Source organism: Pseudomonas sp. BS3767 (assembly GCF_900099665.1).
Classification (GTDB): Bacteria; Pseudomonadota; Gammaproteobacteria; order Pseudomonadales; family Pseudomonadaceae; genus Aquipseudomonas; species Aquipseudomonas cerasi.
Window position 1 is genome coordinate 285268 of sequence record NZ_FNCX01000004.1, and the last position, 57671, is coordinate 342938.

At 61.4% G+C, this 57671-nt stretch carries 45 protein-coding genes (2 of these 45 only partly in view); 16 read left to right on the top strand and 29 right to left on the bottom strand.

Going from position 1 to position 57671, the window contains the following annotated elements:
* The 7 genes from otnI to alaC all read right to left on the bottom strand — a co-directional run.
* Nucleotides 1-235, bottom strand: partial view of a 2-oxo-tetronate isomerase gene (gene otnI, locus BLR16_RS14305; protein ID WP_074806717.1) — the 5' portion only. The gene continues 551 nt to the left of window position 1, outside the view; 235 of the gene's 786 nt are visible here — the first part of the coding sequence; the start codon lies at nt 233-235; its stop codon lies beyond the left edge, outside the window.
* Nucleotides 236-257: 22 nt separating this feature from the next.
* A complete protein-coding gene (locus BLR16_RS14310; protein ID WP_003432081.1) occupies nt 258-1715 on the bottom strand; it encodes a GntP family transporter in 1458 nt (485 codons plus the stop codon).
* A gap of 135 nt (nt 1716-1850) precedes the next feature.
* Nucleotides 1851-2489 (bottom strand): 3-oxo-tetronate 4-phosphate decarboxylase, encoded by a 639-nt coding sequence (locus tag BLR16_RS14315; protein WP_003392253.1) that lies wholly within the window; start codon nt 2487-2489, stop codon nt 1851-1853.
* The gene (otnK, locus tag BLR16_RS14320; protein WP_074806720.1) at nt 2489-3778 is read right to left on the bottom strand and encodes a 3-oxo-tetronate kinase; all 1290 of its coding nucleotides are present in this window, start codon (nt 3776-3778) and stop codon (nt 2489-2491) included. Before otnK ends, BLR16_RS14315 begins: the two co-directional genes overlap by 1 nt.
* A 10-nt stretch (nt 3779-3788) precedes the next feature.
* Nucleotides 3789-4694: an L-threonate dehydrogenase gene (ltnD, locus tag BLR16_RS14325; protein WP_003316718.1), complete on the bottom strand. Its 906-nt coding sequence runs from the start codon at nt 4692-4694 to the stop codon at nt 3789-3791.
* A 225-nt stretch (nt 4695-4919) separates the two neighbouring features.
* Nucleotides 4920-5375, bottom strand: coding sequence for a YkgJ family cysteine cluster protein (locus BLR16_RS14330; RefSeq protein WP_002551717.1), 456 nt, complete (start codon nt 5373-5375; stop codon nt 4920-4922).
* 173 nt (nt 5376-5548) lie between these two features.
* Nucleotides 5549-6757: an alanine transaminase gene (gene alaC, locus BLR16_RS14335; protein ID WP_003346356.1), complete on the bottom strand. Its 1209-nt coding sequence runs from the start codon at nt 6755-6757 to the stop codon at nt 5549-5551.
* 337 nt (nt 6758-7094) lie between these two features.
* Here alaC and ilvD point away from each other — a divergent pair, with 337 nt between their 5' ends.
* Nucleotides 7095-8942, top strand: a complete 1848-nt coding sequence (gene ilvD / locus BLR16_RS14340; protein ID WP_044308688.1) for a dihydroxy-acid dehydratase — start codon at nt 7095-7097, stop codon at nt 8940-8942.
* Between the two features lie 69 nt (nt 8943-9011).
* Here the strand turns inward: ilvD and BLR16_RS14345 are convergent, their stop codons facing one another.
* From BLR16_RS14345 to BLR16_RS14385, 8 genes are all read right to left on the bottom strand, one after another.
* Nucleotides 9012-9335 carry a DUF3392 domain-containing protein gene (locus tag BLR16_RS14345; protein ID WP_002551720.1) on the bottom strand — a complete coding sequence of 108 codons (324 nt, stop codon included), beginning with the start codon at nt 9333-9335 and terminating at the stop codon, nt 9012-9014.
* A gap of 9 nt (nt 9336-9344) precedes the next feature.
* Complete coding sequence (gene hemW / locus BLR16_RS14350) at nt 9345-10559, bottom strand: radical SAM family heme chaperone HemW (RefSeq protein WP_003366127.1); 1215 nt, start codon at nt 10557-10559, stop codon at nt 9345-9347.
* On the bottom strand, nt 10556-11149 hold the full coding sequence (rdgB, locus tag BLR16_RS14355; RefSeq protein WP_003366128.1) for an RdgB/HAM1 family non-canonical purine NTP pyrophosphatase: 594 nt from the start codon (nt 11147-11149) through the stop codon (nt 10556-10558). The genes hemW and rdgB overlap by 4 nt, the downstream gene beginning before the upstream one ends.
* A 33-nt stretch (nt 11150-11182) precedes the next feature.
* Nucleotides 11183-11803, bottom strand: coding sequence for a methionine biosynthesis protein MetW (gene metW, locus BLR16_RS14360; protein WP_003316724.1), 621 nt, complete (start codon nt 11801-11803; stop codon nt 11183-11185).
* Between the two features lie 7 nt (nt 11804-11810).
* A complete protein-coding gene (locus BLR16_RS14365) occupies nt 11811-12950 on the bottom strand; it encodes a homoserine O-succinyltransferase MetX (protein WP_003432070.1) in 1140 nt (379 codons plus the stop codon).
* Between the two features lie 297 nt (nt 12951-13247).
* Nucleotides 13248-13838: a YggT family protein gene (locus BLR16_RS14375; protein ID WP_003366132.1), complete on the bottom strand. Its 591-nt coding sequence runs from the start codon at nt 13836-13838 to the stop codon at nt 13248-13250.
* A 25-nt stretch (nt 13839-13863) separates the two neighbouring features.
* On the bottom strand, nt 13864-14682 hold the full coding sequence (gene proC / locus BLR16_RS14380; RefSeq protein ID WP_003366134.1) for a pyrroline-5-carboxylate reductase: 819 nt from the start codon (nt 14680-14682) through the stop codon (nt 13864-13866).
* A 21-nt stretch (nt 14683-14703) separates the two neighbouring features.
* On the bottom strand, nt 14704-15390 hold the full coding sequence (locus BLR16_RS14385; protein WP_003366136.1) for a YggS family pyridoxal phosphate-dependent enzyme: 687 nt from the start codon (nt 15388-15390) through the stop codon (nt 14704-14706).
* A gap of 55 nt (nt 15391-15445) precedes the next feature.
* On the opposite strand from BLR16_RS14385, the gene BLR16_RS14390 reads away from it, so the two are divergent.
* Complete coding sequence (locus BLR16_RS14390; RefSeq protein WP_003366137.1) at nt 15446-16480, top strand: type IV pilus twitching motility protein PilT; 1035 nt, start codon at nt 15446-15448, stop codon at nt 16478-16480.
* 96 nt (nt 16481-16576) lie between these two features.
* Here the strand turns inward: BLR16_RS14390 and BLR16_RS14395 are convergent, their stop codons facing one another.
* Entirely contained in the window at nt 16577-17254 is a 678-nt protein-coding gene (locus BLR16_RS14395; RefSeq protein ID WP_003432065.1) for a C40 family peptidase, read from the bottom strand.
* Between the two features lie 250 nt (nt 17255-17504).
* Between BLR16_RS14395 and BLR16_RS14400 the strand changes: the two genes are divergently transcribed.
* On the top strand, nt 17505-17909 hold the full coding sequence (locus BLR16_RS14400; protein WP_074806724.1) for an NINE protein: 405 nt from the start codon (nt 17505-17507) through the stop codon (nt 17907-17909).
* Nucleotides 17910-18000: 91 nt separating this feature from the next.
* On the opposite strand, the gene BLR16_RS14405 is transcribed toward BLR16_RS14400, so the two are convergent.
* The 7 genes from BLR16_RS14405 to gshB all read right to left on the bottom strand — a co-directional run bounded on the left by BLR16_RS14405 (nt 18001) and on the right by gshB (nt 24149).
* On the bottom strand, nt 18001-19272 hold the full coding sequence (locus BLR16_RS14405) for a dihydroorotase (protein WP_060708578.1): 1272 nt from the start codon (nt 19270-19272) through the stop codon (nt 18001-18003).
* Nucleotides 19269-20273, bottom strand: coding sequence for an aspartate carbamoyltransferase catalytic subunit (locus BLR16_RS14410; RefSeq protein WP_003366142.1), 1005 nt, complete (start codon nt 20271-20273; stop codon nt 19269-19271). The genes BLR16_RS14405 and BLR16_RS14410 overlap by 4 nt, the downstream gene beginning before the upstream one ends.
* 12 nt (nt 20274-20285) lie before the next feature.
* Nucleotides 20286-20798 (bottom strand): bifunctional pyr operon transcriptional regulator/uracil phosphoribosyltransferase PyrR, encoded by a 513-nt coding sequence (pyrR, locus tag BLR16_RS14415; protein ID WP_044308684.1) that lies wholly within the window; start codon nt 20796-20798, stop codon nt 20286-20288.
* Between the two features lie 234 nt (nt 20799-21032).
* Nucleotides 21033-21473, bottom strand: a complete 441-nt coding sequence (gene ruvX, locus BLR16_RS14420; protein WP_002551734.1) for a Holliday junction resolvase RuvX — start codon at nt 21471-21473, stop codon at nt 21033-21035.
* Nucleotides 21473-22045, bottom strand: a complete 573-nt coding sequence (locus BLR16_RS14425) for a YqgE/AlgH family protein (RefSeq protein WP_003366147.1) — start codon at nt 22043-22045, stop codon at nt 21473-21475. The genes ruvX and BLR16_RS14425 overlap by 1 nt, the downstream gene beginning before the upstream one ends.
* A 75-nt stretch (nt 22046-22120) precedes the next feature.
* A complete protein-coding gene (locus tag BLR16_RS14430; RefSeq protein ID WP_032609252.1) occupies nt 22121-23023 on the bottom strand; it encodes an energy transducer TonB in 903 nt (300 codons plus the stop codon).
* 166 nt (nt 23024-23189) lie between these two features.
* A complete protein-coding gene (gshB, locus tag BLR16_RS14435) occupies nt 23190-24149 on the bottom strand; it encodes a glutathione synthase (RefSeq protein ID WP_003316740.1) in 960 nt (319 codons plus the stop codon).
* A 254-nt stretch (nt 24150-24403) separates the two neighbouring features.
* On the opposite strand from gshB, the gene pilG reads away from it, so the two are divergent.
* Genes pilG through BLR16_RS14465 form a run of 6 tightly spaced genes read left to right on the top strand, consistent with a single transcriptional unit; the run spans nt 24404 to nt 34362 of the window.
* Nucleotides 24404-24814 carry a twitching motility response regulator PilG gene (gene pilG, locus BLR16_RS14440; RefSeq protein WP_003366149.1) on the top strand — a complete coding sequence of 137 codons (411 nt, stop codon included), beginning with the start codon at nt 24404-24406 and terminating at the stop codon, nt 24812-24814.
* Between the two features lie 46 nt (nt 24815-24860).
* Nucleotides 24861-25226, top strand: a complete 366-nt coding sequence (gene pilH / locus BLR16_RS14445) for a twitching motility response regulator PilH (RefSeq protein WP_003316741.1) — start codon at nt 24861-24863, stop codon at nt 25224-25226.
* 14 nt (nt 25227-25240) lie between these two features.
* Nucleotides 25241-25780: a chemotaxis protein CheW gene (locus BLR16_RS14450; protein WP_003432055.1), complete on the top strand. Its 540-nt coding sequence runs from the start codon at nt 25241-25243 to the stop codon at nt 25778-25780.
* A gap of 50 nt (nt 25781-25830) precedes the next feature.
* On the top strand, nt 25831-27873 hold the full coding sequence (locus tag BLR16_RS14455) for a methyl-accepting chemotaxis protein (RefSeq protein WP_074806729.1): 2043 nt from the start codon (nt 25831-25833) through the stop codon (nt 27871-27873).
* A 47-nt stretch (nt 27874-27920) separates the two neighbouring features.
* A complete protein-coding gene (locus tag BLR16_RS14460; RefSeq protein WP_074806731.1) occupies nt 27921-33902 on the top strand; it encodes an Hpt domain-containing protein in 5982 nt (1993 codons plus the stop codon).
* Entirely contained in the window at nt 33895-34362 is a 468-nt protein-coding gene (locus tag BLR16_RS14465) for a chemotaxis protein CheW (RefSeq protein ID WP_074806734.1), read from the top strand. Before BLR16_RS14460 ends, BLR16_RS14465 begins: the two co-directional genes overlap by 8 nt.
* A 250-nt stretch (nt 34363-34612) precedes the next feature.
* Here BLR16_RS14465 and selO read toward each other — a convergent pair whose 3' ends face one another.
* Together selO and BLR16_RS14480 are read right to left on the bottom strand one after the other, a co-directional pair.
* The gene (selO, locus tag BLR16_RS14475; RefSeq protein WP_074806737.1) at nt 34613-36076 is read right to left on the bottom strand and encodes a protein adenylyltransferase SelO; all 1464 of its coding nucleotides are present in this window, start codon (nt 36074-36076) and stop codon (nt 34613-34615) included.
* A gap of 138 nt (nt 36077-36214) precedes the next feature.
* Entirely contained in the window at nt 36215-36880 is a 666-nt protein-coding gene (locus BLR16_RS14480) for a GntR family transcriptional regulator (RefSeq protein WP_005778794.1), read from the bottom strand.
* A gap of 253 nt (nt 36881-37133) precedes the next feature.
* On the opposite strand from BLR16_RS14480, the gene BLR16_RS14485 reads away from it, so the two are divergent.
* From BLR16_RS14485 to BLR16_RS14505, 5 genes are read left to right on the top strand one after another with little or no spacing between them, the layout of a single operon-like run.
* The gene (locus BLR16_RS14485) at nt 37134-38366 is read left to right on the top strand and encodes an NRAMP family divalent metal transporter (RefSeq protein ID WP_002551747.1); all 1233 of its coding nucleotides are present in this window, start codon (nt 37134-37136) and stop codon (nt 38364-38366) included.
* 15 nt (nt 38367-38381) lie between these two features.
* Nucleotides 38382-39146: a LamB/YcsF family protein gene (locus tag BLR16_RS14490; RefSeq protein WP_044308679.1), complete on the top strand. Its 765-nt coding sequence runs from the start codon at nt 38382-38384 to the stop codon at nt 39144-39146.
* A 2-nt stretch (nt 39147-39148) separates the two neighbouring features.
* A complete protein-coding gene (locus BLR16_RS14495; RefSeq protein WP_003366165.1) occupies nt 39149-39943 on the top strand; it encodes a putative hydro-lyase in 795 nt (264 codons plus the stop codon).
* A gap of 9 nt (nt 39944-39952) precedes the next feature.
* On the top strand, nt 39953-41557 hold the full coding sequence (locus tag BLR16_RS14500) for a 5-oxoprolinase subunit B/C family protein (RefSeq protein WP_074806740.1): 1605 nt from the start codon (nt 39953-39955) through the stop codon (nt 41555-41557).
* Nucleotides 41554-43287 (top strand): acetyl/propionyl/methylcrotonyl-CoA carboxylase subunit alpha, encoded by a 1734-nt coding sequence (locus tag BLR16_RS14505; RefSeq protein ID WP_058416810.1) that lies wholly within the window; start codon nt 41554-41556, stop codon nt 43285-43287. Before BLR16_RS14500 ends, BLR16_RS14505 begins: the two co-directional genes overlap by 4 nt.
* Before the next feature lie 50 nt (nt 43288-43337).
* On the opposite strand, the gene mscK is transcribed toward BLR16_RS14505, so the two are convergent.
* Both mscK and BLR16_RS14515 read right to left on the bottom strand, forming a co-directional pair.
* The gene (gene mscK / locus BLR16_RS14510) at nt 43338-46727 is read right to left on the bottom strand and encodes a mechanosensitive channel MscK (protein ID WP_161437906.1); all 3390 of its coding nucleotides are present in this window, start codon (nt 46725-46727) and stop codon (nt 43338-43340) included.
* 38 nt (nt 46728-46765) lie between these two features.
* Nucleotides 46766-48508, bottom strand: a complete 1743-nt coding sequence (locus BLR16_RS14515) for a potassium/proton antiporter (RefSeq protein WP_003432036.1) — start codon at nt 48506-48508, stop codon at nt 46766-46768.
* 250 nt (nt 48509-48758) lie between these two features.
* On the opposite strand from BLR16_RS14515, the gene BLR16_RS14520 reads away from it, so the two are divergent.
* Together BLR16_RS14520 and BLR16_RS14525 are read left to right on the top strand one after the other, a co-directional pair.
* Nucleotides 48759-51887, top strand: coding sequence for a dermonecrotic toxin domain-containing protein (locus BLR16_RS14520; RefSeq protein WP_092194327.1), 3129 nt, complete (start codon nt 48759-48761; stop codon nt 51885-51887).
* A gap of 103 nt (nt 51888-51990) precedes the next feature.
* Nucleotides 51991-54612: a dermonecrotic toxin domain-containing protein gene (locus tag BLR16_RS14525; RefSeq protein ID WP_074806748.1), complete on the top strand. Its 2622-nt coding sequence runs from the start codon at nt 51991-51993 to the stop codon at nt 54610-54612.
* A gap of 22 nt (nt 54613-54634) precedes the next feature.
* On the opposite strand, the gene BLR16_RS14530 is transcribed toward BLR16_RS14525, so the two are convergent.
* Together BLR16_RS14530 and putA are read right to left on the bottom strand one after the other, a co-directional pair.
* Nucleotides 54635-56437 (bottom strand): acyl-CoA dehydrogenase, encoded by a 1803-nt coding sequence (locus BLR16_RS14530; protein ID WP_074806751.1) that lies wholly within the window; start codon nt 56435-56437, stop codon nt 54635-54637.
* A gap of 226 nt (nt 56438-56663) precedes the next feature.
* A protein-coding gene (gene putA, locus BLR16_RS14535; RefSeq protein ID WP_074806754.1) for a trifunctional transcriptional regulator/proline dehydrogenase/L-glutamate gamma-semialdehyde dehydrogenase crosses the window boundary here: on the bottom strand, nt 56664-57671 show its 3' portion. The gene runs 2949 nt beyond the window's last position; 1008 of the gene's 3957 nt are visible here — the last part of the coding sequence; its start codon lies off the right edge, out of view — the gene reads right to left on this strand; the stop codon is at nt 56664-56666.

The following is a 57671-nucleotide window of genomic DNA, read 5'->3' on the forward strand; positions in this document are numbered from 1 at the left end:
GGCCCGGCAGCGTTGCAATGCCTCGCTCGCCTGCCTCCCAGTCGCCCGGCGGAGCGTTGAACAGCGCCTGCACCAGACCGTTGTCGTTCAGGCGCTGCTTGAGTTCCTGAGTGCCGTAGGCGTAAGGGAACAGGTACTCGACCGCGCCGAAACCATCGGCAGCGGCTGCGGCGAAGCGCTCAAGAAAATCATGCTGCGGGTACAGCATGCTGAGGTTGGCGGCAAAACGAGGCATGTTAACTCCAGTCTTCAAAGGGTCAGACGAATGGCCAAAGCAGCAGGGTGATCACGAAGCCCAGTGTGCCGAGCAGCGTGACCAGTACGGTCCAGGTGCGCAAGCCGTCGGCGACGTTGAGGCCCGCCAGCTTGGTGAACATCCAGTAACCGGCATCGTTGATGTGCGACATGGCCAGACCGCCACCGCCCATGGCCAGACACAGCAGGGCCAGGTGGTTGGCGCTCAGGTCCAGTGTGGCGATCAGCGGGCTGAGAATGCCTGCAGTAGTGACCAGTGCAACGGTGGTCGAGCCCTGGACGGCGCGCAGCAGAAGGGTCAGCAGGAAGCCCAGCGCGAGTACCGGCAGACCGGTGTTGCGCAGCGCCTCGGAGACCACGGCACCAATGCCGGTGTCGACCAGCACCTTGCCGAATACGCCACCGGCGCCGGCAATCAGGATCACCATCGCCACACCCGGCAAGGCCGAGCCGATCACATCGGACACCTGAGTACGGCTCCAGCCGCGACGCGAGCCCAGCAGCCAGGCGCACAGCAGGGTATCGATCAGCAGCGCAACCAAGGGGGCACCCAGTACGGTCAGCACTGCGCGCAGCGTGGACGTGGCTGGCAGCATGGTGGTGGCCAGTGTGCCCATCAGAATCAGCACGATCGGCAGCAGGATCAGCGCGATGATCAGTCCGAAACCCGGTGCGGGCGCAGGCGGCAGCTTGCTTGCCAGGCTGCTGGCGCTTTCTTCGACGCCCATTGTTCGGGTTTCGGTCGCTTCACGCGCAGCGGAATAATCGTTACGGGCCCAGGCTTCCAGGTCTTCGTTGGTGACGTGCGGACCATAGACTTCGGCGCGGATGTCATCGGTCATCGGGTAGGTCTTGCGGGTCATGCGGCCCGCGACGAAGTAGCCGATCATGCACAGCACGGCAACGATCGGAATACCCAGCATCAGCACCCGGCCCAGGTCCGCGCCCAACTGGCTGGCAGCGGCAACAGCGCCAGGGTGCGGCGGCAGAAACGCATGCACGGCGAGCAGTGCGGCGCACATCGGCAGCGCGAAAATCAGCAGCGGTTTGCGTGCTGCACGCGCCACACCGTAAGCCAGCGGCATGAGGATGATCACACCGACCTCGAAGAACACCGGAATACCGACCATGAAACCCGCAACGGTCAGCGCCAGAGGCGTGCGCTTGTTGCCGAAGCGGTTGATCAGGGTCTTGGCCAGTGCTTCGGCCCCGCCGGACAGCTCGATGATACGCCCGATCATCGCGCCCAAAGCGATGATGATCGCGATATGGCCGAGCGTCTTGCCCATGCCGCCTTCGATGGTGGCAACCAGATCGGCCGGTTTAACACCGGCGACCAGCGCCACGATAATGCTGACCAGCATCAGGGCGACGAAGGGCTGGAATTTGTACTTGAGCACCAGAAACAACAGCAGTGCGATGCCCGCACCGGCCACGACCATCAACATGAGCGGCGTCATGCCCGTGCACTCCGGTCAATGGTGGTAAAGACTGACAACGAAACAGCGGGGTAGGGGTGAGTCATGCTCTCGATTCCTGTTGTTATTGTTTTTCGACCGGGAGGCGCAATGCGCTCCCCGATCACCGTGTGCTCGTTACCACCTGGCGCCGAACACCTGACGCAGCTCTTCAAGCGCCGCCGGGTCCAGCGGTGCAGGTTTGGGGTTGCTCATCAGCCACAGACGGGCAGTCTCTTCCAGCTCCTCCAGGGCATAGCAGGCCTTGGCCACCGAGCTTTCCCAGACCACTGGACCGAGGCGCTCCAGCATCACGCCGCGCACGCTGTTGGCCAATTCCGCCACGCGCTCGGCGACTTTCGGTGAGCCGGGACGTTCGTAAGGGATCAAGGGGATATGCCCGACCTTCATGACCTGATACGGCGTCAGCGGCGGCAGAATGTCGTCCTCCTGCCACACTCCGGCCAGGGTCAGGGCGACCAGATGCGTCGAGTGCGTATGCACCACGCCGCCGACCTGCGGGTTGCGGTCGTAGACTTCGCGGTGCAGGGCCAGGGTCTTGGACGGCTTGCTGCCGGACACCCATTCACCGGCCAGATTGACCTTGGCGATATCGGCCGGGTCCATGCGGCCCAGGCAGGCGTCGGTCGGGGTAATCAGCCAGCCGTCGTCGAGTCGTGCGCTGATGTTGCCGGCGCTGCCCACCGTATAGCCACGGCCATACAGCAAACGGCCGACGTCGCAGATTTCCTGACGCAGTGCGTTTTCGTCGATCATCAGGCCGCCCCCGCCAGTTGCTTGAGCGCCTTGGCGAAGAAGTCGCGCGCACCGAAATTGCCGGATTTGAGGGCCAGAGCCAGCGGTTGTGCGCCCCTGCTCACCGTGGCCGGAACGCCCGGATCAATCTGTGCGCCGATCTGCAGCAACTGCACGCCCAGTGCCTGAACCACGGCACCGGAAGTTTCGCCACCGGCAACCACGAAACGCCGTACGCCTGCGTCCAGCAGCCCTTTGGCGATTTCGCCGAGTGCGGCTTCGACCATGGCTCCGGAGCGTTCGACGCCCAGTTCTTTCTGCACGGCTTTGACTTCATCCGGTGTGCTGGTGGCGTAGATCAATACGGTCTGCCCGGCATCTCTGGCGAAGGCCAGCGCCTGCTCGACCACTGGCTTGCCAGCGGCCAGGTCCAGCGGATTGATGCGCAGCGCAGGGCGATCGGCTTCCAGCCAGGCCGCAACCTGACCGTTGGTGGCGACTGATGCGCTACCCGCCAGTACCACTTCGCCGCCACTGATGGCGACCTGTTTGGCGGCATCGATATCGCGCAGCTTGCCTGCCTTGCGGAAGTTACCCGGCAGGCCCAGCGCCAGACCCGAGCCACCGGTCAGCAGCGGCAAGTCGGCGCAGGCTTCGCCCAGGGTATACAAATCTGCATCCGACAGGGCATCGGCGATCGCCATGCTCACACCTTCGGCGCGCAGCTCGGCAATTCTGTTGCGCACGCCTTCGACGCCCTGGGCAATGCTGTCATAGCGCAACAGGCCGACCTTGTGGCGGGTCTGCGCTTGCAGCACACGCACCAGATTGGCGTCGGTCATGGGCGTCAGCGGGTGGTTCTGCATGCCCGATTCACTGAGTAACTGGTCCTGTACGAACAGATGACCACGGAAAATCGTGCGGCCGTTTTCCGGGAAGGCGGGGCAGGCGAGGGTGAAATCGCTGCCCAGTTGCTCCAGCAGTGCTTCGCTGACCTGGCCGATGTTACCCGCGGCGGTGGAATCGAACGTCGAGCAGTATTTGAAGAAGATCTGCTCGCAGCCGCGCTCGCGCAGCCACTCCAGAGCCGCCAGGGATTCAGCCACCGCGTCGGCGCTGGGCGTGGTACGCGATTTCAGCGCGATGACAATCGCGTCGGCGTCGAGACCGGCAGCCATCTCGGCGCTGGGGATGCCAATGCTCTGCACGGTGCGCATGCCGCCCCGCACCAGCATGTTGGCCAGGTCGGTGGCGCCGGTGAAGTCATCGGCAATGCAGCCCAGCAGCGGGCGAGCGTTATTCAGGCTCATCAGTCGCTCCTCAGGCTTTTTCTGGCTTGGCTTTCGGCAACTCGATGCCCGGGAAAATCTTGATCACGGCCGAGTCATCCTCGCGACCGAAGCCGGCGCTGGATGCCTGCATGAACATCTGGTGCGCGGTGGCCGAGAGCGGCAGCGGGAATTTGCTGCTGCGTGCGGTATCCAGCACCAGACCCAGGTCCTTGACGAAGATGTCCACGGCCGACAGCGGCGTGTAATCGGCATTGAGGATGTGCGGCACGCGGTTTTCGAACATCCACGAGTTACCGGCACTGTTGGTGATCACTTCATACAGTGCGTCAGCATCGACACCTTCGCGCAGGCCGAGGGCCATGGCTTCGGCACTGGCGGCGATGTGTACACCCGCGAGCAACTGATTGATGATTTTGACTTTCGAACCCAGACCGTGGACGTCGCCCAGGCGATAGACCTTGCCGGCCATGCCGTTGAGGATGGCTTCTGCCTTGGCGTAGGACTCGGCAGGGCCGGAGGTCATCATGGTCATCTGACCTGCGGCAGCCTTGGCGGCACCGCCGGAGATAGGCGCATCGAGGTACAGCAGGTTTTGTGCGGCCAGACGCTCGCCCAGTTCGACGGCGAAGGTGGGCGCGACGGTGGCGCAACCGATGACCAGGCAGCCTGGACGCAGGGCGGCAATAGCGCCGTTTTCGCCAAACAGCACGGTTTCGGTCTGCTCGGCGTTGACTACGACTGTGATGATCACATCGCAGGCAGCGGCCATGCTGGCCGGAGAATCACAGGCAACCCCGCCTTCCTGGGCGAATGCTTCGGTCACGCTGGTGCGCACATCACAGGCATGCACAGTGAAGCCGCTACGCAGCAACGAGCGGGCAATGCCCAGACCCATCGCACCCAGGCCGATAACGCCAACGTTTTTGCCAGTCATGCAGTAATCCTCGAAGTCAGTGCCGATGCCTGTGAAGCCGACATTCGGACGTTATTGTTCTGATCTGTGAATCTGATAGTGAATCAATGAGTAAATAATGTGAAGTATTTTTATTTTTCACAAAAATTAACATCGATAGGCTTTTTCCATCGCGCACAAAAAAGCCCCTGTGCGGGGCTTGATTGATAACGATGATGTCCGGCGTGCTGCGCCGCCTTTCACGAATCAGAATTTTGGCACTGGCGCGCTCGTGGCGTTTCTCAGTGAACCGCTTTCCTGACGCACGACTTCTTTGGGCTTGTACGCGCAATAACCGGGGCGCGGCCCGACTTTCGGGTGGTTGCGGCAGGTGTCCGGGCGCTTGTCATAGATGGTACACAGGCGGCTTTTGCGGTCCAGGTACAGGCAGTCATTGTTGCTCATGCGCTGCAAGGTGAAGATCTCGGACTTCTGGTTGTAGCGCTCGACGATGCCTTCTTTCTGCAGACGCTTGGCGATGTTCTTGGCCGGGTCGCCGCGTTCGAACTCATCGACGATGCCGATGCGGATCAGGTCCTTGATCTTCACTTCTACCGGCAACGTGCAGCAACTGGACACGCAGCCCCCGCACATGTGGCTGGAGTATTTGGCCCAGGTGTCGATGCGATCGAGTTCTGCGGCGGCGATCAAGGTGGGTTTCATTTCAGGTCAGGCTTCCGGGTGTATCGGGGCGCGCGATCATACCGGTCTGCAGCGATTTGCAGAAATCAAAAATTGCCGAGGCGACTGTCGGTCAGGTGTGGAGAGGCGGTTGGTTGCAGCGTCCACGCCTGCCGAGCGCAGTCGGTCAGCAGGCGCGGTGTCTCAGAAGGAACTCAGGACTTGAGCTTGTCGTCGGCCCTGAACATGCTGCGGATGCCACGAACGGCCTGGCGGATGCGGTCTTGGTTCTCAATCAGGGCGAAGCGCACATGATCGTCGCCGTACTCACCGAAACCGATGCCCGGCGAGACACACACCTTGGCTTCGGCCAGCAGCTTCTTGGCGAACTCCAGCGAACCCAAGTGCGCATAAGCCTGTGGAATCTTCGCCCAGACGTACATAGAGGCCTTGGGGTTCTCGACCATCCAGCCCAGCTCGTGCAAGCCCTTGACCAGCACGTTACGGCGCTGGCGATACTGCTCGGCAATGTCGAGCACGCACTGCTGATCGCCTTCCAGCGCGGCAATCGCCGCCACTTGCAGTGGCGTGAAGGTACCGTAGTCGTGGTAACTCTTGATCCGCGCCAGTGCATTCACCAGTTCGGGGTTGCCGACCATGAAGCCAATCCGCCAGCCTGCCATGTTGTAGCTCTTGGACAAGGTGAAGAACTCCACGGCAATGTCCTTGGCGCCCGGCACCTGCATGATCGACGGGGCTTTCCAGCCATCGTAGACGATGTCGGCGTACGCCAGGTCATGCACCACCAGCACGTCGTACTGTTTGGCCAGAGCCACCACGCGCTCGAAGAAATCCAGCTCCACACATTGCGCAGTCGGGTTGGACGGAAAGCCCAGAATCATCATCTTCGGCTTGGGAATCGAGCCGCGAATGGCTTTTTCCAGCTCGTCGAAGAAGTCCACGCCTGGCACCAGCGGCACCGATCGCACCTGGGCGCCGGCAATCACGGCACCGTAGATGTGGATCGGGTAACTGGGGTTGGGCACCAGCACCGTGTCACCCTGATCCAGCGTGGCGAGCATCAGGTGGGCCAGGCCTTCCTTGGAACCAATGGTCACGATCGCTTCGCTTTCAGGGTCGATGTCGACCTCGTAGCGCTTCTTGTACCAGTTGGAAATCGCCCGACGCAGGCGTGGAATGCCGCGCGAGGTGGAGTAGCCGTGGGTGTCTTCGCGCTGGGCGACGGTGATCAGTTTTTCGACAATGTGCGGCGGTGTGGCCCCGTCGGGGTTGCCCATGCTCAGGTCGATAATGTCCTCACCGCGACGACGAGCAGCCATTTTCAGCTCGGCGGTGATGTTGAACACGTAAGGGGGGAGTCGATCGATGCGCGCAAAGCGGCGCGGCGAACCTTGGTCTGCCATGAGTATCTCGCGTACGTAAGCGCCCGGAACCGTCCGAGCGACGTGGCCACAGGAGGCGGCCTGCCGAGGAAGATAGATGGGCTGACAGCCTTTTGTCCATCGGGATTTGCAACGCCGTGCCAAGACCGATATTCGGACCCCACCAAACCACCCGGCGGTGTAGAATCGGCGCTATTCATCGCCAGTCATCCCCGGCGGGTTTATGAGCTCAGGCCGAATACACGGTGATCCCGTGGTGTTCGGTTTCTTCGCTGCCTGCGGTCACTGCCGCTCGTTCGCGACGTCAATAGAAGCTCACTCCCTTCCTGATCAGCCTTATTTTTGCCGGAGTGTTTCAATGCCTGATTACCGCTCGAAAACGTCCACCCACGGCCGTAACATGGCCGGCGCTCGTGCCCTGTGGCGCGCCACGGGCATGAAGGACGAAGACTTCAAGAAACCGATCATCGCCATCGCCAACTCCTTCACCCAGTTCGTACCCGGCCACGTCCACCTCAAGGACATGGGCCAGCTGGTCGCGCGTGAAGTCGAGCGCGCCGGTGGCGTGGCCAAGGAATTCAACACCATTGCGGTCGACGATGGCATCGCCATGGGCCACGACGGCATGCTCTATTCGCTGCCGAGCCGCGAGATCATTGCCGACTCGGTCGAGTACATGGTCAATGCGCATTGCGCCGACGCCATCGTGTGCATTTCCAACTGCGACAAGATCACCCCGGGCATGCTGATGGCGTCGTTGCGCCTGAACATTCCGGTGATCTTCGTCTCCGGCGGGCCAATGGAAGCGGGCAAGACCAAACTGGCCAGCCACGGCCTGGATCTGGTCGATGCGATGGTCATCGCCGCCGACTCGACAGCCAGTGACGAAAAAGTCGCCGAGTACGAGCGCAGCGCCTGTCCGACCTGCGGGTCGTGTTCCGGCATGTTCACCGCCAACTCGATGAACTGCCTGACCGAAGCACTGGGTCTGGCCCTGCCGGGCAACGGTTCCGCACTCGCCACCCACAGCGACCGCGAGCAGCTCTTCCTGCAGGCCGGCCGCACCATCGTTGACCTGTGCCGTCAGTACTACAAGGAAAACGATGACTCGGTGTTGCCGCGCAACATCGCCAACTTCAAGGCGTTCGAGAACGCCATGACGCTGGACATCGCCATGGGCGGTTCGACCAACACCATCCTGCACTTGCTGGCCGCTGCTCAGGAAGCCGAGATCGACTTCGACCTGCGCCACATCGACCGCCTGTCGCGCAAGGTGCCGCAGCTGTGCAAGGTCGCGCCGAACATCCAGAAGTACCACATGGAAGACGTGCACCGCGCGGGCGGGATCTTCAGCATCCTCGGCGAGCTGGCCCGTGGCGGCCTGCTGCACACCGACCTGCCGACCGTACACAGCAAGACCCTAGCTGAAGGCATCGCCAAATGGGACATCACCCAGACTGACGACGAGGCCGTGCACACCTTCTTCAAGGCAGGCCCGGCGGGCATCCCGACGCAGACCGCGTTCAGCCAGTCGACCCGCTGGGACAGCCTGGATGCTGACCGTGAAAACGGCTGCATTCGTAGCGTCCAGCACGCCTATTCGCAAGAAGGTGGCCTGGCCGTGCTGTACGGCAACATCGCACTGGACGGCTGCGTGGTGAAAACCGCTGGCGTCGACGAGTCGATCCACGTCTTCGAAGGCAACGCGAAGATCTTCGAAAGCCAGGACAGCGCGGTGCGCGGGATTCTCGCTGACGAAGTCAAAGCGGGCGACATTGTCATCATCCGCTACGAAGGCCCGAAAGGCGGCCCGGGCATGCAGGAAATGCTCTACCCGACGTCCTACCTGAAGTCCAAGGGGCTGGGCAAGGATTGCGCACTGCTGACTGATGGTCGCTTCTCGGGCGGTACGTCCGGCCTGTCCATCGGCCACGCCTCACCGGAAGCGGCGGCAGGCGGAGCGATCGGTCTGGTGCGCGACGGTGACAAGGTGCTGATCGACATCCCCAATCGCTCGATCAACCTGCTGATCGACGATGCCGAGATGGCCGAGCGTCGCACCGAACAGGACAAGAAAGGCTGGAAACCTGTCGAGTCGCGTCCACGCAAAGTGACCACCGCCCTCAAGGCCTACGCCCTGCTGGCGACCAGCGCTGACAAGGGCGCGGTGCGTGACAAGGCGTTGCTGGACAAACTGGTGCCTTGATCTGCATCGGCAACACTAAAAAGCCCGGCAGAGATGCCGGGCTTTTTGCTGCGTTTGAAAAAGCAGCGCTTACTTGCGGTCCGCAATTACCCCGATCAGCACCAGCACCACCAACAGCACCGGCGCCAGGCTGTAGTTGTTGAACTGGCTGAGGCCGCGCACTACCCAAGGCGTGGCATAGATCAGCGCCGCGCCGCTGCCCACGGCGCACAGAAGGGCGATGAGCGGGATGCGCAGAGCGCCTGTGATGCCGCTGATTCGCTGTTCCAGCCAGCCTTTGATGTCCGAGCCGAACAGCACCAGCAGACAGCCCACCAGCGCGAGCGCGATTTCCGAGAGATTGCTGCGGCTCCAGCGCGAGACGGTGGCGAGCAAATCGAGTACGAAATCCATGCAGGGTCCTTAGATCAGAAAGTATTGCAGCAGGTCGTTGAGGAACAGCTGGCCTTGTGGCGTGGCGATCAGGCGTGTCGGGTCCTGGTGCAGCAACCCCTTTTGTTCAGCCTGTCGACGCGCCTCGGCCAGCGAATCGAGGCTTAGACCGGTTCTTTCGCGAAATAACGCAGCGTCCACACCATTTGTCAGTCGCAGTGCGTTCATCAGGAATTCGAACGGCAATTCATCCAGCGGCAACAGCTTGGAACCGGCCTGAAACGGCTTGTCCGGGTTCAGGTAATCCTTGGGCAGCCGGGTTTTCCAGGTGCGCATGATGCGCCCGTCCGGGTGGCTCAGCTTGCCGTGTGCACCTGCGCCGATGCCGATGAAATCACCGAACGCCCAATAGTTGAGGTTATGCCGCGCCGGTTTTCCGGGCTGTGCATAAGCCGACACTTCGTATTGCGCGTAGCCATGAGTGGCCAGCAACTGCTGTCCGGTTTCCTGAATGTCCCAAAGAATGTCGTCTTCGGGCAGCACCGGTGGCTGATTCCAGAACACCGTGTTGGGCTCCAGGGTCAGTTGATACCAGGACAGGTGGGTCGGCGCGAGGGCAATGGCCTGGCGCAGATCGGCCAGCGCCTCGTCCTGGGACTGATCCGGCAGGCCGTGCATCAGGTCCAGGTTGAAGTTGTCGAAACCGGCCTGACGCGCCATATCGGCGGCACGAATTGCTTCGTCGCCGTTGTGAATGCGGCCCAGCGCCTTGAGTTTGGATTCCTGAAAGCTCTGAATGCCGATCGACAGTCGATTGATGCCCAGGCCGCGATAGGCGCTGAACTTGACCTGCTCGAAGGTGCCCGGGTTGGCTTCCAGCGTGATCTCGATATCGCTGGCAAAGCGGATGCGCTGTTCGACGCCCTGCAGCAGGCGCCCCAGCGCATCGGCGCTGAACAGGCTCGGCGTACCGCCACCAAAGAAGATCGATTGCAGCTCGCGGCCGTAGACGTGCGGCAGGTCCAGGTCCAGGTCGGCGAGCAGGGCGTCGACGTATTCCTGTTCCGGCAGCACCGGGCTGGCAGTGTGCGAGTTGAAGTCGCAGTACGGGCATTTGCGCACGCACCACGGAATATGGATGTACAGCGACAACGGCGGCAGGTGCGGCAGTGCAGGGCGCGGGCTCTCTGACGAGAAGCCGCTCTCGCCGAGAAACAGCGGCTGCGCAGGCGAATCGTGGGTCATTGCAGACCCAGGCGTTGCCGCAACAGGACCATCGCGCGGGCGCGGTGGCTGAGCTGGTTCTTCTCGGTCGGGCCCAGTTCGGCACTCGAGCAGTTGCGCTCCGGCACCCAGAATAGCGGGTCATAGCCGAAGCCGTGTTCACCGCTGGCGGCGTGCAGGATGCGCCCGTGCCACAGCCCTTCACAGAGGATCGGCAATGGATCGTCGGCGTGGCGCACCAGCGCCAATACGCAGACGAACTGTGCACCACGCTGGTCGTCCGGCACGTCTTTGAGCGCTTCCAGCAGCTTGGCGTTGTTGGCGGCATCGCCCTGGCCATCGGCGTAGCGTGCGGAATAGATACCCGGCGCACCGCCGAGAAAGTCCACCGCCAGCCCTGAGTCGTCGGCCAGCGCAGGCAGACCGGACAGACGCGCGGCGTTGCGTGCCTTGAGGATTGCATTCTCGACGAATGACAGGCCGGTTTCTTCCGGCTCCACCAGACTGAACTCGCTGACCGAGCGCAGCGTTACACTGCCGCCGAGCATGGCTTGGAGTTCCTTGAGTTTGCCGCCATTGTGGCTGGCCAGTACGAGTTGTGTGAGGTTCATGGTTGGCCTGTCGTGGTGCTTGGAAACGGTCGGTTAAACGGCAATCCTGTGGTCCGTCAGCCCAGGGCTGGTGACGCGGTAGATGCCGATCTCGCCGAGCAGATTGGGCCAGAGTTTGCTGGCCCAGCCATGACGATGCTGCTGATCGACCGCCAGCCTGTCGAGCACCTGCGCATCGCGCTCGCGGCACAGCTCTTCGAAGTCGCCGAAGGTGCAGAAGTGAATGTTCGGCGTGTTGTACCAGGTATACGGCAGGAATTCGGACACCGGCATGCGGCCCTTGCTCGCCAGGTACCAGCGGCAGCGCCAGTGACCGAAGTTCGGGAAGGTGATGATGCACTGGCGACCGACGCGCAGCATCTCGTCGAGGATTCGGTCCGGGTAATGTACCGCTTGCAGGGCCTGGGTCATGACCACGACGTCGAAGCTGTTGCTGGCAAAGTTGCCCAGCCCCTTGTCGAGGTCCTGCTCGATGACGTTGATGCCCTTGGCGACACACTCGGCAATGTTGGCGGCGTCGTTTTCCAGCCCGTAGCCGGTGACCTGCTTGTGGTCACGCAGCCAGGTCAGCAATTCGCCGTCGCCACAACCCAGGTCGAGCACGCGGCTGCCCGCGGGAATCCATTCCTGAATGATTTCCAGATCGGCTCTCATGGCGTCCTCACAACGAAATTCGGTTCATGTAATTACCGAAAGCCTGCAAGTAGCGCGGAATCGGGATCAGAAAGGCGTCGTGGCCTTGAGGTGCGTCGATTTCCAGGTAGCAGACGTCCTTGCGCGCGGCCATCAGCGCGTCCACCAGTTCCCGCGAGCGGGCTGGCGAGAAGCGCCAGTCGGTGGTGAACGACATCACGCAGAATTTGGCGGTGGCGTTGGCGAATGTCTTGGCCAGGTCGTCGTTGAAGTTCGCCGCAGGGTCGAAGTAATCCAGTGCCTTGGTCATCAACAGGTAGGTATTGGCGTCGAAACGCCCGGAAAATTCTTCACCCTGATAACGCAGGTAGCTCTCGACCTGAAACTCGACGCTGTGGAAGTCGTAGTTGAGTTTTTCGCTCTTCAGGCCACGGCCGAATTTCTCGCCCATCGAGTCATCCGACAGGTAGGTGATGTGCCCGACCATCCGCGCCAGCATCAGGCCGCGTTTGGGAATCACTCCGCGTTCCTGGAACGAACCACCGTGGAATTCGGGGTCGGTGAGAATAGCCTGACGCGCCACCTCGTTGAACGCGATGTTCTGTGCCGACAGCTTGGGGGCAGAGGCGATCGCCAGGCAATGGCGCACGCGATCCGGGTAGCTGATGGTCCATTGCAGCGCCTGCATGCCGCCCAGGCTGCCGCCAATCACCGCAGCCCAGGTGTCGATACCCAGCAGATCCGCCAGCCGGGCCTGACTGTTGACCCAGTCTTCTACGGTCACCACCGGGAAATTGGCACCGAACGGCTTGCCGGTGTCCGGGTCAATGCTGCTCGGCCCGGTGGAGCCATTGCAGCCGCCCAGATTGTTAAGGCTGACGACGAAGAACTTGTTGGTGTCGATAGGCTTGCCGGGACCGATACAGCTGTCCCACCAACCGGGTTTGCGGTCATCGGCACTGTGGAAGCCTGCGGCATGGTGATGCCCGGACAGCGCATGACAGATCAGCACGGCATTGCTGCGTGCGGCGTTGAGTTGACCGTAGGTTTCGTAAATCAGGTCATAGGCTGGCAACGAACGACCACAGGCCAGCGCCAGAGGCTCGCTGAAATGCGCCGTTTGCGGTGTGACCAGTCCGACAGAATCGTGAGGGAATACCGTGGGCATCGACCCTGCTCTCGCATAAATGAGGCGTAAGTCTAAAGACCGCGGGGTGCAGCGGCAATAAGGGATATTGTGAGACGTAAATCAACGGCACGATAGTTACGAGGTGATCGTTCCTCACGCTCCAGCGCGGGAATGCCTAGGGTGACGCTCCGCGTCACAGATCTGCGCCGTGCCGCATGCTCCGGATAGGACGCGGAGCGTCCAGAACGGCATGCCCACGCGGAGCATGGGCACGATAGGCGTTCTTTCGAACGTCACGCTCCAGCGCGGGAACCTCTAGCGCGGGAACAAGAGTGCTTACATCAACAGCCGCAGCACATCCGGCATGCCGCTCATGGCGGCGAGGTTGTTGATGACCAGCATGTCCAGCAGCTTGAGCACCAGGAATGCGAGGATCGGCGAGATGTCCAGGCCGCCCAGGTTCGGGACGATCCTGCGGAACGGTGCCAGTGCCGGTTCGCAGATCTGGTTGACCAGTTCCGCGCCAGGGTTGTGGCTGCCCGGTGCGACCCACGACAGAATCACGCTGATGATCAGGGCAAAGAAGAAGATCTTCAGGAACAGTGCGGTCACGCCGATGATCGACCACAGCAGCAGGTGCAGCGGGTCGCCCGTGGTGCCGAACATCAGCAGCAGGGTCAGGGCCATCAGGATCATCTGCACGATGATCGCCAGCACCAGCGACGACATGTCCAGCCCGAACAGGCTGGGGATGATGCGTCGCAGCGGCTTGAGCAGCGGCTGGGTGGCGCGCACGATGAACTGGCACAGCGGGTTGTAGAAGTTGGCCCGTACCAGTTGCAGGACAAAGCGCAACAGCACGATCAGCAGGTAAAGACTGCCAAGCGTCTGCAGGACGTAAATTGCAGCGGTGTTCAATCCGATCATCGATCTGCTCCAGAAAACCCGAAAATTATTTGCCCAGTTGTTCAGCCAGCTCGGCTGCACGATGGTCTGCGGCGGTCAGTGCCGTTTCCACCAGTGCCTCGAATCCGCCCGCCTGAAATGCCTTGATGGCCGCCTCGGTGGTCCCGCCCGGCGATGTAACGCGACGACGCAGCTCGCCAGCGCCTGCATCACTGCCAGTCGCGATCAAGGCCGAGCCCAGCGCTGTCTGCAGGGTCAGCTTTTTAGCAATGTCCTCCGGCAGACCCAGTTTCACGCCTGCCGCAGTCATCGCTTCCATCATCAGAAAGAAATACGCCGGGCCACTGCCGGACACTGCCGTGACAGCGTCCATGTGTTTTTCCTGCTCGACCCAGACCGCGATGCCGACTGCGGCCAGCAACGCCTCGGCCTGCTCACGCTGCTCTGGCGTGACGTTGTCGGTCGCGTACAACCCGCTGGCACCCTGACGCAGCAGTGAGGGCGTATTGGGCATGCAGCGCACCACCGGCTGCTCGCCCAGCCACTGCGTCAGGCTGGCGCAGGTGATGCCGGCCGCGACCGAAACAATCAGCTGGTGAGGTTCGAGACTGGGCTTCAAGGCCTGGCAGACGTTTTTCATCATCTGCGGCTTGACCGCCAGTACCACCACGTCGGCGCCATTGATCGCGTCGGCGTTGTCGGCGAATACCTGGATGCCGTGATCGTTGGCGATGCGCTCGCGGGTTTCGGCACCCGGCGCACTGGCACTGATCAGTGCCGCCTCCACGCCCTGGGCGCGCAGGCCGCCGATCAGGCTGGCGGCCATGTTTCCGGCACCAACGAAGGCAATACGGGTCTTGCTCATGAAGGGGTCCTTGTGAAGAGGTTATGGCTGGCCATAGTCGCGGGCGCCAAAAAGAGCGGTGCCGATGCGCACCCAGGTCGCGCCTTGTGCAACGGCGGCTTCCAGGTCGTGGCTCATGCCCATGGAAAGTGTGTCGAGCGGCAGGTGCAATTGCTCCTGCAGCGTGCGCACTGCGGCGAAGGATGCGTTCTGCGCCGCAGGATCGTCTGTAGGCTCGGGGATGGCCATCAGGCCGCGCAACCTGAGTCGCGGCAGGGCGCTGATGGCTGCGGCCAGCGCAGGCAGGTCCTGAGGCGTACAGCCCGATTTGCTGGCTTCGCCACTGACGTTCACCTGAATGCAGATGTTCAGCGGTTCAAGCGCTTCGGGGCGTTGCTCGGACAGGCGTTGAGCGATTTTCAGGCGGTCCACGGAATGTACCCAGTCGAAGTTCTCGGCGATAGCTCGCGTCTTGTTCGATTGAATGGGGCCAATAAAGTGCCAGCACAAGGGCAGGTCGCTCAGTTCGAGCTGTTTGCCCAGTGCTTCCTGTAAATAATTTTCGCCAAAATCGCGCAAACCTGCGGTGTAAGCTTCACGCAGGTCACTGGCGGGCTTGGTTTTACTCACCGCCAGCAGGCCGACGGACGCTGGATCGCGCTCAGCAGCAAGCGCTGCGTCGCGAATTCGCTGTTCGAGCGTTGAAATGTTCGCTGCTATCGTGGACATTGATTTGCGCCAGCAGGGCTAAAGTCTGCGGCATTCTATGTGATTGAGGAGCTGTATGGATATTACCGAGCTGCTGGCCTTCAGTGCCAAACAGGGCGCGTCGGATTTGCACCTCTCTGCAGGTCTGCCGCCAATGATCCGCGTCGACGGCGATGTACGGCGTATCAACCTGCCTCCGCTGGACGCGAAGGAGGTCAAGGCGCTGATCTACGACATCATGAACGACAAGCAACGCCAGGACTTCGAAGAACGGCTGGAAACCGACTTTTCCTTCGAAGTGCCGGGCGTGGCGCGGTTTCGGGTCAACGCTTTCAACCAGAACCGCGGTGCTGGCGCGGTCTTCCGGACCATCCCTTCGAAAATCCTGAGCATGGAAGACTTGGGCATGGGCAGTGTGTTTCGGAAGATTACCGACGTGGCGCGTGGCCTGATTCTGGTCACCGGTCCGACCGGCTCAGGCAAGTCGACCACCCTGGCGGCGATGATCGACTACCTGAATAACAACAAGCATCACCACATTCTGACCATCGAGGACCCGATCGAATTCGTCCACGAGTCGAAGAAGTGCCTGGTCAACCAGCGCGAGGTGCACCGCGACACACTGGGCTTCTCGGAGGCGCTGCGCTCGGCGTTGCGTGAAGACCCGGACGTGATTCTGGTCGGGGAGATGCGTGACCTGGAGACCATCCGCCTGGCGCTGACCGCGGCTGAAACCGGCCACCTGGTATTCGGCACGCTGCACACCACATCAGCAGCCAAGACCATCGACCGGATCGTCGATGTGTTTCCGGCTCAGGAAAAATCGATGATTCGCTCGATGCTCTCCGAATCGCTGCACGCCGTGGTTTCGCAGGCGTTGCTCAAGAAGGTCGGCGGCGGACGCGTGGCGGCGCACGAAATCATGATGGGCACCCCGGCGATCCGTAACCTGATCCGCGAGGACAAGGTGGCGCAGATGTATTCGTCGATCCAGACGGGCGGCTCGATGGGCATGCAGACGCTGGACATGTGCCTGGCCGATCTGGTGAAGAAGGGGCTGATCACCCGTGAAAGCGCGCGCGAACGTGCCAAGGTGCCGGATAACTTCTGATCGCAGGGAGGCTGCAGGAACGAAAAAGGGGTCTTGAAAGCGTTCAAGACCCCTTTTTTTCAGATGCGGCTTGCGGACCGCGGATTCACATCAGGATCAGCGCTGAACCACACGCATCTGTCCGGGTTGCTTGGGCAGCACGCGCTTGGCGATCTTGTAGTGACTGTTCCAATACGGTTTGTTCAGCGTATCGACAGTTACGGCCTTGCCACGGCGCGGCGCATGAACGAACTTGTTGTCGCCCAGGTAAATGGCGACGTGGTTGATGTTGCGGCTCTTGATATTGAAGAACAGCAGGTCACCGGGTTTCAGATCCTTGCGATCCACCGTCTGACCATGACCCTGGGCCATGGCATTGGAGGTGCGTGGCAGGTCGACCTCACGGACATCCGTGTAGGCGTATTTGACCAGTCCGCTGCAGTCCAGGCCTTTGCCGGGCGTGGTGCCGCCCCAGCGATAAGGCGTGCCCACAGCCTGCAAGGCGCGTTTTACAACGGCGCTGCCTTGCTTGGCAGGGGCAGAAGCCTGCAAGGCCGCGATTTTTTTGGCGTTCTTGCGTGAAAGCGGCTTCTGGACGGCGCTGGTAGCGCCGTACTGAGTTCGGGTGGTGGTGGCTTCCTTGGGTGCATTGCGAGTCGCGAGTGCCGGTGAAGAGTGGCTTTTGGCGGTGTAGCCCGTGAAGCTCGCAGGAAGTTGTTGCTCACGATTGGTGGCGTGGGCGGCCAGTGGCATAAATAGGCAAATGGTTAGCCATGTCTTGAAAAAAGGACGCATTCGGCAGGGCTCATGGTGGTCAGCGCGCAACTTTATAACAGCTTTTTCAAAAAAACTGACCCCATTTGTCGAGCGCATCACAGTGGCATCATTGCGTTTTATGCGACAGACTCTTTCTTTTTTCGGGCTAATCCCTTTAGCGACAAGGGCTTGGCGGCATTAAACCGCCTCATGTGCCATACGTCGGAATAGGGAAACCAAGTCACAATTTTGTTATGTATTTTTTTCTATCAGCGCAAAGAGGGCAAAAATGAACGCCTATCGTTCAGACACACACAGCAAGGTCATGGGTTACCTGATGTGGATTTTCGGCTTCCTGGGAGCGCATCGCTTCTACTACGGCAAACCGGTCACCGGGACCATCTGGTTCTTCACGTTCGGTCTGCTTGGCATTGGCTGGCTGATCGACCTGTTCCTGATCCCGTCGATGGACCGTGACGCCGACCTGCGCTTTACCCCCGGCTCCACCGACTATAGCGTGGCGTGGGTGCTGCTGACCTTCCTCGGCCTGTTCGGCGTGCACCGCATGTACCAGGGCAAGTGGATTACCGGGATTATCTACCTGTTTACCGGCGGGCTGTTTCTGGTGGGCATCCTCTATGACTTCTGGACATTGAATGACCAGATCTCGATGAAGAACGCCCGACGCGGGTAAAGCTTGGGCAGAGGGGCTGACGCAGAGCGTCGCCCGGCTCGCTCCCACAATGATGCAACGAGGAACGTGGGAGCGAGAGCCCGGAGCGGGCTCAACGGCTGTAGCTGATCCGTCCATCCACCAGTGTGTAGCGTACCGAACCGGGCAGGCAGTGACCGATGAAGGGGCAGTTTTCGCCTTTTGACAGCCAGGTCTCGCCGGCAACCGTCGAGGCGGCAGGGTCGAACAGGACGATGTCGGCGGGTGCCCCTGCGCTCAGCTTGCCGGCTGGCAGGCGCAGCGCGGCGGCAGGGCCGCTGCTCAGGCGGGCGATCAGGGTCGGCAGGTCCAGAAGACCGTCATCCACCAGGGTCATGGCCAGTGGCAGCAACAGTTCGACGCTGCTGATGCCCGGCTCCGTAGCGCCAAACGGCGCCAGCTTGGCATCGCGTTCGTGCGGCTGGTGATGGCTGGAAATCGCCTGAATGACACCGCTCTTCACCGCTTCACGCAGACCATCGCGGTCAGCGCGGGTGCGCAGCGGCGGCTGGACGTGATAGAGGCTGGAGAAGTCGATCAGCGCCTCGTCAGTCAGAATCAACTGATACAACGCCACATCCGCCGTCACCGGCAGACCACGCGCCTGTGCCTGGGCGATCAGCGCCGCGCCACGGGCACTGGTCAGTTGGCTGAAGTGCGCACGTACACCGCTCTGTTCGACCAGCAACAGGTCGCGAGCCATCGCTACGGTTTCGGCCGTCTCGGGAATGCCCGCCAGACCCAGGAAACTGGCCGTCGGACCATCGTGTGCCAGACCGCCTTCGGCCAGATCACGATCCTGCGAGTTGAAAATCACCGTCAGGTCGAAGGTCGCCGCATATTCCAGTGCCCGGCACAGCGTGCGGGTGTTGCTGAAGCTGCTCAGACCATTGCCGAAGGCCACGCAACCTGCGTCGCGCAGGGCGATCAGTTCTGCCAGCTGTTCGCCTTCCAGGCCCTTGCTCAGCGCCCCGATGGGGAACACCTTGCTGAACCCGGCCTCACGGGCGCGGTCGAGGATCAGCTCGGCCACTGCCGAGGTGTCGAGCACCGGTTTGGTACGTGGCGGGCAGCACAGGCTGGTCACGCCGCCTGCCACCGCTGCGCGGGTTTCGCTGGCGATGCTGCCCTTGCGACTGTAGCCAGGTTCGCGCAAGGACACATTGAGGTCGACCAGGCCCGGTGCTGCGACCAGCCCGGTAGCGTCGATGGTCTGAGTGGGCTCGAAACCCGCCGGGGCCGAACCGATGGCGCTGAGTTTGCCTGCTTCAAGGTGCAGGTCAGTGATTTGATCCAGCCCGCTGACCGGGTCGATGACGCGAGCGCCGAGGATGCTGAGCTTCACTGGGCGTTCTCCTGTTCGAATTGGCGTTGTGCGTTTTGTCCGCTCATGGCCATGGACAGCACCGCCATGCGGATCGCGATACCGTAAGTCACTTGATTGAGAATCACCGAATGCGCGCCGTCGGCCACTGCCGATTCGATTTCCACGCCGCGGTTGATCGGGCCGGGGTGCATGACAATCGCATCCGGCTTCGCAGCCGCCAGGCGCGCGGTGGTCAGGCCGAACAGGCGGTAGAACTCGCCTTCGCTGGGCAGCAGGCCGCCGGTCATGCGTTCACGCTGCAGACGCAGCATGATGACCACGTCCACGTCCTTCAAACCTTCGTTGAGGTCGGTGTAGACCTTGACCCCGTATTGCTCGACGCCTACCGGCAGCAGGGTTTTCGGCCCGATCACGCGTATATCCGGGCAGCCCAGCGCCTTGAGCGCAAGCATATTGGAGCGTGCGACCCGTGAATGCAGGATGTCACCGACGATGGCCACCGACAGGTTCTCGAAACCGCCCTTGTGACGGCGGATGGTCAGCATGTCAAGCATGCCCTGGGTCGGGTGGGCATGGCGTCCGTCGCCGCCGTTGATGATCGCGACGTCCGGGCATACGTGCTCGGCAATGAAGTGCGCCGCACCCGAGTCGGCGTGGCGCACGACGAACATGTCGGCGGCCATCGCTTCGAGGTTGCGCAAGGTGTCGAACAGCGTTTCCCCCTTGCTGGTGGACGAGGTCGAGACGTTCAGCGTGATCACGTCGGCTGACAGGCGCTGGGCTGCCAGCTCAAAGGTGGTGCGGGTGCGCGTGGAGTTCTCGAAGAACACGTTGCACACCGTCTTGCCGCGCAACAACGGGACTTTCTTGACCGCCCGGGCGCCGACTTCAAGGAACGAGTCGGCCGTGTCGAGAATTTCGGTAAGCAGCTCGCGGGGCAAGCCGTCCAGAGACAGGAAATGGCGCAGCTGGCCCAAGTGGTTGAGCTGCAGCGGGCGCTTGGCGTCGAGAGGCGTCATCGCAATGGACTCTTAAAGGGCGGTGGAGAGGTCTTGAAGTTCGAGCGCCAGCGGCTCGGGGCCGGACAGCTTGATGCGTTCATTCGGTGCCAGCGACAGGGTGGCGCCGACCACGTTCGGACGCACCGGCAGTTCACCGGCGTCCAGGTCCAGCAGGCAGACCAGCGTGACACTGGCCGGGCGGCCGTAATCGAACAGTTCGTTGAGCGCGGCGCGGACGGTGCGGCCGCTCATCAGCACGTCATCGATCAGCACCAGGTGCTGGCCTTCGATCTCGAACGGCAGTTCAGAAGGGCGCACCTGAGGGTGCAGGCCGTTCTGGCTGAAATCATCGCGATAGAACGAAACGTCCAGCGTGCCCAGCGGAGCGGGGTTGTTCAGTGCCTTGAGCAGCGTCTGGGCAACCCAGACACCGCCAGTGCGGATGCCGATGAAACGAGGGTCGCTGATGCCGCGCTTGCTCAGGTGAGCGTTCAGGTCAGTGGCCATCTGACGAATCAGTTCGGCGGGATCGGGCAGGCTCATGGTTGCTCCTTTGAGGCTCGGGCAGCGTCCTTTCCTGACTGTGTAAAAACTACTGCGCTTGGCAATACTGCGTTAAAAACAGGCGAAAAATGCTCATTCAGAACACCTAAACTCCGCTTTTTTTTGCCTTGTCTTGCCTTCGCTCGTGACGTTTTTACACAGTCTGGTCCGTGGCGCGATGCTCAAGCGATAACGTGGAATCCGGGTATCTCGAAGCGATAAAGGCAGAAAAAGTCACACATTCAACAGTTCGGGGTGCTCGTCCAGCCAGCCTTGCAGCAATAGCGCAGCGGCAATGGCATCCACCGGATTGTCGCGATAGCTGCCCTTCTGGCCGCCGCGCGCCATGCGCTCGCCCTTGGCTTCGAAGGTGGTCAGGCGTTCATCATGGGTGTAGACCGTTACACCAAAGCGTCCGTTGAGCTTGCGCGAGAATTTTTCCGCGCGCGCGCTCATGTCGCTGGGCGTGCCGTCCATGTTCAACGGCAGACCCACCACGATCGCATCAGGTTTCCACTCGTTGATCAGCGCCTGGACCTTGTCCCAGTCCGGCACGCCATTCTGCGCCTTGAGCGTGCAGAGTTCACGTGCCTGGCCGGTAATCGCCTGGCCGACCGCAACGCCGATCTGTTTGGTGCCGTAATCAATGCCCAGCAGCAGCCGTAAGGCGGCCATCAAGCGTGCCCTGCCTGGGTCGAGATCAGGTTGAGATTGATGCCCAGACGTCTGGCGGCGGCGTCCAGACGCTGCTCGCTGTCCACATCGAACAGGATGGCCGGGTCGAACGAACAGGTCAGCCAGGCATTGTCGGCCATTTCAGCATCCAGTTGACCGGCATCCCATCCCGCATAACCCAGGGTGATCACATTTTGATCAGGTCCGTAGCCATCGGCGATGGAGAACAGCACATCCTGAGAAGTCGACAAGGAAATTCCGCCCGGAAGATTGACCGTCGCCTGAAAGGTCTGGCCGCTGGGATGCAGGACAAAGCCGCGATCGGTCTGCACCGGCCCGCCGGTATGAATGACGATGTCCTGGCAGTGTCTCGGTGCCGGAAGCTCCGGTCGCAGTTGTTCGAGTACATCGGCCAGGGTCAGGCTTTGCGGGCGGTTGATCACCAGCCCCATGGCGCCATTGGCGTTGTGCTCGACAATGTAGGTCAAGGTCTGAGCAAAGTTCTCATCGTGCATGTGAGGCATGGCGATGAGGAACTGATGCTTGAGATAACTCGGAGAGACTTTTTTCATGAGCCCTAGTTTGGCGTTGCCTTGCGCGGCTGACAACTGACACGTGTGGGTGTCGAGCGTCAGCGGGCAAAAAGTTCAGTTGCTTGACAGCTTGTCTCCGCGTGCAAATTTCCAGGTGCGGATGATCTCCAGTCGATCGATATCCGCCAGATCGCCGGTGAACGGCGCAAAAGGCGCCGCCAGACGCACGATTCGCTGTGCGGCCTGATCCAGCAAAGGCTGCCCTGAAGATTCAAGCACCAGCACTTCATACAACGAGCCGTCCCGATTGATTGACACAAGAAGTCGTAAATTACCGTAGATCTGCTTGCGTCGTGCTTCCTCAGGATAGTTCAGGTTTCCGACCCGCTCGACCTTCTTGCGCCAGTCATCCTTGTACCAGGCGCCTTTGTCGCGCATGGTCGACGCCGCATTGAGGCGGTGGATCTTCGGGCGCTTGGCGTAAAGCTGCTGTTCGGTCGACAGTTCGGCTTCCAGGCTGGCGATTTCGTTGCTCAGTTCCGAGCTGTCGAAGGTCGGTGCAGCCTTGGTGGCGGGCTCGGGCTTGACCTCATCGCGTTTGGCAACGGTTTTCTGCTGGCTGGGCGCGGTAGTCGCGACGGCGGTCTTCGGCGCTTCCTGTTTGACCACCGGCTTGCTGGCCGGGGGCGGCGTGACCTTGTTGACCTTGGTGTCCTGATAGGGCGCCAGTTCAGTGGTCTTGAGCGTTTCGGCCTTGTCCAGGGTGCCGCTGCCCTGCTGATCGTCTTGCGCCAGAAAGTCAGCCTGCTTGGGCTTTTCTTCGCTTTTGAAGGTGGCCAGGGTGATTTCCAGCGTCTGCGAGATCTGCTCCGGCTTTACATAGGTGAACCCCACGCCAAGGATCACCGCGAGGTGAATCAGCGCCGCGATCATCATGGTAAAGCCCAGGCGATCGGCAGGACGCACACCGGCGTTGGCGAGTTCCAGGGGGAGGTCGTTTTTGGCCATGGATGTCATTGGCGGTTCAGCATCTCGTCAGCCTGCATGTCAAAATCCGTGTCGTGTTACAGGTGGCGCATGATAACGCAATGTGCCGCGCCGCTCTGCTGCGGATCGGACGAAGGGAATCGATCTGACGCCGTGGCGCACGGTGTTGACCGTGGCCGGCGGCGTCAGTGGCTGATCAGCCCTTGCGTGCTTGCAGCTTCTTCTCGATCGCGTCCATCAGCAGGCCACCAATGTTGGTGCCGAAGGCGTTGTCGATCTCGCGGATGCAGGTCGGGCTGGTGACGTTGATTTCGGTCAGGTGCTCACCGATCACGTCGAGGCCGACGAACAGCAGGCCTTTTTCACGCAGGGTCGGGCCGATCTGTTCGGCGATCCAGCGGTCCTTGTCGCTCAACGGACGGGCCTCGCCACGCCCGCCTGCCGCCAGGTTGCCACGCGTTTCGCCGGCTGCCGGGATGCGCGCCAGGCAATACGGGACCGGTTCGCCATCGACCATCAGAATGCGTTTGTCGCCGTCCTTGATGGCGGGCAGGTAGCCCTGCGCCATGATTTGCTGCGTGCCGTGGGCGGTCAGGGTTTCGAGGATCACTGACAGGTTCGGATCGCCCGCACGATGGCGGAAGATCGACGCACCGCCCATGCCGTCCAGCGGCTTGAGGATCACGTCGCCGTGCTGTTCGGCGAATTCACGGATGATGTCCGCGCGGCGGCTGACCAGTGTCGGCGGTGTGCACTGCGGGAACAGCGTGGCGAACAGCTTCTCGTTGCAGTCACGCAGGCTCTGCGGCTTGTTGACCACCAGGACGCCGGCACGCTCGGCCTGCTCCAGCAGGTAGGTGGCGTAGACGAACTCCATGTCGAACGGCGGATCCTTGCGCATCAGGATCACGTCCAGATCGTCAAGACCTGCGTCGACTTCGGCTTCGAACTCGAACCACTTGGCCGGATCGGCAAACACCTTGAGCGGCTTCATGCGTGCACGGGCCTGGCCGGCGTTCTGATACAGGTCTTTCTGTTCCATATAGAACAGTGACCAGCCGCGTTCCTGGGCGGCAAGCAGCATGGCCAGCGAGCTGTCCTTTTTATAGGAAATGCGCTCAATGGGGTCCATGACAATCCCTAGGCGAACGCTCATGGGCAATATCCTCTGATCGGTAAGGGCCGCAACGGCCGTAAAATTGGCATCAGGGTGGCGCTCCGATTGCTCCCGGTCAAGGGGCAGGCCTGCCGCGATGCGCCAAGGTGCACTTTATGGATTGCGTCTGGAGAGTGTGCTAAAAAGGCTCGGCATCCGGTCTTCGGTCCCAGTGGATCAACGAAGCGATACCGTCAGGCTCCCAGTGCCTCGCAGAATGCGCAAAAATTCGCTGCGGCGATGGAAGAGCAGCTATGGAACAACACGCCTCCGCCCTGAAAGTCATGGTCATCGATGATTCGAAGACCATCCGCCGCACCGCCGAAACACTGCTCAAGAACGCAGGCTGTGAAGTCATCACTGCGATAGACGGTTTCGACGCGCTGGCCAAGATTGCCGATAACCACCCGCGAATCATATTCGTCGATATCATGATGCCGCGTCTGGACGGTTATCAGACCTGCGCGCTGATCAAGAACAACCGGGCATTCAAGTCGACGCCGGTCATCATGCTGTCCTCCAAGGACGGCCTGTTCGACAAGGCCAAGGGGCGGATTGTCGGTTCCGATCAGTTTTTGACCAAGCCTTTCAGCAAGGAAGAACTGCTCAGCGCGATCAAGGCTCATGTGCCGGGCTTCGTTGCAGCAGAACAACACATACCATGACGCCCGCGCCTGATGTAGCGCGCTCGTAATCTGACGGGGAACACCCATGGCTCGAATATTGATCGTCGATGACTCGCCGACTGAAATGTACAAACTCACCGGCATGCTGGAAAAGCACGGTCATGAAGTGCTCAAGGCCGAAAACGGAGCTGATGGCGTGGCCCTGGCCCGTCAGGAAAAGCCCGATGCCGTGCTGATGGACATCGTCATGCCGGGGCTCAACGGCTTTCAGGCCACGCGTCAGCTGACCAAGGATGCCGACACCAGCATGATCCCGGTGATCATGATTACCACCAAGGATCAGGAGACCGACAAGGTCTGGGGCAAACGTCAGGGCGCACGCGATTACCTGACCAAGCCGGTGGACGAAGAAACCCTGATGAAAACCCTGAATGCGGTGCTGGCCGGCTGATTGCCGGAATCGCCATGGCCGAGCCGCGCACCGCTTTTGAACTGCTTCTGGATATGGATCGACGCTGTCGTTCGCTGGCGGCGGGCCTGCCGCTGCAGGAAGCCCATCAGCAGGACTGGGTCGGTATCGGCTTTCGCATGGGCGAGCAACGGTTTGTAGCGCCGATCGGCGAGATCGCCGAAATCCTTCACGAACCCCATCATGCGGTAATGCCCGGTGTGAAGTTCTGGGTGGCGGGTATCGCCAACCTGCGCGGTCGCTTGTTGCCACTCATGGATCTGTGCGGGTTTTTCGGCCACGAACTGGTGCCGGTGCGCAAACAGCGACGGGTGCTGGTGGTCGAGCACCATGATGTATTTGCCGGTCTGCTGGTCGATGAGGTGTTCGGCATGCAACGTTTCAGTCAGTTGAGCCTCATACCCCAGACCCCGCAGGACATGGATCAGCGTATGGTGCCGTTCCTGCGCGGACAGTTTATCCGCGAACAGGCGTGGCAGATCTTCAGCCCGTGGGCGCTGGTGCAGTCTGCGGAGTTCATGGACCTGGCTTCCTAGCATGTCGGGCCTGGTGTGTTTCACAATTGATCCAGGCGGGGGCCTGATTAATGAGTAGTACAGACCGGTCAAGGGAAGGCGCAAGAAGCCGGACGCAGATTATTCTGCTGTTCGTGGCGCTTATCGTTTTCATCATGTTGCTGTTCGCCAACTTCGCTTACCTCAACACTCAGTCCAACTACGACAAACAGTACATCGGGCATGCCGGTGAGCTGCGCGTCCTGTCGCAACGCATCGCGAAAAACGCCACCGAAGCGGCTGCCGGCAAAACCCAGGCGTTCAAGTTGCTGGCCGATGCGCGCAATGATTTCGACGTGCGCTGGGGCTATCTGAGAAAGGGCGACCCGGCCACCGGCTTGCCTGCGGCCCCCGACCTGATACGCGACGAATTGCGCACCGTGCAACGTGACTGGGAAGGGCTGCGCAAGAGCACCGACGTGATTCTGGCCAGCGAACAGACCGTTCTGTCGCTGCATCAGGTGGCGGCAACGCTGGCCGAAACCATTCCGCAATTGCAGGCCGAATACGAGAAAGTCGTCGAGAGCCTGCTGCAAAGCCGTGCGCCCGCCGCACAGGTGGTGGTTGCGCAACGCCAGGCGCTGCTCGCAGAACGAATTCTCGGCTCGGTCAACACCGTGCTGGCCGGTGATGAAACGGCTGTGCAGGCCGCCGACGCCTTTGGCCGCGATGCCAGCCAGTTTGGTCGTGTGCTCAACGGCATGCTGGAGGGCAACGCCACGCTGCGCATCTCCCAGGTCGAGGACCGCGATGCGCGCGCGCGGCTGGCAGAGATCGCCGAGCTGTTCGAATTCGTCTCCGGCTCGGTGGACGAGATTCTCGAAACCTCGCCCGAGCTGTATCAGGTGCGCGAGGCCTCGGGCAACATTTTCAACACCTCACAGACCCTGCTGGATGAAACCTCGGTACTCGCCAACAGCCTGGAAAACCTTGCCAAGCGCCGCACCATGAACACCGTCGGCGGCTATGTGCTGGGCTTGCTGGCGCTGGCGTCGATCATCCTCATCGGTTTGGTCATGGTGCGCGAGACCAATCGCCAGTTGCGCGAAACTGCGCAGAAGAGCGAACGCAACCAGACGGCGATCATGCGTCTGCTGGACGAGATCGAGAACCTCGCCGATGGCGACCTGACGGTCACGGCCTCGGTGACCGAGGACTTCACCGGGGCGATTGCCGACTCCATCAATTACTCCATCGACCAGTTGCGCGAGCTGGTGGTGACGATCAACCTGACTGCCGAGCAGGTAGCGGCTGCGGTGACCGAAACCCAGGCGACGGCCATGCAATTGTCGGCTGCTTCAGAGCACCAGGCGTTGCAGATCAGTGCGGCGTCGACAGCGATCAACGACATGGCGGCGTCCATCGATCAGGTTTCGACCAACGCCTCGGAGTCCTCGGCCGTGGCGGAGCGCTCCGTGACGATAGCCAATAAAGGCAACGAGGTGGTGCAAAACACCATTCATGGCATGGACAACATTCGCGAGCAGATTCAGGACACCTCCAAGCGCATCAAGCGTCTGGGCGAGTCGTCACAGGAGATTGGCGACATCGTTAGCCTGATCGACGACATTGCCGACCAGACCAATATTCTGGCCCTCAACGCTGCCATTCAGGCGTCGATGGCCGGTGATGCCGGACGAGGGTTTGCCGTGGTAGCCGACGAAGTACAACGGCTGGCCGAGCGTTCGTCGTCTGCGACCAAGCAGATCGAAACGCTGGTCCGGGCCATCCAGAACGACACCAACGAGGCGGTTATCTCCATGGAGCAGACCACCAGCGAAGTGGTGCGCGGTGCCCGGCTGGCGCAGGACGCCGGGGTGGCGCTGGGCGAAATCGAAGGGGTGTCCAGAGTGCTGGCCGAGCTGATCGAAAGTATCACCGATGCCGCCCACCAACAGGCCGACTCTGCCGGGCAGATTTCGCAGATCATGACCGTCATTCAGCAGACCACTTCGCAGACCACCTCGGGCACATCGGCCACCGCCGAAAGCATCGGCAACCTGGCGAAAATGGCCAGCGAAATGCGGCGCTCGGTATCGGGCTTTGCCCTGCCGTCATCGAAGAAAGCCGGATGATGTACCGCACATGAACAACCTTGATTGGGTAACGGACGGTACTCGTCATGGCTGATCGTCACGATTACGTAGCTCTTGAGTGGCTGAAGGGCGAGATCGCCGAAACGCTGCGCCAGGCCCGACAGGCGCTGGACCCGTTCATCGAAGACCCGACCAACGCTGCAGCGATGGCCGAGTGCCTGAACCTGGTGCATCAGGTTCACGGCAGCCTGCAGATGATCGAGTTCTACGGCGCCGCGTTGCTGGCCGAGGAAATCGAGCAACTGGCGCTGGCGGTCCAGCAGAACCGCGTCAGCCATCCGATCGAGTCCGAGCAACTGTTGATCCAGGCCATGAGTCAGTTGCCGGTTTACCTGGAACGCATTCATTCCGCGCGCCGCGACCTGCCGCTGGTGGTCTTGCCATTGCTCAATGACCTGCGCAGTGCGCGGGGGGAAAGTCTGCTCTCGGAAACCAGCCTGTTCGCCCCGCAACTGGTCGTCGTGCCGCCGCTTGATGACGAGGAGCTGGCGCGGCGCAATACCCCGGAATTGCCCAACCTGCTGCGCAAGCTGCGCCAGACCCTGCAGGCGGCGCTGGCCGGCCTGATGCGCGAGCAGGGCGTGCAGACCCAGCTCGGCTACATGGCCAAGGTGTTTGCCCGGCTTGAACAGTTGTGCGAAGACGCGCCGCTCGGTGCGCTCTGGCGGATCGCCTCGGCACTGGTCGAAACCATGCTCAATGGCAACTTCACCAACAGCCCGGCGCTGCGCAGTCTGCTGAAGGACGCCGACAAGGAACTCAAGCGTCTGGCCGAGCAGGGCGTCACCGGCATCAACCAGCCCGCCCCCGAAGAGCTGTTGAAAAGCCTGCTGTTCTATATCGCCAAGTCCGACAGCCTGGCGCCGAAGATGCTCGACCTCAAGGACCAGTACGCGCTGGCCGATGCCTTGCCCGGCAACGATGTGGTCAATGAAGAGCGCGCCCGCATGGCCGGTCCGGACCGTGACGCCATGCGTTCGGTGATCGTGGCCTTGTGTGAAGGGCTGGTCAGGGTCAAGGAGCGGCTCGACGTGTTCGTGCGCGGCGACCGTCAGCATGTCAGCGAGCTCAACGCGCTGCTGCCGCCGTTGCGGCAGATTGCCGATACCCTGGCGGTGCTGGGTTTCGGCCAGCCGCGCAAGGTGATCATCGATCAGTTGTCTGTGGTGCTCGGTCTGGCGCAGGGGCAGCGCGAGCCCAGCGACGCTGCGCTGATGGATGTCGCGGGTGCCTTGCTCTACGTCGAATCGACCCTTGCCGGCATGGCCGGCAGTCACGAGCAGGTCAGCCGCGAGGAAAGCCGCCTGCCGACTACCGACCTGACGCAGATTCATCAACTGGTGATTCGCGAAGCCCGCACGGTGTTGCAGCAGGCCAAGGACGTGATCCTCGATTACATCGACGGCGAGTGGGACCGGCAGCGGCTCGATCCGCTGTGCGCGCTGATCGTGCAGGTACGGGGTGCGCTGGCGATGATCCCGCTGGCCCGTGCTGCCAGCCTGCTGGCCGCTTGTAACGAATACATTCAGGAACACCTGCTGGTGGACGAAACCCGTCCCACCTGGGTTCAGCTCGATTGCCTGGCCGACACCATCACCGGCATCGAGTATTACCTGGAGCGCATGCTCGAAGACCATCAGGCGCCTGGCGACCAAGTGCTCGACATAGCCCAGCAAAGCCTGGCACGGCTGGGCTATACGCCCGCTGCGGACACTCTCGAAGTGCCGTTGCTCGAAGAGATCATCACTCAGGACGAGTTGCTGGAGCTGGATGACCGCAAGGCGCTGGTCAGCCCCACGCAGACCATTGCCCAGGTCCTCGCCAGCCCGGTCTCGGCCGTCAACCCTCCCGCCCGTAACGTACCCACCAGCCTGTTGCCGCCCGCGGCCGGAGAAGAGGCGGTGGACGACGAGTTGCGCGATGTGTTTCTCGAAGAGGCCGACGAGGTGCTCGACGCGCTGCGCGAGTACCTGCCGCGCTGGTTCACCTCGCTTGGCAGCGACGGCCATTGGGACAGCACGGCGCTGACCGAGGTACGCCGTGCGTTTCATACGCTCAAGGGCAGCGGCCGGATGGTGCGTGCACTGATCCTCAGCGAACTGGCCTGGGCGGTGGAAAACCTGCTCAACCGGGTGCTGGAAGGCGACGTACTGCCGGGCCTCGAAGTGCAGCAATTGATGAGCGAAGTGCAGGCGCTGCTGCCGTCGGTCATCCGCGACTTTGCCGAAGATGCACAGTGCCAGCGTAACGATGTCGACCTGTTGGCGGCCCGTGCCCATGCGTTGGCCAATGGGCTGGAGCTGCCGACGCTGCCGGTCGCGGATGATCATGAGGCAGGCGAGCCTGTTGCCGCCGAAGCGCTCGATCCACAGTTGCTGGAGATTTTCCGTCAGGAAGCGCTCGGCCATCTGAACACCCTCGGTCGCTTCCTCGACAACGCCGAACAATCAGCGTCGCCGGCGATCAGCGACGCGGTGCTGCGTGCGCTGCATACGCTCAAGGGCAGCGCGCACATGGCCGGGGTGCTGCCGATTGCCGAACTGGCCAGCCCGCTCGATCAACTGGTGCGTGAATACAAGGCCAACCTCATCGATATCGGCTCACCGGAACTCGTCCTGCTGCGCCGCGCCGAGCCGTTGCTGCACAAGGGCCTCGAGCAACTCGACAGCACGCCGCTGGCCGATATTCCGGGTGCCGCGCCGCTGATCGAGGCCGCCCTGGCGATGCTCAACGAGCGCCTCACCGTGGTGCTGCGCGAGTCGGACAGCGGCCTGCGGATCAAGCGCAACCCCACGCTGCTCGCCAGTTTTCTGGCTGAAGGCATGGACATCGTGCTGGATGCGGAAAACCTCCTGCGGCGCTGGCGGCAGCACCCCGGCGAACGTCAGGAACTGAGCGCGCTGCTCGATGAGCTGACCACCCTCGGTCACGGCGCGCATCTGGCCGACCTGCCGCAGGTCGATGAACTGTGCGAAGCCTTGCTCGACCTCTACGGGGCGGTCGAAGAAAGCAGTCTGGCGGTCAGCGAACGGTTTTTCGATGTGGCAGAAAATGCTCACGAAGCGCTGATCAACATGCTTGATCAGGTGGCTGCCGGCCAGGATGTCGAGCCGCGTCCCGAGTGCGTGCGTGCCTTGAACCAGTTGCTGGATCAGGCGCTTGACCCGTCGGCGACCGGGCTGGTCAAGAGCGACGGCCATCGCACGTTGAGCGTTACCGAGCTCAACGCCGCCACCGAGCAACTGGCCAACGAGGCCGGGCACACTGACACTGACGTTGCCGGTCCGGACGACGAAATCGTCGAGATATTTCTGGAGGAAGCCGTCGATATCCTCGACAGTGCCGGTCAAGCGTTGCAGCGCTGGCTGGCCGACCCAGAAAACCCTGCGCCGCTGGCCTCGTTGCAGCGTGACCTGCACACCCTCAAGGGCGGTGCGCGGATGGCTGAGGTGGGCGAGGTGGGCGATCTGGCCCACGAACTGGAAAACCTCTACGAAGGCTTGATCGACCGGCGCTTCAACCATTCGCCGACGCTGGCCGAGCTGCTGCACGAGAGCCACGACCATCTGGCGATTCTGCTCGAGCAACTGTATAGGCAGGAAGCGCTCAGCGACCCTTCGGCCTTGATCGAAGCCCTGCGCAGCTGCCGCACGCTCGAGAGCACCGGGCCCGAGGTGCAGGCCTCGCCGCTGGCCAATGAAGATCTTCCCGAACATGACACCGAGCTGCGTGAAGTCTTCCTCGAGGAAGGTTTCGACATCATGGAAAGCTCCGGCGCGGCATTGGCCCGCTGGCAGGCCGATCCGCATAACATGCTGGAAGTCGAAAACCTGCTGCGCGACCTGCACACCCTCAAGGGCGGCGCGCGGATGGTGGAAATCGCTCCGATAGGCGACCTCGCTCACGAGCTGGAGACGCTTTACGAGGGGCTTTCCACCGGAAGCCTGCAGCCCGCGCCGTTGATGATCGGCCTGTTGCAGAGCGGTCAGGATGTGCTGGCCGACATGCTCGATGCCGTGCGCAATGAAAAACCGTTGCCTGATGCCACCTTGCTGATTGAGAGCATTCGCAGGCTGGCCACCGATGAGCCGGTGGGCGCACCGCTGGCTGCGCAGGACCCGGAAGTCAGTCCGGAGTCAGTCGTCGCCGTGGCCCCGGTCGCCGAAGGGGAGGCCGAGCGCAGCGGCCCGGAAATGGTCAAGGTGCCTGCCGAGCAACTGGAGGACCTAGTCAACCTGGCCGGCGAAACATCCATCTTCCGTGGACGCATCGAACAGCAGATCATTGATTCTCAGATCGCTCTGGTCGAGATGGAAACCACCATTGAGCGGATGCGCGACCAATTGCGTCGTCTCGATATGGAAACCCAGGGGCGCATCCTTAGCCGGGAGCAGGTCCAGGCCGAGCGGCTGGGTTACGAAGAGTTCGACCCGCTGGAAATGGACCGTCATTCGCAGTTACAGCAACTGTCGCGCGCCTTGTTCGAATCGGCGTCCGACCTGATGGACCTCAAGGAAACCCTCGGTGCGCGCGCCCGCGACGCAGAAACGCTGCTCTCGCAACAGGCCAGGGTCAACACCCAGCTCCAGGAAGGCCTGATGCGTACGCGCATGGTGCCGTTCGAGCGATTGGTGCCACGCCTGCGTCGTGTGGTACGCCAAGTGGCGTCGGAACTGCACAAGAAAGTCCATTTCGAAGTGGGCAATGCCGACGGTGAAATGGACCGCAACGTGCTGGAGCGAATGGTCGCGCCACTGGAGCACATGCTGCGCAACGCCGTCGATCACGGGCTTGAAAGCACCGAAAAACGCATCGCCGCCGGCAAGCCGGAGCAGGGCCATATCAGTCTGGAACTAATGTACGAAGGCGGCGATATGGTCATCGAACTGAGCGATGATGGCTCTGGCGTTGACCTCGCTGCAGTACGTCGCAAGGCCATCAAGCGCGGCATGATCCACCCGGATGCCGATCTGTCCGACCATGAAGTGTTGCCGTTCATTCTGCAGGCGGGGTTTTCCACCAGCGAGATCATCACCCAGATTTCCGGCCGTGGTGTGGGCATGGATGTGGTGCACGCCGAGGTCAAGCAACTGGGCGGTTCCATGGTCATCGACTCGGTGCCGGGCAAGGGCACGCGCTTCCGTATCCGGCTGCCGATTTCGGTGTCGGTCAACCGGGCGTTGATGGTGACGTGCGGCGAAGAACAGTATGCGGTACCGCTCAATACCGTCGATGGCATCGTGCGTGTCATGGCCAATGAGCTGGACGGCTATTACCAGACCACCCCGCCGCGCTATCAATATGGCGGACGCAGTTACGAGTTGCGCTATCTGGGCGAGTTGCTGGGCAGCAGCCCGCCCAGACTGGCCGGGCAATTGCAGCCGCTGCCGGTGTTGCTGGTGCATCTGCAGGATCAGTGGGTGGCGGTGCAGGTCGATGCGCTGGCAGGCTCGCGCGAGATCGTGGTCAAGAGCCTTGGTACGCAGTTCTCAAGGGTGCAGGGCATTTCCGGTGCGACCATTCTGGGTGACGGCCGCGTGGTGCTGATTCTCGATCTGATGGCGCAGATCCGTACCTTGCAGGGCTTGCCTTTCAGAGGGTTGGCGCCTGCCTACCACGAAGCCGAGCACGCCAGACCGTTGCTGGTGATGGTGGTGGACGATTCGGTGACGGTGCGCAAAGTCACCAGCCGCTTGCTGGAGCGCCACGGCATGCACGTACTGACTGCCAAGGACGGTGTCGATGCCATGACCCTGTTGCAGGAGCACACGCCTGACATCATGCTGCTCGATATCGAAATGCCGCGTATGGACGGCTTTGAAGTGGCCAGCCAGATCCGCCAGGACGAACAGCTCAAGGAACTGCCTATCATCATGATCACCTCTCGCTCGGGCCAGAAGCATCGCGATCGGGCGATGGCGGTGGGCGTCAACGAGTACCTGAGCAAGCCCTATCAGGAAACCGTGTTGCTGGAGAGCATCGCTTACTGGAGCCAGGCGCATGTCTGAAGGCACGTTCCAGACCAGCCGGCTGACCAGTCTGACCGGCCTGCTGCTGCCGTTGAGTGACCGGCATCTGCTGCTGCCTAACGTCGCGGTCGCCGAGTTGATCGATTACCAGGATTGCAGCGCAGAGCCGGGCGCCCCCGAGTGGTACCTGGGACCGATCAGCTGGCGCGAACTGACCTTGCCACTGCTCAGCTTCGAAGCCGCCTGCGGAGGCCGCACCCGTGTCGGCGGTCGAGCCCGGATCGTGGTGCTCAATGCACTGGGCGGACGCAACGATGTCAGGTTCATCGCCCTGCTGACCCAGGGCATCCCGCGCTCGTGCAAGGTCGACAGCCAGTTGAGCTACGTCGACGTTCCGCTGGCCGAACTGGAGCTGGCCGCCGTACAGATCGGCGAAACCGTAGCCCGCATTCCCGACCTCGAAGGCCTGGAGCAATGGCTGGTGGATGCAGGGCTGTAATAGGTAAAGAGGACGCGGAGCGTCCAGAACGGCATGCGACGCGGAGCGCCGCACGATAGTGTGATGATCGTTCCGCACGCTCCAGCGTGGGAATGCCTTGCGTGACGCTCCGCGTCACAAATCTGTGCCGCACCGCACATTCCGGATAGGACGCGGAGCGTCCAGAACGGCATGCGATGCGGAGCGCCGCACGATAGTTGAGATGATCGTTCCTCACGCTCCAGCATGGGCACGATAGAGGACAAATGCCTCACGACGAACAGCTGATTTCCAGGTGCTTGCCCCAGTCCGGCGGGCGTTGGGCGTAGCCTTGCATGCCGGGCTGTTCGGTGAAGGGTGTGCAGAGCACCTGATGCAGGCGGCGGACTTCTTCGTAGTCGCCTTTTTCCGCTGCGGCGATGGCGTTCTGCGCCAGGTAGTTGCGCAGGATGTACAGCGGATTGACCGCATGCATGCGGGTTTGACGCTCCTGCTCGGTGCCGTTGTCCTCGACGGCAATACGCGTCTGATACGCTTCTGCCCAGGCATCGAAGCCCTTGATATCGACAAAGTCGTCACGCAATGTGCGCAACGCCTCGGCGGCTGGCTGGTCACCCAGGCGGCGGAAGAACAGGGTGTAATCCACGCCACTGTTCTGCATCAGCTTCAGCAACTGACTGACCAGTTGTTCGTCCTGCTCCTGGGCAACGGTCAGGCCCAGTCGGCGGCGCATCAGGTCCAGGTAGTGCGCCTGATACAGCGGCAGGAACAAACCGATGGCCTCGCGCAACGCTTCCACGCTGATGAACGGGGTCAGCGCCTGTGCCAGCGCGCTGAGGTTCCATTGCGCGATAGGCACCTGATTGCTGAAGGAGTAGCGACCTTCGTGATCGGAATGGTTGCAGATGAAGTGCTCATCGAAATCCTCCAGAAACGCGAACGGTCCGAAATCGAAGGTAATGCCCAGAATCGACATGTTGTCGGTGTTCATCACGCCATGACAGAAGCCGTAGGCCTGCCACTTGGCAATCAGCTCGGCGTTACGCTCGACGATTTCCCGGAACATCGCCAGATACGGCTCAGGCTGCTCCTGGCAGAGCGGGTAATGCATCGTCAGCACATGCTCGGCGAGGGTCTTCAACTGCTCTGGCTGTTTGGTGTAGAAAAAGTATTCCAGACTGCCGAAGCGCACATGGCTCTGCGCCAGACGCAGCACCATGGCTGCATGTTCCTGGGTTTCGCGCCACACCGGCGTGCTGGAGCTGACCACACACCCCGCTCGGCTGCTGGGGATGCCCAGCGCGTGCAGGGCTTCGGAGGCCAGAAACTCGCGGATCGACGAGCGCAGTACGGCGCGCCCGTCACCCATCCGTGAATACGGTGTGCGGCCTGCGCCTTTGAGGTGCAGGTCCCAGTGCTCGCCGGCGTCGTTGTACACCTCGCCTAGCAACAGCCCGCGACCGTCGCCCAGGCGCGGGTTGTAGGAGCCAAACTGATGCCCGGAATACACCATTGCCCGCGGCTCTGCCTCGGACCACAGCTTGTGGCCGCTGAAGATTTCCGCGAACAGCGGCAGATCGGCTTGTTCAGGCGCCAGGTCCAGCAGTGCCAGCGCTGACTGGCTGGCAACCACAAGCTGCGGCGCATCGATGGGTTCAGGCAGTACGGAAGTGGAGAACGCATCGCCCAGACGGGCAAAGCGGTTGTCGAAAGTGAGTTCGTCGAGTGCTTTCAAAGCGTATCGCCTCCAGAGGGGAATTTCAGGCTTTCAACGAAGCGGCGGCCTGCCTGGCTCGTCGGGCGTGTTGCAACGGTCAGAACTCGTAGACCGGGTCCCTGGGTGGTAGTTCTGGTGATCGGGCCTGCGCCCGGACTACCGGTTCCGGCTTCGCTCGAAGGCGGCCAGAATCGTTCGTTCCGATTGCACCAGATAATCCTCGAGCATGCGCGTCGCCTCATCGGTCTTGCCCGCGTCAAGGCGCCCGAGTACCGCTGCATTCATGTCCAGATAGGGCGAATGCAGCAGCTCCGGGTCGTTGAGCAGCCCGAAGGCCAGGCGCAACTCTGCTGATATCTGCGCATAAAACGCCGCCAGTCGCGGGCTGTCGGACAGCTCGACGATGGCCTTGTGAAACATCATGTTGGCGGTGCCCACGGCAATCCAGTCCTTGGCCTCACGCGCCTGCACGCCGGCCTCGACCGCATTGCGCATGTGCAGCACACCGGGATGCTGTGGATAAGCCTGGGCAATCGCCCCGCATTCGATGAAGCGCCGAATTCGGTAGATATCGATGATTGAAGCCATATCAGGCTTGGCCACGGTGACCCCTCGATTGGGTTCGTGGGTCAGCAGTCCTTCGCGGGTCAGCACTCTGAAGGCTTCTCTGAGGGTGTTACGGGAGATATCCAGACTCTCGGCCAGCGCGGCTTCCGAGAGGCGCTGACCGGGTACCAGCTCGCCCTCGACCAGCATTCTGCGAAGCTCAGTGGTGATCGATTCTCCGAGGGTGCGAGGGAGGGCAGAAGCAGCGTCGTTCATAAAGGGTCCAGAGAAAGAAAAGCCAGGTCGATATTCCACGACAGCTCATTGGCTGGCAAGGACGAAGGTCAGCATATGCTTCATCAGGTAGCACATCTGAGTCCCCGCGTAACAACATGGTGCACATAGTTGATCCATATCACCTACATTGTTCAACAATATTATCTTTATGGATCTACAACTTGGCGCGTTTGAATGACCTTTGGCATGGTCATTGCTCTGGCAGAATACCCCTCATCTCAGGAATGCCGCCGTGACACAGACTGCCAATGAGTTCACCAAGGCGCGCCGCGCCTCTTTGATCGCCGCGATCTTCATGATGGCGACGTCTGCCATCGGTCCTGGTTTTCTGACCCAGACAGCCACGTTCACCGCGACTCTGGGAGCGGCGTTCGCCTTCGGCATTCTGGCCTCGATCCTGATCGACTTCGTGGTGCAGTTGAATGTCTGGCGCATCGTGACGCTGACCAGAATGCGCGCGGCCGATCTGGCCAACGCGGCAATCCCGGGCAGCGGTTATCTGCTCGCGGTACTGGTCATCTTCGGCGGCCTGGTGTTCAGTCTGGGCAACATCGCCGGTGCGGGCCTGGGCTTGAATGCGTTGACCGGTCTTGACCCCAAATGGGGGGGCGCCTTGAGCGCGCTGATCGCCATCGCGATTTTCTCATCGCACCGCGCCGGCATTGCCATGGACCGTATCATGATGGTGCTGGGCACCCTGAAGGTCTGCCTGATCCTCTTCGCCGCCTTTGCCTCGCATCCGCCGCTGGGCGAGGCTCTGCGCCAGACGATCCTGCCGGACATGGTCGATTTCGCGGCCATCACCACCATTGTCGGCGGCACGGTCGGTGGCTATATCACTTACGCCGGTGCTCACCGCTTGCTGGATCGCGGCACCGTCGGGGTCGAGAACATCGATGTCGTGTCCAAGGCGGCGCTGACCGGTATTCTGGTCACCGGGGTTGTCCGTTACATACTGTTTCTGGCGATCCTCGGCGTGGTCGCCAGCGGCGTCGTCATCGATGTATCCGGCCAGGGCGCAAACCCTGCGGCCCAGGCGTTCACCGCTGCCGCTGGCAACTTCGGCCTGATCATGTTCGGCCTGGTGCTCTGGGCGGCCGGCATCAGCAGCGTGATCGGCGCGTCCTATACTTCGATGTCGTTCATCACGGTATTTTCCAAGCGCATCACCGAGCGCGTGCGCAACCTGGCAACTGTCGGCTTTATCCTGATCACCGTGGTCGTATACGTCATGTGGGGCAAACCACCGGCCGCGCTGCTGGTCTTTGCCGGGGGCTTCAACGGTTTGATCCTGCCACTGGGCCTTAGCATTTTCATGTACGTCGGCTGGCGCCGGTCCGACATGATGGACGGCTACCACTACCCGCGCTGGCTATTGGTGCTGGGCGTGCTGACCTGTCTGCTGTCGTGGTACATGGCGTTCAAATCGGCGGGAGCCATCTTTGCCTTCATCAATGCAGCCTGATTTCGGAGAATAAAAATGCCTGCAATAGACCTCAACAGTGATCTCGGTGAAAGCTTCGGCGCCTGGAGCATGGGCGACGACGAGGCGATTCTCGATGTGGTCAGCAGCGCCAATGTGGCCTGCGGCTTCCATGCCGGTGACCCGGCCGGGATCCTGCGCACCCTCGAGGCCGCGGCGGCCCGGGGCGTTGCCATCGGCGCGCATGTGGCCTACCCGGACCTGGTAGGGTTTGGCCGCCGCAACATGGACGTCCCGAGCGACCAACTGACCGCCGACGTCATTTATCAGATCGGCGCGCTTCAGGGCCTGGCCCGCAGCGCCGGGACCCGCGTGAGCTACGTCAAGCCTCACGGCGCGCTGTACAACACCATTGCCGGTGATCAGCGTCAGGCCGCGGCAGTCATTCAGGCGCTGCTGCGCATTGACCCCGCGTTGAAGCTGGTGTGCCTGGCTAATTCCCCGCTGCTCGACTGGGCACGCGACGCCGGGCTTTCCTGCGTCGCCGAAGCGTTCGCCGACCGCGCCTATACCGCTGAAGGCACGCTGGTCTCGCGCTCGCGGCCCGGTGCCGTGCTGCACGACGCCGAACTGATCGCCGAACGCATGCTGCGCCTGGTGCGCGAAGGCATCATCGAGGCTGAAGACGGCCGCGAAATCAGCCTGCAGGCCGATTCGATCTGCGTGCATGGCGACAGCCCGGGCGCGGTGAACATCGCCCGCATCCTGAAAAACCGTTTGCACGATGCAGGCGTCACTGTCCGCGCATTCAATCGAGGTTGATCATGAATTCACTGCAACTCGCCCGCGAGGCAGCCAGCGCCGCCCGTGCCCGTTATCGCCAGGGATTCGTCGCGCCGACCGCCGGCGAAGCGCCCGGTCTGACCCAGTGCAACATGATCACGCTGCCGCGTGAATGGGCGTATGACTTTCTGCTGTTCGCGCAGCGCAACCCGCAAGCCTGCCCGGTGCTGGATGTGACCGAGCCCGGCAGCCACACCACGCTGTTGGCCGAACAGGCTGATCTGCGCACCGACCTGCCGCTGTACCGGGTCTGGCGCGATGGGCAGCTGGCCGAAGAGCTGAGTGATGTGAGCCACATCTGGGCGCAGCACACTGATCTGGTCAGCTTTCTGATCGGCTGCAGTTTCACCTTCGAAACCGACCTGATGCACGCCGGCATCGATGTGCGCCACATCAGTGAAGGCTGCAATGTGCCGATGTACCGCAGCAACCGGATCTGCCGCCCGGCCGGCCGCCTGCAGGGCAACATGGTGGTGTCGATGCGCCCGATCGCGGCGGACCGGGTGGCCGAAGCGGCGCGCATCACCGGGCGCTATCCCGGTGTGCACGGCGCGCCGGTACACGTCGGCGAGCCTGGACTGCTCGGCATCGACGACCTGGCGAACCCTGATTTTGGTGATGCGGTGACGATCAGGCCCGGCGAGATTCCGGTGTTCTGGGCCTGCGGTGTGACCCCGCAGGCGGTGGTCATGGCGTCCCGTGTGCCGTTTGCGATTTCTCATGCGCCGGGCCACATGTTCATTACCGATATTCCGGACAGCTACTACCACGTATAGGAGAGGCTCATGCGTTTCTACCCGGCCAACCTGGATGCACTCCTGGTTGAACTGTCGAATCTGGACGAGACCCTGGCCCTGTTCGAATCGTTACAGCAGATGCCCATCGCTGGCGTGGAGGAAATCGTTCCGGCTGCCCGGACGTTGCTGGTGCATTTTCGACCAGCCGCCATCGGCTTCGAAGCCCTCGCCACACAGATCGCCTCGCGCGACATTCGTGGCAAGGCACGCGAGGCGGGCAAACTGATCGAAATACCTGTGCATTACAACGGCGAAGACCTGGCCGATGTCGCCCGCGAGCTGGGCATCAGCGTCGAGGAAGTGATCAAGCGCCACACCGGCAGCGACTACAACGTTGCGTTCTGCGGCTTTGCGCCCGGTTTTGCCTACCTCAGCGGCGGCGCCGGCTTCGTGGTCCCACGACGCAGCACGCCGCGCACGCGTATTCCGGCTGGCGCAGTGGCGCTGGCCGGTGGTTTCAGTGGTATTTATCCACAGGCCAGCCCCGGCGGCTGGCAGATCATCGGGGTGACCCCCTCAACCATGTGGGATCTGGGCCGCGACGAGCCCGCCTTGCTTCAGCCCGGCTATCGCGTGCGTTTCCAGGATGCCGGTCCGCTCCCGGAGACCCGTGTTCAGGTTGCCGCACCTGTCCGGCCGCAGGCGACGACGGTCAACGAGGACTATCTGCAGATCGTAACGCCAGGTCTGCAGACCCTGTTTCAGGACCTGGGTCGTCCAGGTCGGGCAGGGCAGGGTGTGTCCGCATCGGGCGCGCTGGATCGCGGCGCCTTGCGTGCTGCCAACCGCGCGGTGGGCAACGATCCGGCGACCGCGTGCCTGGAAGTTCTCATGGGCGGGCTGACCTTCACCTGTCAGGGGCAGACTGTTGTGGCGATTACCGGGGCCCAGGTCAGCGTCGAGGTGCTGACCGCCGAAGGACAAAAGCTGCAGGCGCCGTTGTATGCACCGCTGGCCTTGCAGAGCGGCGATCAGGTGAGCATCGGTTCGCCCAGCGCCGGTCTGCGCAATTATCTGGCGGTTCGTGGCGGTTTCATTCATGAGCCGGTGCTTGGCAGCCTGTCCACTGACACGCTGGCCCAGGTTGGGCCCGCCGCGCTGGCAGCGGGTGACCGGCTGGGCTTCACGCGCAGAACTGGCGGCCTTTCAGTATCGACTGCCGAACAACCGGCCTTCGAGATGCCGCGTAGCGATGAGGTCATCACCCTGGATGTGGTCATGGGCCCGCGCAGTGACTGGTTCAGCGCCGAAGCCCAGCAACTGCTGGCGCAACAGACCTGGCGGGTCACGCCGCAATCCAACCGTATCGGTATTCGCCTGGCGGGCGAGCAATCGCTGCAACGTGCCGTCGATGGCGAGTTGCCCAGTGAGGGCACCACGGTCGGCGCCATTCAGGTGCCGCCCAGTGGCCAGCCGGTGCTGTTTCTGGCCGATCACCCGTTGACCGGCGGTTACCCGGTCATCGGCGCAGTCGCCACTTACCACCTCGACAAGGCCGGGCAGATTCCGGTCAATGCCCGCATTCGCTTCAATCCGCTGAGCGCCTTCGAGCCAGTGCGCCCCGCCACTTCAGACGAGACCAAGAACAGATGAAAAAGGTTCTGATTGCCAATCGTGGCGAAATTGCCGTTCGTATTGCCCGTGCCTGCCGTGACTATGGAGTCGCCTCGGTGGCGGTGTACGCCGATGCCGATATCGACGCGCTGCACGTGCGTCAGGCCGATGAAGCCTATGGGTTGCAGGGCGAGCGCCCGACCGACACCTACCTGAATATCGAAAAGCTGCTGGCGGTTGCCGCTCGTGCCGGTGCCGACGCGGTTCACCCCGGCTACGGCTTTCTCTCGGAGCGCGCCGAATTCGCCCGCGCTGTGATCGATGCCGGTCTGATCTGGATCGGCCCCGATCCTGCGACCATCGACGCACTGGGTGACAAGGTCCAGGCGCGGCGTATAGCCCTGAAAGTCGGCGCACCGCTGGTGGCCGGTACTGAAGACCCGGTGAACGATGCCTCCGAGGTGGTCGCGTTTGCCGAGCAGCACGGCCTGCCGATTGCCATCAAGGCAGCCTTTGGCGGCGGTGGTCGCGGCCTGAAAGTCGCCTGGAAGCTCGATGAAGTCAGCGAGTTGTACGAGTCTGCGGTGCGTGAAGCGGTGACCGCGTTCGGTCGTGGCGAGTGCTTCGTCGAACGCTTTCTGGACCGCCCACGGCACATTGAAGCGCAGATCATCGCCGACCGGCATGGCCGGGTGGTTGTGGTCGGCACCCGGGATTGCTCGTTGCAGCGTCGCAACCAGAAGCTGATCGAGGAAGCCCCGGCCCCTTACCTGACCGACGAGCTGCGTCAGCGCATTCATGAGTCGGCCCGCGCGGTCTGCGCCGAAGCGGGCTATGTCGGTGCCGGTACAGTGGAGTTCCTGCTCAGCGGTGATGGCACCCTGTCGTTCCTGGAGGTCAACACGCGCTTGCAGGTCGAACACCCGGTGACGGAAGAAACCAGCGGTGTGGATCTGGTCATCGAACAACTTCGCGTCGCCGACGGCCTGCCGCTGTCGTTCGACGGTACACCTGTGCCGCGCGGCCACAGCTTTGAATTCCGCATCAATGCCGAAGACGCGGGCAACGGCTTTCTGCCGACGCCGGGGTCTATCGCGGTATTCCAGCCGCCATCCGGCCCGGGCGTGCGTCTGGACACCGGCGTGACGGAAGGCTCACGGGTCTCACCGAACTTCGACTCGATGATCGCCAAGCTGATCGTCACCGGCGCAACCCGCGAACAGGCCATCAGCCGCGCCCGCCGTGCGTTGGCCGAGTTCAAGGTGGAAGGCGTGGCCACCGTGCTGCCGTTCCATCGGGCGGTCATGGACCATGACGACTTCACGGCGGCCAATACCTTTGCCGTCCACACCCGCTGGATCGAAACCGACTTCGCCGAGCACGTCACCATCGCCCCGCGCAACGCAGAACCGGCCGACCCGGGCGTGCTGCGCACCTTCGTTGAAATCGACGGCAAACGCCACGAACTGGGCCTGCCTGCTGCGCTGCTGGCCGGCATGAGCCTGAACGCTGCCGCACCGGCTGACGCCAGCCAGCCAGCTGCCGACGCCCCGGACCCGCACGCAGTACTGACGCCGGTCGCGGGCAACCTGCATGCCTGGGCGGTTGAAGACGGTGCGACGGTAGAGAAGGGACAGGTGATCGCCATCATGGAGGCGATGAAGATGGAAACATCGATACTGGCACCGTGTGCCGGAACCGTGCAAATCAGCAAGGAGCCTGGGGGGTATCTGGAAGCGAAGGTGGTGATTGGGCGGGTTGAGGCCTGATTTGATTGCTGGTGGGTGTCGACCGCGGTCGACACCCACTGTCAGTCTTCTCAATCCAGCCGCAACTCCGGCGGCTCGGGCGCATCCTTGGTCGCCGGGGTTACGGTGGTGTTCACCGGCTGCAGGGTGGTTTTTCCGGTTGGCGCATCGCCCTTGTCGCTTGGCTCTGCGGGCACCAGTTTGTATTCCAGGCCCTGGGTGTTCTTGAGGTAGATCTCCATCTGGCGGAACGAAATGTTGATGTGCTGCTTCTTGAACTCGCGATTGATGAAGCGGTTGATCTCGTCGAGTACCGGGTTGCGGTCGCCCAGGTCGCGTACGTGCATGCGCAGTTCGTGGTCGAGGGTACTTTCGCCGAAGTTCAGGAAGTAGACGATCGGCTCTGGTTCCTTGAGCACCCGAGGGTTTTCCCGGGCGGCTTGTAGCAGCAGGGAGCGCACCAGGTCCAGGTCCGAGCCATAATCGACGCCCAGCTTGAGGGTTACGCGGGTAACGGTGTCGGTCAGCGACCAGTTGATGAGCTGGCCGGTGATGAAAGTCTTGTTCGGAACGATGATGTCCTTGCGGTCGAAGTCGGTGATGGTCGTGGCACGGATGCGGATCTTGCTGACCGTCCCCGACAGGGCGCCGATGGTGATGGTGTCGCCGATCCGCACCGGACGTTCGAAGAGGATCATGATGCCGGAGATGAAGTTGGCGAAGATTTCCTGCATGCCGAAGCCCAGACCCACCGACAGCGCTGCGACCAGCCACTGCAATTTGTCCCAGCTCACGCCCAGCGTCGACAGCGTGGTGACGAAGCCGACACCGGCGATGGTGTACGACAGCAGCGTGGTCGTCGCGTAGGCACTGCCCTGCGCGAGGTTCATGCGTGACAGCACCAGCACTTCCAGCAGGCCGGGCAGGTTGCCGGCGAGCACGAAGGTGATGACGATGATCACCCCAGCGCCGAGGAAGTCGCTCAGGCTGATCGGCACCATGCTCATGTTGGCACCGGTGCCGCTGGTGTATTCGTAGAGAATGATGTTATCGAGATAGGCGAACACAGTGATCAGCTCGGCCCAGACCAGGTACAGCGCGCCGACGAATCCGGCCAGCAGGGCCAGGCGAATCAGGCGCAGCGACTGCTGGTTGACCTGTTCGATGTCCAGCTTGGGTTCTTCGACCGGAATGTCGCTGTCGCCGTTTTCTCTGGCTGCCTGACGCTTGGCCAGCGCGCGCTGATAGGCCAGACGCCGGGCGGCCACGCTCAGGCCGCGGACGAACGTCGCCTCGACCATCAGCCAGATCATCATCAGGTACAGAGTGTCGATCAGACGGTCGCTGAGCTTGAGCGCGGTGTAGTAGTAGCCAAAGCAAACCGCCAGGAAGAGCGCGACCGGCAATGCCGTGAACACCACGCCGACGGTTTTGCGGAACAGTGAGGCATTGTGATGCGTGGGGCTTGAGATCAGCAGGCGACCGAGCAGCCAGGTCATCAGGGCGTAACAGGTCAGCACCACGCCGATCCCCAGCACGTCGTCGGCCAGTGCGGCAGGCTGGTGTTCAGCAACGGCCACCACCGCCACCAGGGCCAGAACGACCAGCCCCAGGCGTCGCACCCAGCCACGCAGGAATTCGACCTGCGCCGTTTCCCAGCGGAAGTGCAGTTGCGCAACACCTGACGGGGCGAGCACGCGGTAGGCGGTGTAGAACACCAGCCAGGCGAGGGCGATCTGTAGCAAGGCCTCGCCGAGGTTGGCGTTTTGACCGCGGGCGTCGATCTGCAGCGCGTAGCCGCACAGCGCCAGCCCCAGCGCGACGGGCATCGCCAGCAGCACGTTGATCAGCAGCGCCAGTGGCGTCTTCCATTGGCTGTCACGTTTGAAGTGGCCGATGTCGGCATGCAGGCGATTAAGCTTCTGGTACAGCGCCTTGCGCCTCCAGGTCAGTATGCCGATCAACAGCAGCAAGGGGAGGAACAGCAGCGGCCGCTGGGTCAAGCCGTCTGACAGTTCGCTGAGGCTGGACGTCCACGGCAGGGTGGCGACCTGCTTTTGCAGGCGCGGCCAGATATTCTGAAACCATTCCACGTCCAGCGGCTTGTTGCTGGGGATCCAGAACATCTGCTCGTCGAGTGTGGCGCGCAGCCCCTGAGCGGTACTGGTCAGCTGCTTCTGGTTCAGCTGTAGCGTGATGGACTCGTTGAGCAACGCGCTCAGCTCGCGATTGAGGCGCTCAAGCAAGTCACTGCGAGTGATGGCCAGGTCCAGCAGCGTCCGGCGCAGTTGCGGGGTGACGTTTTCAGGCGGCTGGGTAGCCAGGAGCTTTTCGACGTAAGCGGTCGGCGTGCTCATCTGTTCGCGTTGCTGGTTGATGTCGAACTGATACAGACGGATGTTGGCGATTTCGTCGGCCAGCCCCTTGTCCAGCTCCAGATGCGGCAACGCCTGCTTCTGCTTGTAGAGAATCTTGGACAGCAGCAGGCTGCCGCTCAGCACGTTGATCTGCTCGCTGAGGGCTTGATCGGTCTGGGTCAGGTTGTCCAGTTGCTGCTTGGTCTTGAGGTTCTGCTGGGTCAGCTCGTTGAGGCGATCGGTGCCGCGCAACAGGTAGTCCGACAGCTTGAGGTTGGCGGCGCTTTCGGTCGCCAGCAGGCTGCTGCCACCGGACTTTTGCGCTTCCAGAGACAGATCGGCGACCGTTTTTTGCGACTGGGCACGACGCTTGTCGTTGATCAGGGTCTGCAGGTCCTGAATTTCCTGCTCCTGACGCGCCACCTTCTCGGTCAGCAAGTCGTGCTGGCTGTTGCCCAGGTCCTGCAACTGGCTGTTGCCGGCCAGTTCCTGACGGCGCAGCAGGTTGAGGGCGTTGATCGAGGCCAGTTCTGCATTGAGCAGGTTGCGCTGGTCGGCGCTCAGGGTCTTGCCGTTGTCCTTGCCATTCTTGAGGATGGCGTTGATCTGCTGAATGCGCGTCTGATTGGCGCTGATTTCAGTCTGGGCGCGCTCAGGCCGGGTCTGCGCGGTAATGGCCAGACTGTTGGCGTCGTTGAGTTCGCTCTGCAGATCACTCTGCTGGGTGCTGCGCTGACTGAGCAGTTGCTCCAGCTGCGGCACGTCGAGGCCGCCATAGCGCTGGGCCACGGGCACCACTTTGCTTTCTTTCAGGCGGGCCAGTTCACGCTGGTTTTCCGAAGTCTGTTTTGGCGCCTGGGCGAGCTGCTGTTTGAGCGCTTCGAGCTTCTGCTCGCTGTCCTGCTTGCTGTTCAGAAACGCCAGTGTCTGCTCAAGGACCTGCTGCAGTGCCTTTTGCTCGGCGTCAGGCAGCTTGCGGTCGGCAATCTTGTCGAGGCTTTGCTGAACAGCGTCGCTGCTGGGCGGGTCGGCGGCGAGCGCCGGGAAAGAAGACAGGCAGAGCGCAAACAGTGCGGCAGCACAAAAGGAACGCAGGGAAAACATAGACACCGGTCGCATGATGATACGTGTGGGTTGGCAGTTTAAAGGAACAGTCCGGGGCCCGGGCGGGTTCCTTCGGGGAATTTGACGCCCACTTTCTGGATCTTGTTCCCGTCCATGACGGCAACGGTCCAAATAGTTCCATTCCATTCAACCTGGTCGCCCACCACCGGCTCGCCACGGTTCTTCTGCACGATGAACTGGCTGAGTGGCATTCCTGGGTCGATGCCGTCGAGTTTCAGGCCATAAAGGGCCGCCACTTCACCCAGCCTTGCGTCGCCTTCGAGCACGAAGTCGCCGAAGAAACGCAGGTCCAGCCCACGCTGCGGTGCCTGGCTGAACAATTTGCCCAGCGCCGGAAGGTCGTGTTCGTGGCCGATCACACACAGCAGATCACCCACTTCCAGTGTCGTACTGCCGGACGGATGGAGCAGTTGCTGGCCGCGGAACAGTGCCGCGATACGCGTGCCTTCCGGCATCTTCAGTTCGCGCAGTGCTGCACCGATGCACCACTTTTCGGCGCCCAGGCGGTAGACGAACAGCTCCCATTCGCTGGTGACGTGTACCTCCAGCGCAGCCCGGGAAATCGGTGCGGGATCAGGCGGAACCGTCACTTTCAGCAATTTGGCCATCCACGGCAGGCTGGTGCCTTGCAGCAACAGCGAAACCAGTACGATAAAGAACGCCAGGTTGAAGTACAGCTGCGCATTGGGCAGGCCGGCCATCAGCGGGAACACCGCGAGGATGATCGGTACCGCGCCGCGCAGGCCGACCCAGGCGATAAAGGCTTTTTCGCGGCCATGGAAGGCCTTGAACGGCAGCAGGCCGACCATCACCGACAGCGGGCGTGCCACCAGAATCATCCACAGCGCCAGGCCCAGCGCCGGAATCGCAATCGGCAGCAGATCGTGTGGCGTGACCAGCAGGCCCAGCACCAGAAACATGCCGATCTGCGCCAGCCAGGCCATGCCATCGAGCATATGCAGGATGCCGTGGCGGCTGCGAATCGGCCGGTTGCCGAGCACCAGACCGCACAGGTAGACCGCGAGAAAACCGCTGCCGTGGATAGCGTTGGTCAGGGCGAAGATCGCCAGGCCGCCGGCAATCACCAGAATTGGGTAGAGGCCGGCCGCCAGATTGATGCGGTTGACCAGTTGCAGCAGGATCCAGCCGCCGCCCAGGCCGATGAAGCTGCCGATACCGAATTCCTGAATCAGGTGCCCCAGCAGCCCCCAGTGCAACCCGGTCTGCCCGCTGGCGAGCATGCCGATCAGGGTAACGGTCAGGAACACCGCCATGGGGTCGTTGCTGCCCGACTCGATTTCGAGGCTGGCGGTAACACGCTCGTTCAAACCTTTGCCGCCCAGCAGGGAGAACACCGCCGCGGCGTCTGTGGAGCCGACGATCGCGCCGATCAACAGGCCCTGAATGACGCTGAGATTGAACAGCCAGGCAGCCACCATGCCGGTCAGTACGGTGGTGATCAGCACGCCCACCGTTGCCAGCGACAAGGCAGGCCACAGCGCAACCCGGAAACTGGCCACCCGCGTTCGCAGCCCGCCATCGAGCAGGATCACCGCCAGCGCAAGGTTGCCGACCAGGTAAGCGGTCGCGTAGTTGTCGAAGATGATCCCGCCGCCATCGACGCCTGCCACCATGCCCACCGCTAGGATGATGACCAGGATAGGAATGCCGAGGCGCGACGAAAGAGAACTGACCAGGATGCTTGCGGCTACCAGCAACGCGCCGATCAGGAACAGGCTGTTGATGGTGGTGGCGTCCAAGGGCGGTACTCCGTAGAAAACTGAATTGAAGCGAGAGGGGCGAAAACTGACCATGCAGTCCGCGTGCCAAGGGATTTAACCTGTTGAATTGCTTGGCTGTCAAAGAGCAATTTCGAGCGATTGACCCAGACCGGCATTCCCGGGCTCACGATTGGTTGCAGTCCAGCGGCTGACATATACCTATATACCGCAGACCAGGCCTTCTTGCTCCCTACTGTAGGCGCTCCAACCATCAAGCAGGTTTTTCATCATGGACGATGAGTTTGCAGCACATTACGACTTCGACGATGACAATAGGGATGACGGTGATGACCCTGAAGCAGAGTTCTGGGCGCGGGTGCGCGATGACTATTCGGTCAGCGATTACTTCCGCCTCAACCCGATCGCCCTGCAGTCACCTGCCGCCCTTGCTGCGCGGGATGTGGCCCAGGCATGCCAGTCGAGATGGGGTGTCGAGATCGATCCGGACGACACCCTGATCGTCACGCTGTATATCGAAGACCCTAAGCTCTATCCCGCCCCTCATCGCGCCAATGTCGCTCACTCGATGACGCTGACCGAGGCGCTGCTGCGCAACTGGCAGCAAAAGGGCAATGGCGACTGGTTTGATCACCTCGGGCATTTGCAGCCCCATCATGATGACGGTCTCGACTGTCAGATAGTGGATAAAAAACTGCCGCCCTATGACTGCGTCGCTTATGAAGCGGTGTACCGCAAATCCGATCCGCAGCATTACGATTCGACGACGCAACTTCGCCTGACTGCCGAGGCGTTCAAGCAGTACATCTGGGATCACAACCTGCAAGCCGGTTATCTCACCTACCTGAATCAGTTCTGGCAGGCGCATGCCAAAGACTACAACCTGATGCTCAAGGCCGGTCTGTTCAGGGCGGCCTGGCTGCAAGCTGAGGAAAACACGCTCAAGGCCGAGCACAAGGACATGGTGCTGGAGGCGCTCGGGCTGCCCGCCGATCAGGGTTGGAAAGAGCTGAGCTTCGACGCTTTTGTCGCCGCGCCGATTTCCACTCGCGTGACAATTTCCGAATTGCAGGTGCATGGCTACAGCGCCGTGGACATCATGGTCATCCGCAGTGCCGATTCGCCAACCGTGCTGCTCTACATCCCCGGCAACTCGTCACCCATTCATACCTTCGCCAACGCCGATGCGCTCAAGGACTGGGTCGCGCTGATGTGCAAGGATCCAGGCAAGCGCCGGTCTTTAGAGGGGCATTTCAGTGCCACGGATGACGTCGATGGCTTTTTCTACAGTGGTGTTGCTACCGCCCTCCGAGGCTTCGCTGTCTACCCGAAGCTGCTGGACGCCGCGACCGGTGCGTGGAACCCGCGCAGACTGGTGCAGTTTGGCGAACCGCTGCAGCCCTGGCCGTTCTCGCACTTCAAGGATCGGGTCAAGGCAAAGTCCGAAACCGATGTGCTGCAAAAAATCCGCAACCACGACGACTACTGGAAAGAGGAAGTCAGCAGTGGCTTGAGCGAGTGTGTGTCTGTTCTCGGCGGCGTCGCCATCGTCTTTCCCGAGCTTATGCCCGTGATTGCGGGACTGTCTCTCGCGCTGGTGGGGCTTGGCGTCGATGCGGCAGTCAATGGTCGCACGCTCGAAGAGCGCCAGGCCGGGCTTGGGCGGATTGCCTTTGGCGTTTTGAACGCGTTGCCGATCCTTGCCGAGGAGGGCACTGCGGTCGAGGCTGGCGCTGAAACCGGACTGATTGATGAGGCGCGAGGCGATTATGAGGTTTTCGACCCCTCAACAACCGACCCGGCTATAGAAGTCGGGCCGCTTCCGGTATTCAGGGAAGAGCCGCCTGCCTTGCGTTCGCTCAATGCCAAAATGCGCCGCCTGTTGCGCGCGCTGGAAGTGACTCAAGACCTGCCGGGACTGGCGTCGGGCGAAGTGGCAGGTATCTATCCGCTGCAAGGCAAAAGTTACATCGAACTGCATGATCAGGCTTTTCGGGTCGAGTGGGTGCCACAGGAAAAACAGTACCGGATTCGCTCTGATTCTGATCCGCGTGTCTGGGGACCCTACGTGAAGACTATTGACACCGGCTATTGGGATCTTGACCTCAAGCTCGGGTTGCGTGGCGGGGAAAGCTTTGACGGCTCGCGATTGCCGCCGGCCAGTGAGGCAGAGAGCGCCGTGGTGGCGGTCGTGCCTGAAGAGCCAGCCGTCGAGATTCAGCGCTGGGGCCCCAAGGTGCAGGTCGAGGTGCCACTGGATCAGATCATGGTCGAGGAAGTACTGAGCCAGGCAAAAGGGACGGTCGTAGAGAAGTACTTCATTCAGATCGGAGGGATCAGGAAGAACGTGTATTACGATGCCGATATTCCATGCTGGCGCACTGATCCGTCTTCAAACGGCCTGGTCTGGCTGGACCGCAACGGAGTCTGGAACAGCGGGTCGGAGGATGCATTCAGGAAGGTGGAGGCAAAACTGCCACAGAGCCGCCGCTTCGAGATCTTTTCTTTCCCCCGCGTGCCCAGGTTGCCTGCAGATGCCGAGCCCATCAGCCGTGTGATTCATCATATATGGCTGGGCGAACGCATGCCGGGCGATAACCTGCTGGAACGGATGCTCGACAACATGCGCACCAGCCCGGACTTGCGCTTCGAACTGCATATCGATATCAACCACCCGACGGCGCATCAGCAATTGCTGGATTACTTCAGCGCACATCCACAGATGCGGATTTCCAGGCTCAAGGAAGAAGCGTTCTTTCCCACGTTCCTGAGTGGTGAAAATGGCGAAGCCTTCAACTATTTCATGCACTCGGATAATCGTAATTATGCGGCCGCTTCGGACATTCTGCGTTATCGACTGATCAACGAATACGGCGGCATTTATCTTGATTGCGATGACACCATTGATGTCCCTTTTGCAGGCATTCCGTTGAAGGCCGGGCCCAATGATGTATTGCTGGGCAGGCGTCTGGATGCGCCGCAATTAAGTTACAACGGGCCGGGTAACAGCCATTTCGCCAGCCACCCGGACAACCCGGTCCTGAAGAGGATTCTGAAAGAAATAAATACGCGTTTCCAGAATGAAAAACAGACCAACAAGGCGTTCTTCAGTACACGCAGACCCTTCATCGACCACAGCAGCGAAGCCTTGCGTAGCGCCTCTAGAGACCGAATGACACCGTACATGACGCGCATTTCCGACCTGACCGGTCCCAAACTCATGTCAGACGTCTTGAGAAAGCTGCGACCTGACTATTTTGATCTGCTGGAGCGTTCCTATTTGCCGGTCGATGAGGTCTTGTCCGTGTTGTACATCGAACACCTGAACGAGGCCGTGGACTTTTATTTTCCATTCAAGGGCAGGGCGAAAATTTCCCCGGGCTCCGAGAATGGTTGGTAAGGCTTCAGTGTTTGCAGCGTCAGGTGAGGGTGATAGATAGTTAGCGCCACCAACACGCTTATGAATGATTACGTGCATGACTTCTCTCTTACAGGAAGACGTCATGGCACCTACCCCCCTGGAAACATCCAAAACCGACCAGCAACTGCTGCGTGCACGTGCGCAGCAGTTCGTTCTCGATTATCCCGATCTTTACGATCTGGCCCATACCGCCGCCAGCAGGATCATTCTTCAGCACACCCAGCGCGTGTTCGCCCCGGAGCAGGTGTATTGGCATCGTTTCAGCAGTGCCAGCAGCAGTCCGCGCACGTTTACCGGCTGGCAGCATTCCGGAACGCCGGAGCAGTCGATGACCTTTATCGAGCTGCTCATGCGGCACTTCAGCGCCCACGATCAGGAAGCCAGCGACGAGCTTTCCTTGTATGGCGGTTTCTATACCGATGGCCCGGATCACGGGGTTTTCGACGAGCGCAATGAGGTGCCCATGCTCCCTCAGGACGTGCTCAAAGACATGTGGACGCTTGATTTCAGCGCGCAGTACACCCGCCGTATGGAGCGTTTCTGGAGCCTGCACAGCGAGAACTTTTGCACCCTGGTCAAGGCACGCTATCTGGTTGCCGCCAGTCACTGTCTGCGCAAGGGCCATCTTTCAGCCGACGATTTCAAGCACGTTACGTGCGTTATCACCGCAGACCCTTTGCAGACCCCTACGCTTAAGGCGTTGCAGAGCCCGCTTCCCTCAACCCCCGGTGTCGCGGTACACACGCTGGATATCGATGGCATCAAGGCCCATGACATGTTGCGTATTGTCACCGCCGCTGGCCGAGAGATCATCTACTGGCCTGATGCCGAGCAGCCTTTCATGGCGTTCGACAGTGAGCGTGCGGTGTACCGCTGGCTCAAGACCCGGTTTATGGACGAGCACGCAGACAAGGCGATAACCCGCCAGTTTCTGCGTGGGGAGGCGTCGCGGACAAAGGACGGTGAGCGGTTCTTTCGTGCGGTGAGCCAGTTGCTCACGCACGATTGGCGTGCCAACGTTCGACTCGTCAATCTGGTGCAGGCGCCTATTGCGGGCGACCCCTTCGTGTATCTGCGAGACGTCGCCCGTCAGGGAATGGCCGCCGATGCGCGTGAACTGCTGACCTCCAATGCTGATCTGCGCAAGCAGATGTGGATCGGCTACCTGGGTGCTTTCATGCAGGCGTTTGGCGGGCTCGCGCCGCTGGGTTGGCCGATCGCCTTGACGCTGGTTGGCGCAAGCCTCGCCAATACCGGTTTGAACATCGATCAGGCGCTCAATGGCAAAACCGTAGCACAGCGCAAGGCGGGCGTGCTGGGCGCGATCATCAACATCATTTATCTGCTGTTCAATCTGCCGCTTTTAATGTCCATACGTGCGGTCCCCCAGCCTGTGCCGGTGGCCGCAACCGAAGGCCAGCCGGTCTCCAGCGAGGTAATTGAAGGCGGCAGCGCGTCGGCCCATGCGCTGGACAATATGGAGGGTAACCTGCTGCTCGACAGCCTTACGCCTTCAGTCGCAGAGGGCCGGTTTCGTGGCATCTACACGCTGGGTAATGGCGAAACCTGGATCAAGCTTGCACAACTGCCTTATCGCGTGATGTTCAACGAATTGCAGCAGTGCTGGTTTATCGTCAACCCGGACAATCCTTTTGCGTTCGCAGGCAGCAAGCCGGTGCGCCTGAGTACCAGCGGGGAGTGGACGTTACTTGACTCGCCTGGTCTGCAGGGCGGTGCCCCGATGGATGTGCAGGTGCCGTCAAGCAGTACATCCGCCGCGACGGGCAAGCCTTATGTGACCGTGCATTCGGCGTTTTGGGACACGTACCTGCAAACGGACCTGTTCAATGAGCAACACTATGCCGAAATGGCCTTGGCCCGGCAGAAAGATGTGATGACGATTTGGGAGCCAGGCCCTGAAGATACGGCCATGTCGGATTCTTCACCCGAAGGCGATGAGGTGTACAAGGACCCTTGGCATGGCAAACATCGGGTTTTCAAGCTTGGTGAGGACGACTACTGCGGCAGAAATATCATGCTTTATACCCAGGACGATTCTGAATTCAATCGGTTCCTGCGTACGGGCGAGAGCAATAAGGCCAATCAGGTGCGACTCATCGAACGACTGGCCGAGGACATTCAGGTGGTGGGGTACAACAATGATGTCGAGTTGTACCGAGGCGGCAGCGGTGATCGCGGGACTTCGGGTGCCGTGTTCCGTAGCGGTCAGATCAGGGTCGGTGATGTGCTGGTGAATACTGATGTCACCTCGTTCAGCGAAAATCCCTACGTGGTCAGCGCCTTCGCCAGCAGTCGGGCCGGTGCACCCGCTAACGCCATGATCGGGCCGGTAACCTTCGATGACACCTCGGTGGTCTTCGTTTTGCCCAAGGGCCGATACCTGCGGGCGACACCGATTGCGCCGTTTTCAGCCTCTCCCGAAGAGGCCGAATCGATCTTTTTGCCCGGCTGCTACTTTCAGATCGACAGCATCGAAGAGGTGAGCGGCGAGTTTTACCGCATTATGAAAATCCAGATGCAGGAGGTCGATCGCGCTCATCCGGGGCGCGGGCTTTACGACATGCGCACGGGCGAGCCCTTCAGTCGGGAGCAGTACGCGCGCAAGCTGGGCGCAGACGCCAGGGTACTGGTCGACCGTTTTTTTCCGCAAAACCCGCTGACTGACCTGTTTAGCCTTCATTGATCAAGCGTGCGCCCGGGTTTATTTAAAACCAGTCGTCGCGCATTGCCAGGCAAGTGTCATCGCGGTTTTCCAGAATGGCCAATTCATGATGGCAGCCCGGTACTTCCCGCGTCAGGAAGTATCGGGCGGCTTGCAGCTTGCCTCGGTAAAAGTCGTTGTCGGCCTGATTGCCGCTAATCAAGCCTTCTTCTGCACGGATCGCCTGTTCGAGCCATCGCCAACCTACTACCGTGTGGCCGAATGCCTTGAGGTACAGCGCTGAATTGGCCAGTGTGCTGGTAATTCTGCCCTGGGCCAGATCGGTCAACAGCCCGAGTGTGACGGCCTGCACGCGTGCGACCAGTTGCTGCAGGGGCTGGCGCAATTCGTCGAGTGCTTGATGGGTCTGGGCACGTTCGCAGGTCGCCGAGATCAGGCGCAGCAGTTGCTTGAGGCCGGTGCCGCCATTCTGCGCCAGCTTGCGGCCAAGCAGGTCGAGCGACTGGATGCCGTGAGTGCCTTCATGGATCGCATTGAGGCGGTTATCCCGGTAATACTGCTCGACCGGGTATTCGCGGGTGTAGCCGTGGCCGCCCAGGACTTGAATCGCCAGTTCGTTGGCGTTAAGGCAGAACTCCGACGGCCACGACTTGACCACCGGGGTCAGCAGGTCCAGCAGTTCGTGCGCGTGCTTGCGATCGTCTTCGGTTTCGCCGGTCTGCGTGTCATCGAACAGTCGCGAGGCGTAGAGGCACAGGTCAAACGCGCCTTCCACGTAGGCTTTCTGGGTCAGCAGCATGCGCCGCACGTCTGCATGTTCAATGATGGATACTGGCTTGCTGTCCGGGCTTTTACTGTCCGGCAAGCGTCCTTGCGGCCGCTCGCGGGCATACTCCAATGAGTACAGGTAGCCGGAATAACCCAGCATTGCCGCACCGAGCCCGACGCCAATACGCGCTTCGTTCATCATCTGGAACATGTAATTCAGGCCGTGATGAGGTTTGCCCACCAGATAGCCGACACACTCACCGTTATCGCCGAAATTCAGCGCGGTGGAGGTAGTACCTTTCCAGCCCATCTTGTGAAACAGGCCTGCCAGCAGCACATCGTTGCGCTTGCCGAGGCTGCCGTCATCGTTGACCAGAAACTTGGGCACGATGAACAGCGAGATACCTTTGACCCCGCCCGGCGCGTCCGGCAGTTTCGCCAGGACCATGTGCACAATGTTCTCCGACAGGGAATGATCCCCACAGGAAATGAATATCTTGTTGCCACGCAGCCGATAAGTGCCGTCGCCTGCCGGCTCGGCGCGTGTGCGGATATCTGACAGCGACGAGCCTGCATGTGGCTCGGTGAGCGCCATGGTGCCGAAGAAGCGTCCTTCGATCATCGGTTGCAGAAAACGCTGCTTCTGCTCGTCGTCGGCAAAGCTCTCGATCAGATTGGCGGCGCCCATCGTCAGAAACGGATACGACGTGGTGCCGACATTGGCCGCCTGAAAGTGGGCAAAACAGGCTTGCGACAGCAGGGTAGGCAACTGCATGCCGCCTGCGTCGAAATCGCGTGATGCATTGAGAAAGCCGGCCTCGAGAAACGCGTTTATCGCGGGCTTGACCTCAGGAATCAGGATCGCTTCGCCATTTTCATAGCGCGGCTCGTTTTCGTCAGCCTTGCGGTTGTGCGGTGCAAAGTACTTTTCTGCAATGGCGCGCGCCGTTCCCAGCGCCGCATCAAAGGTTTCCCGCGAGTGCTCGGCAAAGCGCTCGCGACGCGTCAGACCTTCGGCGTCCAGCACTTCATACAGCTCGAAAGCCAGATTTCGGGAACTGAGCAGCGACTCGGACATGATGACGTACCTGTTCTTGGAATGGCTCAAGTCTAGGTCGGGTTGAGGGGGGAGGGTAGCAAGATTGATTCGGGTGATGGTCGAGCGTGTGCAGTGGGTATCGAGAGCGGACGCGGAGCGTCCAGAGCATGGGAACGGTCGGTGTCTTTCCGACACCTCTCGTTCCGCACGCTCCGGCATGGGAATGCCGTTCTTGACGCGCTGCGTCATCTGTTACCGAGCGGCATCAGCCGATCGTCATCAGGCTCGCATTGCCACCCGCCGCCGCGGTGTTGACGCTCAATGCCCGCTCGATCACCAGACGTTCCAGCGGCACGTTGGTTTCGCCGTGGGACAGGCCATTGACGCCGACGATGGCACCACTGCGTTGTGCGATCTGCTGGCAGACGGCACGTAGCTGGTCGGAGTCGCCGTGGTGCAGGACGGCGTCGAAGTTGACGTCGTCCTTGGCCCAGTCAGGTACCAGTTTGATGCGCGCCTGAACGTCCTTCGGCAGGCGAGCGCGTAGTGACTTGCTGATGTCGGTCTCCGGCCACACGGCAGAGCTGCCGACCGCCAGTAAGGCCGCCAGTTGAATCATCAGGTCGTTCTCGTCGTCAGCTAGGCAAAGCACGTGCTCACGCGGCAGGATCGCGTAGCTGTTGCGTTCGCCGGTCGGGCCAGCCAACTGGCGGGTGATGCCGCTTTGTGATTGCTCGGCGTATTGACTGCACAGGGCATCCAGATCGCTTTGCTGGTTGCTGGCAGCCCAGGCTTTCAGTGCCTGCAACGGCTTGCCGAAGACCTCACGCAGACGGGTATCCGGTGCAGACAGCGCGTCGCTGCGGACGAACGATTTCTCGATAGCATCCTGCGGGCGCGTCGACAGCAGGCGATACAGGTACAACGGGCCACCTGCTTTGGGACCGGTGCCGGACAGACCTTCGCCGCCGAATGGCTGAACACCCACCACTGCGCCGACGATGTTGCGGTTGACATAGACGTTGCCGGCATTGACGTTGTCGATGACCTTGGCAATGGTTTCGTCGATGCGGGTGTGCACGCCCAGGGTCAGGCCATAACCGGAGGCATTGATCTGATCGATCAGCAGGCCAAGCTCCTTGCGCTTGTAGCGCACCACGTGCAGCACCGGACCGAAGATTTCACGTTGCAGCTCATCGAAGCTTTCCAGCTCGATCAGGGTCGGCATCACATAAGTGCCGCGCTTGAGTTCGGCGCTGTCGGCGATGGCCAC

Coding starts and splice junctions, on each gene's coding strand:
- BLR16_RS14310 (WP_003432081.1), bottom strand. CDS start 1,715: ATGACGCCGCTCATGTTGATGGTCGTGGCCGGTGCGGGCATCGCACTG.
- BLR16_RS14315 (WP_003392253.1), bottom strand. CDS start 2,489: ATGATCGACGAAAACGCACTGCGTCAGGAAATCTGCGACGTCGGCCGT.
- otnK (WP_074806720.1), bottom strand. CDS start 3,778: ATGAGCCTGAATAACGCTCGCCCGCTGCTGGGCTGCATTGCCGATGAC.
- ltnD (WP_003316718.1), bottom strand. CDS start 4,694: ATGACTGGCAAAAACGTTGGCGTTATCGGCCTGGGTGCGATGGGTCTG.
- BLR16_RS14330 (WP_002551717.1), bottom strand. CDS start 5,375: ATGAAACCCACCTTGATCGCCGCCGCAGAACTCGATCGCATCGACACC.
- alaC (WP_003346356.1), bottom strand. CDS start 6,757: ATGGCAGACCAAGGTTCGCCGCGCCGCTTTGCGCGCATCGATCGACTC.
- ilvD (WP_044308688.1), top strand. CDS start 7,095: ATGCCTGATTACCGCTCGAAAACGTCCACCCACGGCCGTAACATGGCC.
- BLR16_RS14345 (WP_002551720.1), bottom strand. CDS start 9,335: ATGGATTTCGTACTCGATTTGCTCGCCACCGTCTCGCGCTGGAGCCGC.
- hemW (WP_003366127.1), bottom strand. CDS start 10,559: ATGACCCACGATTCGCCTGCGCAGCCGCTGTTTCTCGGCGAGAGCGGC.
- rdgB (WP_003366128.1), bottom strand. CDS start 11,149: ATGAACCTCACACAACTCGTACTGGCCAGCCACAATGGCGGCAAACTC.
- metW (WP_003316724.1), bottom strand. CDS start 11,803: ATGAGAGCCGATCTGGAAATCATTCAGGAATGGATTCCCGCGGGCAGC.
- BLR16_RS14365 (WP_003432070.1), bottom strand. CDS start 12,950: ATGCCCACGGTATTCCCTCACGATTCTGTCGGACTGGTCACACCGCAA.
- BLR16_RS14375 (WP_003366132.1), bottom strand. CDS start 13,838: ATGATCGGATTGAACACCGCTGCAATTTACGTCCTGCAGACGCTTGGC.
- proC (WP_003366134.1), bottom strand. CDS start 14,682: ATGAGCAAGACCCGTATTGCCTTCGTTGGTGCCGGAAACATGGCCGCC.
- BLR16_RS14385 (WP_003366136.1), bottom strand. CDS start 15,390: ATGTCCACGATAGCAGCGAACATTTCAACGCTCGAACAGCGAATTCGC.
- BLR16_RS14390 (WP_003366137.1), top strand. CDS start 15,446: ATGGATATTACCGAGCTGCTGGCCTTCAGTGCCAAACAGGGCGCGTCG.
- BLR16_RS14395 (WP_003432065.1), bottom strand. CDS start 17,254: ATGCGTCCTTTTTTCAAGACATGGCTAACCATTTGCCTATTTATGCCA.
- BLR16_RS14400 (WP_074806724.1), top strand. CDS start 17,505: ATGAACGCCTATCGTTCAGACACACACAGCAAGGTCATGGGTTACCTG.
- BLR16_RS14410 (WP_003366142.1), bottom strand. CDS start 20,273: ATGACGCCTCTCGACGCCAAGCGCCCGCTGCAGCTCAACCACTTGGGC.
- pyrR (WP_044308684.1), bottom strand. CDS start 20,798: ATGAGCCTGCCCGATCCCGCCGAACTGATTCGTCAGATGGCCACTGAC.
- ruvX (WP_002551734.1), bottom strand. CDS start 21,473: ATGGCCGCCTTACGGCTGCTGCTGGGCATTGATTACGGCACCAAACAG.
- BLR16_RS14425 (WP_003366147.1), bottom strand. CDS start 22,045: ATGAAAAAAGTCTCTCCGAGTTATCTCAAGCATCAGTTCCTCATCGCC.
- BLR16_RS14430 (WP_032609252.1), bottom strand. CDS start 23,023: ATGACATCCATGGCCAAAAACGACCTCCCCCTGGAACTCGCCAACGCC.
- gshB (WP_003316740.1), bottom strand. CDS start 24,149: ATGAGCGTTCGCCTAGGGATTGTCATGGACCCCATTGAGCGCATTTCC.
- pilG (WP_003366149.1), top strand. CDS start 24,404: ATGGAACAACACGCCTCCGCCCTGAAAGTCATGGTCATCGATGATTCG.
- pilH (WP_003316741.1), top strand. CDS start 24,861: ATGGCTCGAATATTGATCGTCGATGACTCGCCGACTGAAATGTACAAA.
- BLR16_RS14450 (WP_003432055.1), top strand. CDS start 25,241: ATGGCCGAGCCGCGCACCGCTTTTGAACTGCTTCTGGATATGGATCGA.
- BLR16_RS14455 (WP_074806729.1), top strand. CDS start 25,831: ATGAGTAGTACAGACCGGTCAAGGGAAGGCGCAAGAAGCCGGACGCAG.
- BLR16_RS14460 (WP_074806731.1), top strand. CDS start 27,921: ATGGCTGATCGTCACGATTACGTAGCTCTTGAGTGGCTGAAGGGCGAG.
- BLR16_RS14465 (WP_074806734.1), top strand. CDS start 33,895: ATGTCTGAAGGCACGTTCCAGACCAGCCGGCTGACCAGTCTGACCGGC.
- BLR16_RS14480 (WP_005778794.1), bottom strand. CDS start 36,880: ATGAACGACGCTGCTTCTGCCCTCCCTCGCACCCTCGGAGAATCGATC.
- BLR16_RS14490 (WP_044308679.1), top strand. CDS start 38,382: ATGCCTGCAATAGACCTCAACAGTGATCTCGGTGAAAGCTTCGGCGCC.
- BLR16_RS14495 (WP_003366165.1), top strand. CDS start 39,149: ATGAATTCACTGCAACTCGCCCGCGAGGCAGCCAGCGCCGCCCGTGCC.
- BLR16_RS14500 (WP_074806740.1), top strand. CDS start 39,953: ATGCGTTTCTACCCGGCCAACCTGGATGCACTCCTGGTTGAACTGTCG.
- BLR16_RS14505 (WP_058416810.1), top strand. CDS start 41,554: ATGAAAAAGGTTCTGATTGCCAATCGTGGCGAAATTGCCGTTCGTATT.
- mscK (WP_161437906.1), bottom strand. CDS start 46,727: ATGTTTTCCCTGCGTTCCTTTTGTGCTGCCGCACTGTTTGCGCTCTGC.
- BLR16_RS14520 (WP_092194327.1), top strand. CDS start 48,759: ATGGACGATGAGTTTGCAGCACATTACGACTTCGACGATGACAATAGG.
- BLR16_RS14525 (WP_074806748.1), top strand. CDS start 51,991: ATGGCACCTACCCCCCTGGAAACATCCAAAACCGACCAGCAACTGCTG.
- BLR16_RS14530 (WP_074806751.1), bottom strand. CDS start 56,437: ATGTCCGAGTCGCTGCTCAGTTCCCGAAATCTGGCTTTCGAGCTGTAT.